56 protein-coding genes and 1 tRNA gene (2 of these 57 cut by a window edge) are annotated in these 56,014 nt (G+C 61.1%); 22 read left to right on the top strand and 35 right to left on the bottom strand.

Features of this window, described 5'->3' with window-relative positions:
* Positions 1 to 25, bottom strand: partial view of a DUF1150 family protein gene (locus SM765_RS10800; RefSeq protein WP_274830142.1) — the beginning only. It extends 200 nt beyond the left edge of the window; only the first 25 of its 225 coding nucleotides appear in the window; it begins with the start codon at positions 23 to 25; its stop codon lies beyond the left edge, outside the window.
* A gap of 5 nt (positions 26 to 30) precedes the next feature.
* Positions 31 to 444, bottom strand: a complete 414-nt coding sequence (locus SM765_RS10805; protein WP_197492324.1) for an Hsp20 family protein — start codon at positions 442 to 444, stop codon at positions 31 to 33.
* A gap of 177 nt (positions 445 to 621) precedes the next feature.
* Between SM765_RS10805 and SM765_RS10810 the strand changes: the two genes are divergently transcribed.
* The 3 genes from SM765_RS10810 to SM765_RS10820 all read left to right on the top strand — a co-directional run bounded on the left by SM765_RS10810 (position 622) and on the right by SM765_RS10820 (position 2,770).
* Positions 622 to 846, top strand: a complete 225-nt coding sequence (locus SM765_RS10810) for a YdcH family protein (protein WP_065272897.1) — start codon at positions 622 to 624, stop codon at positions 844 to 846.
* A gap of 354 nt (positions 847 to 1,200) precedes the next feature.
* The gene (gene purE / locus SM765_RS10815; RefSeq protein WP_065273762.1) at positions 1,201 to 1,701 is read left to right on the top strand and encodes a 5-(carboxyamino)imidazole ribonucleotide mutase; all 501 of its coding nucleotides are present in this window, start codon (positions 1,201 to 1,203) and stop codon (positions 1,699 to 1,701) included.
* Entirely contained in the window at positions 1,694 to 2,770 is a 1,077-nt protein-coding gene (locus SM765_RS10820; RefSeq protein ID WP_274837794.1) for a 5-(carboxyamino)imidazole ribonucleotide synthase, read from the top strand. Before purE ends, SM765_RS10820 begins: the two co-directional genes overlap by 8 nt.
* A gap of 114 nt (positions 2,771 to 2,884) precedes the next feature.
* Here SM765_RS10820 and SM765_RS10825 read toward each other — a convergent pair whose 3' ends face one another.
* The 7 genes from SM765_RS10825 to SM765_RS10855 form a co-directional block, all read right to left on the bottom strand.
* Complete coding sequence (locus SM765_RS10825) at positions 2,885 to 4,036, bottom strand: alpha-D-ribose 1-methylphosphonate 5-triphosphate diphosphatase (protein ID WP_274837858.1); 1,152 nt, start codon at positions 4,034 to 4,036, stop codon at positions 2,885 to 2,887.
* The gene (locus SM765_RS10830; protein WP_274837795.1) at positions 4,023 to 4,820 is read right to left on the bottom strand and encodes an alpha/beta fold hydrolase; all 798 of its coding nucleotides are present in this window, start codon (positions 4,818 to 4,820) and stop codon (positions 4,023 to 4,025) included. Before SM765_RS10830 ends, SM765_RS10825 begins: the two co-directional genes overlap by 14 nt.
* Positions 4,821 to 4,859: 39 nt before the next feature.
* Positions 4,860 to 5,732, bottom strand: coding sequence for a DMT family transporter (locus SM765_RS10835; RefSeq protein ID WP_274837796.1), 873 nt, complete (start codon positions 5,730 to 5,732; stop codon positions 4,860 to 4,862).
* A gap of 36 nt (positions 5,733 to 5,768) precedes the next feature.
* Positions 5,769 to 6,128 (bottom strand): hypothetical protein, encoded by a 360-nt coding sequence (locus tag SM765_RS10840; protein WP_274830147.1) that lies wholly within the window; start codon positions 6,126 to 6,128, stop codon positions 5,769 to 5,771.
* Positions 6,129 to 6,314: 186 nt separating this feature from the next.
* Positions 6,315 to 7,964, bottom strand: a complete 1,650-nt coding sequence (gene groL / locus SM765_RS10845; protein WP_065272892.1) for a chaperonin GroEL — start codon at positions 7,962 to 7,964, stop codon at positions 6,315 to 6,317.
* Positions 7,965 to 8,030: 66 nt separating this feature from the next.
* A complete protein-coding gene (locus tag SM765_RS10850; RefSeq protein WP_065272891.1) occupies positions 8,031 to 8,318 on the bottom strand; it encodes a co-chaperone GroES in 288 nt (95 codons plus the stop codon).
* Between the two features lie 217 nt (positions 8,319 to 8,535).
* Positions 8,536 to 9,201: a DUF2161 domain-containing phosphodiesterase gene (locus SM765_RS10855; protein WP_274837859.1), complete on the bottom strand. Its 666-nt coding sequence runs from the start codon at positions 9,199 to 9,201 to the stop codon at positions 8,536 to 8,538.
* A 117-nt stretch (positions 9,202 to 9,318) separates the two neighbouring features.
* Between SM765_RS10855 and SM765_RS10860 the strand changes: the two genes are divergently transcribed.
* Together SM765_RS10860 and SM765_RS10865 are read left to right on the top strand one after the other, a co-directional pair.
* Positions 9,319 to 10,302 carry a TraB/GumN family protein gene (locus SM765_RS10860; protein ID WP_274837798.1) on the top strand — a complete coding sequence of 328 codons (984 nt, stop codon included), beginning with the start codon at positions 9,319 to 9,321 and terminating at the stop codon, positions 10,300 to 10,302.
* Between the two features lie 183 nt (positions 10,303 to 10,485).
* On the top strand, positions 10,486 to 11,406 hold the full coding sequence (locus SM765_RS10865) for a manganese-dependent inorganic pyrophosphatase (protein WP_274832905.1): 921 nt from the start codon (positions 10,486 to 10,488) through the stop codon (positions 11,404 to 11,406).
* Between the two features lie 50 nt (positions 11,407 to 11,456).
* Here the strand turns inward: SM765_RS10865 and SM765_RS10870 are convergent, their stop codons facing one another.
* A complete protein-coding gene (locus tag SM765_RS10870) occupies positions 11,457 to 11,861 on the bottom strand; it encodes a GFA family protein (protein WP_274835066.1) in 405 nt (134 codons plus the stop codon).
* A gap of 92 nt (positions 11,862 to 11,953) precedes the next feature.
* On the opposite strand from SM765_RS10870, the gene SM765_RS10875 reads away from it, so the two are divergent.
* Positions 11,954 to 12,892 carry a GlxA family transcriptional regulator gene (locus SM765_RS10875; protein ID WP_274837799.1) on the top strand — a complete coding sequence of 313 codons (939 nt, stop codon included), beginning with the start codon at positions 11,954 to 11,956 and terminating at the stop codon, positions 12,890 to 12,892.
* A gap of 52 nt (positions 12,893 to 12,944) precedes the next feature.
* On the opposite strand, the gene SM765_RS10880 is transcribed toward SM765_RS10875, so the two are convergent.
* Entirely contained in the window at positions 12,945 to 13,391 is a 447-nt protein-coding gene (locus SM765_RS10880) for a hypothetical protein (protein ID WP_274830152.1), read from the bottom strand.
* Positions 13,392 to 13,636: 245 nt separating this feature from the next.
* Here SM765_RS10880 and SM765_RS10885 point away from each other — a divergent pair, with 245 nt between their 5' ends.
* The 5 genes from SM765_RS10885 to SM765_RS10905 all read left to right on the top strand — a co-directional run bounded on the left by SM765_RS10885 (position 13,637) and on the right by SM765_RS10905 (position 17,580).
* The gene (locus SM765_RS10885) at positions 13,637 to 14,512 is read left to right on the top strand and encodes a TIGR01459 family HAD-type hydrolase (protein WP_274837800.1); all 876 of its coding nucleotides are present in this window, start codon (positions 13,637 to 13,639) and stop codon (positions 14,510 to 14,512) included.
* A gap of 115 nt (positions 14,513 to 14,627) precedes the next feature.
* Positions 14,628 to 15,071, top strand: a complete 444-nt coding sequence (locus SM765_RS10890) for a MaoC family dehydratase (protein ID WP_065272884.1) — start codon at positions 14,628 to 14,630, stop codon at positions 15,069 to 15,071.
* Between the two features lie 75 nt (positions 15,072 to 15,146).
* Complete coding sequence (locus SM765_RS10895) at positions 15,147 to 16,079, top strand: bifunctional riboflavin kinase/FAD synthetase (RefSeq protein ID WP_274837801.1); 933 nt, start codon at positions 15,147 to 15,149, stop codon at positions 16,077 to 16,079.
* Positions 16,076 to 16,549, top strand: a complete 474-nt coding sequence (locus SM765_RS10900; RefSeq protein ID WP_274830156.1) for a YcgN family cysteine cluster protein — start codon at positions 16,076 to 16,078, stop codon at positions 16,547 to 16,549. Before SM765_RS10895 ends, SM765_RS10900 begins: the two co-directional genes overlap by 4 nt.
* A complete protein-coding gene (locus SM765_RS10905; protein ID WP_274837802.1) occupies positions 16,549 to 17,580 on the top strand; it encodes a threonine aldolase family protein in 1,032 nt (343 codons plus the stop codon). Before SM765_RS10900 ends, SM765_RS10905 begins: the two co-directional genes overlap by 1 nt.
* Positions 17,581 to 17,593: 13 nt before the next feature.
* On the opposite strand, the gene SM765_RS10910 is transcribed toward SM765_RS10905, so the two are convergent.
* Complete coding sequence (locus SM765_RS10910; protein WP_274837803.1) at positions 17,594 to 18,445, bottom strand: LysR family transcriptional regulator; 852 nt, start codon at positions 18,443 to 18,445, stop codon at positions 17,594 to 17,596.
* Positions 18,446 to 18,543: 98 nt separating this feature from the next.
* On the opposite strand from SM765_RS10910, the gene SM765_RS10915 reads away from it, so the two are divergent.
* Positions 18,544 to 18,969: a hypothetical protein gene (locus SM765_RS10915; protein WP_274837804.1), complete on the top strand. Its 426-nt coding sequence runs from the start codon at positions 18,544 to 18,546 to the stop codon at positions 18,967 to 18,969.
* A gap of 16 nt (positions 18,970 to 18,985) precedes the next feature.
* On the opposite strand, the gene SM765_RS10920 is transcribed toward SM765_RS10915, so the two are convergent.
* Positions 18,986 to 19,831, bottom strand: coding sequence for an alpha/beta fold hydrolase (locus tag SM765_RS10920; RefSeq protein ID WP_274837805.1), 846 nt, complete (start codon positions 19,829 to 19,831; stop codon positions 18,986 to 18,988).
* 7 nt (positions 19,832 to 19,838) lie between these two features.
* The gene (locus SM765_RS10925) at positions 19,839 to 20,432 is read right to left on the bottom strand and encodes a 2-hydroxychromene-2-carboxylate isomerase (RefSeq protein WP_274837806.1); all 594 of its coding nucleotides are present in this window, start codon (positions 20,430 to 20,432) and stop codon (positions 19,839 to 19,841) included.
* A gap of 107 nt (positions 20,433 to 20,539) precedes the next feature.
* Here SM765_RS10925 and SM765_RS10930 point away from each other — a divergent pair, with 107 nt between their 5' ends.
* Positions 20,540 to 21,559: a ribose-phosphate pyrophosphokinase gene (locus SM765_RS10930; RefSeq protein ID WP_065272876.1), complete on the top strand. Its 1,020-nt coding sequence runs from the start codon at positions 20,540 to 20,542 to the stop codon at positions 21,557 to 21,559.
* Positions 21,560 to 21,683: 124 nt separating this feature from the next.
* Here the strand turns inward: SM765_RS10930 and SM765_RS10935 are convergent, their stop codons facing one another.
* The 7 genes from SM765_RS10935 to SM765_RS10965 form a co-directional block, all read right to left on the bottom strand.
* Entirely contained in the window at positions 21,684 to 22,034 is a 351-nt protein-coding gene (locus SM765_RS10935) for an H-type lectin domain-containing protein (RefSeq protein ID WP_065272875.1), read from the bottom strand.
* 136 nt (positions 22,035 to 22,170) lie between these two features.
* Positions 22,171 to 22,584 carry a F0F1 ATP synthase subunit epsilon gene (locus SM765_RS10940; RefSeq protein ID WP_065272874.1) on the bottom strand — a complete coding sequence of 138 codons (414 nt, stop codon included), beginning with the start codon at positions 22,582 to 22,584 and terminating at the stop codon, positions 22,171 to 22,173.
* Between the two features lie 11 nt (positions 22,585 to 22,595).
* On the bottom strand, positions 22,596 to 24,020 hold the full coding sequence (atpD, locus tag SM765_RS10945) for a F0F1 ATP synthase subunit beta (RefSeq protein WP_065272873.1): 1,425 nt from the start codon (positions 24,018 to 24,020) through the stop codon (positions 22,596 to 22,598).
* Between the two features lie 21 nt (positions 24,021 to 24,041).
* Positions 24,042 to 24,917: a F0F1 ATP synthase subunit gamma gene (locus SM765_RS10950; RefSeq protein ID WP_065272872.1), complete on the bottom strand. Its 876-nt coding sequence runs from the start codon at positions 24,915 to 24,917 to the stop codon at positions 24,042 to 24,044.
* Between the two features lie 12 nt (positions 24,918 to 24,929).
* Positions 24,930 to 26,471 carry a F0F1 ATP synthase subunit alpha gene (gene atpA / locus SM765_RS10955; protein ID WP_065272871.1) on the bottom strand — a complete coding sequence of 514 codons (1,542 nt, stop codon included), beginning with the start codon at positions 26,469 to 26,471 and terminating at the stop codon, positions 24,930 to 24,932.
* A complete protein-coding gene (locus SM765_RS10960) occupies positions 26,472 to 27,032 on the bottom strand; it encodes a F0F1 ATP synthase subunit delta (protein ID WP_065273759.1) in 561 nt (186 codons plus the stop codon).
* Between the two features lie 411 nt (positions 27,033 to 27,443).
* Positions 27,444 to 28,190: a methyltransferase domain-containing protein gene (locus tag SM765_RS10965; RefSeq protein ID WP_065272870.1), complete on the bottom strand. Its 747-nt coding sequence runs from the start codon at positions 28,188 to 28,190 to the stop codon at positions 27,444 to 27,446.
* A gap of 55 nt (positions 28,191 to 28,245) precedes the next feature.
* Here SM765_RS10965 and gloB point away from each other — a divergent pair, with 55 nt between their 5' ends.
* The 3 genes from gloB to SM765_RS10980 all read left to right on the top strand — a co-directional run bounded on the left by gloB (position 28,246) and on the right by SM765_RS10980 (position 32,495).
* Entirely contained in the window at positions 28,246 to 29,019 is a 774-nt protein-coding gene (gene gloB / locus SM765_RS10970; RefSeq protein ID WP_274835078.1) for a hydroxyacylglutathione hydrolase, read from the top strand.
* A gap of 180 nt (positions 29,020 to 29,199) precedes the next feature.
* Positions 29,200 to 31,524: an ATP-dependent Clp protease ATP-binding subunit ClpA gene (gene clpA, locus SM765_RS10975; RefSeq protein ID WP_065272868.1), complete on the top strand. Its 2,325-nt coding sequence runs from the start codon at positions 29,200 to 29,202 to the stop codon at positions 31,522 to 31,524.
* Entirely contained in the window at positions 31,524 to 32,495 is a 972-nt protein-coding gene (locus SM765_RS10980; RefSeq protein ID WP_368981504.1) for a M23 family metallopeptidase, read from the top strand. The genes clpA and SM765_RS10980 overlap by 1 nt, the downstream gene beginning before the upstream one ends.
* Positions 32,496 to 32,516: 21 nt before the next feature.
* Here the strand turns inward: SM765_RS10980 and SM765_RS10985 are convergent, their stop codons facing one another.
* From SM765_RS10985 to SM765_RS10995, 3 genes are all read right to left on the bottom strand, one after another.
* A complete protein-coding gene (locus SM765_RS10985) occupies positions 32,517 to 34,871 on the bottom strand; it encodes a peptidoglycan -binding protein (protein WP_274837808.1) in 2,355 nt (784 codons plus the stop codon).
* 3 nt (positions 34,872 to 34,874) lie between these two features.
* Positions 34,875 to 36,062: a biopolymer transporter ExbB gene (locus SM765_RS10990; protein ID WP_065272865.1), complete on the bottom strand. Its 1,188-nt coding sequence runs from the start codon at positions 36,060 to 36,062 to the stop codon at positions 34,875 to 34,877.
* 77 nt (positions 36,063 to 36,139) lie between these two features.
* Positions 36,140 to 36,670: a gamma-glutamylcyclotransferase gene (locus tag SM765_RS10995; protein WP_274832889.1), complete on the bottom strand. Its 531-nt coding sequence runs from the start codon at positions 36,668 to 36,670 to the stop codon at positions 36,140 to 36,142.
* A gap of 69 nt (positions 36,671 to 36,739) precedes the next feature.
* Here SM765_RS10995 and SM765_RS11000 point away from each other — a divergent pair, with 69 nt between their 5' ends.
* Positions 36,740 to 37,738 (top strand): DUF2125 domain-containing protein, encoded by a 999-nt coding sequence (locus SM765_RS11000; protein WP_274837809.1) that lies wholly within the window; start codon positions 36,740 to 36,742, stop codon positions 37,736 to 37,738.
* A 36-nt stretch (positions 37,739 to 37,774) separates the two neighbouring features.
* On the opposite strand, the gene SM765_RS11005 is transcribed toward SM765_RS11000, so the two are convergent.
* The 4 genes from SM765_RS11005 to SM765_RS11020 form a co-directional block, all read right to left on the bottom strand.
* On the bottom strand, positions 37,775 to 38,614 hold the full coding sequence (locus SM765_RS11005) for an extensin-like domain-containing protein (RefSeq protein ID WP_274837810.1): 840 nt from the start codon (positions 38,612 to 38,614) through the stop codon (positions 37,775 to 37,777).
* A complete protein-coding gene (locus tag SM765_RS11010) occupies positions 38,611 to 39,531 on the bottom strand; it encodes a prephenate/arogenate dehydrogenase family protein (protein ID WP_274837811.1) in 921 nt (306 codons plus the stop codon). Before SM765_RS11010 ends, SM765_RS11005 begins: the two co-directional genes overlap by 4 nt.
* A complete protein-coding gene (hisC, locus tag SM765_RS11015; protein WP_274837812.1) occupies positions 39,528 to 40,619 on the bottom strand; it encodes a histidinol-phosphate transaminase in 1,092 nt (363 codons plus the stop codon). The genes SM765_RS11010 and hisC overlap by 4 nt, the downstream gene beginning before the upstream one ends.
* Positions 40,620 to 40,750: 131 nt before the next feature.
* Entirely contained in the window at positions 40,751 to 42,175 is a 1,425-nt protein-coding gene (locus SM765_RS11020; RefSeq protein ID WP_274837813.1) for an aminotransferase class V-fold PLP-dependent enzyme, read from the bottom strand.
* A 103-nt stretch (positions 42,176 to 42,278) separates the two neighbouring features.
* Here SM765_RS11020 and SM765_RS11025 point away from each other — a divergent pair, with 103 nt between their 5' ends.
* Positions 42,279 to 42,740, top strand: coding sequence for an Lrp/AsnC family transcriptional regulator (locus tag SM765_RS11025; RefSeq protein WP_274837814.1), 462 nt, complete (start codon positions 42,279 to 42,281; stop codon positions 42,738 to 42,740).
* A 52-nt stretch (positions 42,741 to 42,792) separates the two neighbouring features.
* On the opposite strand, the gene SM765_RS11030 is transcribed toward SM765_RS11025, so the two are convergent.
* From SM765_RS11030 to SM765_RS11040, 3 genes are all read right to left on the bottom strand, one after another.
* Positions 42,793 to 43,365, bottom strand: coding sequence for a PA14 domain-containing protein (locus tag SM765_RS11030; protein ID WP_274835087.1), 573 nt, complete (start codon positions 43,363 to 43,365; stop codon positions 42,793 to 42,795).
* A gap of 205 nt (positions 43,366 to 43,570) precedes the next feature.
* On the bottom strand, positions 43,571 to 44,191 hold the full coding sequence (gene rpsD / locus SM765_RS11035; protein WP_065272856.1) for a 30S ribosomal protein S4: 621 nt from the start codon (positions 44,189 to 44,191) through the stop codon (positions 43,571 to 43,573).
* Positions 44,192 to 44,460: 269 nt separating this feature from the next.
* Complete coding sequence (locus SM765_RS11040; protein ID WP_274835088.1) at positions 44,461 to 45,528, bottom strand: Hint domain-containing protein; 1,068 nt, start codon at positions 45,526 to 45,528, stop codon at positions 44,461 to 44,463.
* A 703-nt stretch (positions 45,529 to 46,231) separates the two neighbouring features.
* Between SM765_RS11040 and SM765_RS11045 the strand changes: the two genes are divergently transcribed.
* The 4 genes from SM765_RS11045 (at position 46,232) to SM765_RS11060 (ending at position 51,056) form a co-directional block, all read left to right on the top strand.
* Positions 46,232 to 46,981, top strand: a complete 750-nt coding sequence (locus SM765_RS11045) for a response regulator (RefSeq protein ID WP_274830175.1) — start codon at positions 46,232 to 46,234, stop codon at positions 46,979 to 46,981.
* A gap of 148 nt (positions 46,982 to 47,129) precedes the next feature.
* Positions 47,130 to 49,502: a sensor histidine kinase gene (locus tag SM765_RS11050; RefSeq protein ID WP_274841228.1), complete on the top strand. Its 2,373-nt coding sequence runs from the start codon at positions 47,130 to 47,132 to the stop codon at positions 49,500 to 49,502.
* A gap of 1 nt (position 49,503) precedes the next feature.
* Positions 49,504 to 49,950, top strand: a complete 447-nt coding sequence (locus tag SM765_RS11055) for a response regulator (protein ID WP_065272853.1) — start codon at positions 49,504 to 49,506, stop codon at positions 49,948 to 49,950.
* Positions 49,951 to 49,976: 26 nt separating this feature from the next.
* The gene (locus SM765_RS11060) at positions 49,977 to 51,056 is read left to right on the top strand and encodes a sensor histidine kinase (RefSeq protein ID WP_274837816.1); all 1,080 of its coding nucleotides are present in this window, start codon (positions 49,977 to 49,979) and stop codon (positions 51,054 to 51,056) included.
* Between the two features lie 101 nt (positions 51,057 to 51,157).
* On the opposite strand, the gene SM765_RS11065 is transcribed toward SM765_RS11060, so the two are convergent.
* The 4 genes from SM765_RS11065 to SM765_RS11080 all read right to left on the bottom strand — a co-directional run.
* Complete coding sequence (locus tag SM765_RS11065; RefSeq protein ID WP_274839006.1) at positions 51,158 to 52,639, bottom strand: globin-coupled sensor protein; 1,482 nt, start codon at positions 52,637 to 52,639, stop codon at positions 51,158 to 51,160.
* 326 nt (positions 52,640 to 52,965) lie between these two features.
* Positions 52,966 to 53,040: transfer RNA gene (locus SM765_RS11070), tRNA-Gln, on the bottom strand.
* A gap of 105 nt (positions 53,041 to 53,145) precedes the next feature.
* On the bottom strand, positions 53,146 to 54,150 hold the full coding sequence (locus SM765_RS11075; RefSeq protein ID WP_274835093.1) for an NADPH:quinone reductase: 1,005 nt from the start codon (positions 54,148 to 54,150) through the stop codon (positions 53,146 to 53,148).
* A 199-nt stretch (positions 54,151 to 54,349) separates the two neighbouring features.
* Positions 54,350 to 56,014, bottom strand: partial view of a transcriptional regulator gene (locus SM765_RS11080; RefSeq protein WP_274835094.1) — the 3' portion only. It continues 3 nt past the right edge of the window; the window shows 1,665 of its 1,668 coding nt (coding positions 4-1,668); the start codon falls outside the window, past its right edge; the stop codon is at positions 54,350 to 54,352.

A 56,014-nucleotide genomic window follows, 5' to 3' on the forward strand; every position in this document is an offset into this window, starting at 1 on the left:
CGTTGAAATCAAATGGTGTATGCATGTCTCTTACCCCTTTCGAATATTGATGGTCTGAACCACGGTTTCCGGGCGGGCACGGGTCAGGTCCACGTGCAGCAGACCATTCTCCATCAGCGCCTCGCCCACTTCGACCCCGTCGGCCAGCACGAACATGCGCTGGAACTGACGCGCGGCGATGCCCCGGTGCAGGAAGACGCGGCCATCGCTGTCGTCGCGCTGACGGCCACGGATGACCAACTGGCGGTCCTCGACGGTGATGGAAAGATCCTCTTCGGCAAACCCGGCCACGGCCAGGGTAATGCGATAGGAATGATCCGAGGTCTGCTCGATATTATAAGGGGGATACCCCTCGTTGCCGGATTTGGCCGAGCGTTCCAGAAGGCGTTCAAGCTGCTCAAACCCCAGCATATGCGGGTAAGAGCCCAAGGTAAGTTTCGACACGTGTTACGTCCTTTGTTCGAAAGCGACGGATAGTCTTGCGGCCCCAACAGGCGACCGCTCTTATAGAATATGGTAAGTTCTTTTGATTACTCAAGAGCGTGGACGCATAGGCCTAGCCGAAAAGCCGTTAACGAAGTATCTTGAACCCCGCATCTTTCACCAGCCTCCGAGTCGCCAATGAACGCCCCTACCGATATCTCGATGAAGACCGACGACGTCCTCAAGGTTGAGCTTGAGGTGTTCCGTAGGCAGCACCGGGATCTGGACGAGGCGATCACCGCCCTGCAGGAACGCGGCACCGCAGATCAGCTGACCATCCGGCGGCTGAAAAAGCAGAAACTGGGCCTCAAAGACAAGATCGCCCTGATCGAAGATCGGCTGACACCGGATATCATCGCCTGACCCCGCTGCGGGCTGCCTGACACTTGGTAACGGCCCCGCCGTCCGGTGAATTCCTCCCTCCTGACGCCACGGAGCTGCGCCCAAGCAATAGCTGGTCAACCGAACAATCACTCCCGCGCCTTTTGCAGGTTGGCAGCCGTGCTGCCGCAGGTAAAACCGTGGGACCCGGCAGCGCGCATGGGCGCGCTGCGGTCACGCAAACCGGTAGCCTCGGCCCCCGGGCGTTTCCGCGCCGACACAGCCTTATTTTGCCCGCATTGCCGCATTGCACCATGCGCGTCTTCGACTATAGTGCGCGCTCCTTCCACCCCAGCAGGTCCCATGCAGGCCTGCGGCATGACAGGACCGGATCACATGCCTGAAACCACCGCTGACATCAAAGTGGGCATCATCATGGGCAGCCAGTCAGACTGGCCCACCCTGAAAGAGGCCGCCACGATTCTGGATGAACTGGGCGTGCCCTACGAGGCAAAAATCGTGTCGGCGCACCGCACCCCTGACCGGCTGTGGACCTATGGCAAGAGCGCGGCAGAACGCGGTTTGCAGGTCATCATCGCCGGCGCTGGTGGCGCGGCGCATCTTCCCGGCATGGTTGCCTCGAAAACCCGCGTTCCGGTGGTAGGCGTCCCAGTGCAGACGCGGGCTCTGTCGGGTGTGGATTCACTTTATTCGATCGTGCAGATGCCCAAGGGGTTTCCCGTCGCCACCATGGCCATCGGCGCCGCCGGTGCTGCCAATGCCGGGTTGATGGCAGCTGGCATCCTCGCCCTGCAGGATCCCGCGCTTGCCACCCGTCTGGATGACTGGCGCGCAGCCCTTTCTGCCTCGATCCCGGAGGAACCCGTCGATGACTGATCCTTTGCAGCCCGGCGCAACAATCGGAATTCTCGGCGGCGGTCAGCTGGGGCGCATGCTGTCAGTTGCGGCCTCCCGCCTTGGCTTCAAGACACATATTTTTGAACCCGGCGCCAACCCGCCCGCAGGCGATGTAGCCCACAGGGTCACAACCGCACCTTATGAGGATGAGGCCGCGCTGGCCGCCTTTGCCGCCTCGGTGGATGTGATCACCTATGAGTTCGAAAACATCCCCACTGCGGCGCTGGATGTGCTGGAGCAGCACCGTCCGATCCGCCCGGGGCGCGAAGCCCTGCGTGTGTCGCAGGATCGGCTGACGGAAAAGGCCTTCCTGCAGGATCTAGGCCTGCAAACCGCCCCCTTTGCCGACATCCCAGATCAGGCCGCACTGGATGCGGCGCTGGTAGAGATCGGCGCGCCCGCGATCCTGAAGACGCGACGCTTTGGTTATGATGGCAAGGGGCAGGCGCGGATCATGGCCGCCGAGGACGCCGCCCCCGCGCTGGCCTCGCTCGCCGGTGCGCCTGCCATTCTCGAAGGGTTTGTCAATTTCACACATGAAGCCTCGGTGATTGCCGCGCGCAGCCCTAGCGGCGAGGTCGCCTGTTTCGATCCCGGCGAGAACGTGCACCGCGACGGCATCCTGCACACCACTACCGTACCTGCCCGCCTGAACCAAAGCCAGCGCATGGATGCGGTACTGATGGCCGCAAAGATCCTGAACGCGCTCGATTACGTTGGAGTGATGGGGGTTGAGCTGTTTGTCACGCCCGCGGGGCTGGTGGTCAACGAGATCGCCCCGCGCGTCCACAACTCCGGTCACTGGACCCAGAACGGCTGCGCGGTGGATCAGTTCGAACAGCACATCCGTGCAGTGGTCGGCTGGCCGCTGGGCGACGGGCAGCGGCACAGCGATGTTGTGATGGAGAACCTGATCGGCGACGACGTTACCCGCATCCCCGATCTGGCGCGGGAACCCGATTGCGCCCTGCATCTCTATGGTAAGGCGGATGCCAAACCCGGGCGCAAGATGGGCCATATCAACCGGGTCATCCGCGCGCAGAAATAACACTTCGCCTGCCGCACGCATCCGAAATCCGCCCTTTCGGCGGGTTTCGGGCGCAGCACCGAGGGCCCGCCAGCCGGGCGTGAGAGGCTGCGCTCCCCCCTGCCCGATTGAGGGTTAGCCCAGAAATCGCGCTGCGATATCGCCGCTCATATAGCTGACGCGCCCGCCCGACAGGGTGGCCGCAACCCGCTGGCTGTCCTTCTCAAGGATCACCACATCGGCGCGCTTACCCGGCGCCAGCTGTCCCCGGTCCGATAGCCCCAGAACCCCGGCTGGCCCCTTTGACACCAGATCCCAGGCCTCAGCCAGATCCAGCAGTCCGCTGCGGGCCAGCATCAGCGCAGCGCGGCGCGGGCTGGGATAGTGATAGTCCGAGGCAATCGCATCACACAGCCCCATCGCAATCAGCTCCACCGCAGACACATTGCCCTTGTGCGAGCCGCCCCGCACCACGTTTGGGGAGCCCAGAATGATATGATCGCCCCCGGCCCGTGCCGCCTCTGCCGCTTCTAATGTTTCCGGAAATTCGCTGATCCGCACACCGCGCTCCCGCCATTCGGCCCGCATGGCCGCGTTTTGGTCATCATGGCTTCCAAGACGCACGCCCATAGTGCCAAGTTCGGCGCAGATTGCATCCAGGGCAGCAGGCACCTCATCCGATCTGGCGTGCATATCCTGCAGCATCTGCCAGTGGACCTCCGGGTTGCGCCCCGCCTTCAGCGCCTGCCCCACCAGCCGGGGCGGCTTCTTTCCCACTGCCAGCCGGTCATGCGGCAGGTGATCGTTGAAAACGACATAGCCCACTCCGGCCGCCGCAATACGCTGAGGCAGACCCGCGTAGTCATCCAGCATATGAGTCTCGAACCGCAGCTGTGGTAGGATATCCGTCACTACCCGGTCCCGCACAGCAGTGATCGCGGCAAATACCTGGTCGGCATAGTCCGGCGCGCGCAGCCCGCCTTCCCAGCTGTGGAACTGCGCCAGAACCGCCGTGGTGATACCGTTGGCGGCCAACTCAGCCTCGGCGGCGATCACGCCCTCGTCCATCTGCTTCATCGCACCGCGGCGGGGGGCAAGATGACGTTCGAACCCGTCACCGTGCAGGTCGATGATGCCCGGCAGTACCAGATAGCCAGACAGATCCACCGCGCGACCGGCGCGATCCGCGACGATTGCCCCCTCCGCGAGTGAGAGTTCCGCGCCCGGCACCAGCCCCTCAGGCAGCAGCACATCGGCGCCCTGCAGCGTCAGTTCAAGTGTCATCAGCTCCCGGCTCCTTTGCCGCCTTGTCGGTACACGCGCCCTCATCGCACAGGCCGTCGGGCAGGCCAAGCACCGCATCAAGCCAGGTGATCTTGGGATCGAACCGGCCATGCTCTAGAAAATGTAGCGCCTGGGCGATGACCAGCGGATTGTTCATCATGAATGTATGGGTGACCGGGAGCACGATGTGATCCGCCATCCCTTCGAGCCGGGTGCTTTGAACCGAAACCTTGCCATCGTCCTGACCGGGAATGAGACTGGACCACACCGGGTTGAGCGACCGGTTCCCCGCAATGACCCCCAACGGGAAATCCGCAGGCGGCAGCCGGTTGGGCAGGCTCTCCGGCCCGGTGCCCAGTTGCAAACCCGCCGGTCCGTGCAGCAGGCCAAACACCTCCCAGTCGCCCAGTTCGTCCACCAGTTCGCTACCATGGTTCGGAGGCGCTAGCATAACAACGCGGCCCAGATTTTCCGGTCGGTTGTCCTGCAGCCATTGTCGCACCAGAATGCCGCCCATCGAATGGGTAATCAGATGCACCGGCTGATCGCCGCAGGCCGCAAAGGCATCAGGCAGCGTCTGTTCGGCCAGCACGGCCACAGGTTCCTCGGTCGAAGGATAGCCCGGGCTCTGCACGGTGATGCCGCGCCCCTCCAGAACCTGTTCCATCACCGAGAAGGACGATTCCGTGCGAGCCAGCCCGTGCAGCAGGATGGCGCAATCCGCCAGAGCGGGCAGAGGCAGCAACAGGGACAGCGCTGCAAGAACAGGGGACAGAAGACGTTTCATGCAGATCAGATAGACATGCACCGCGCCAGCGAAAAGCCCCTATCGCGCGCGCGGTGCGCTCCAGATCACCAGGGCGATCCCGCCAAGGACTGCACAGGTTCCCAGCGCCAGCCGCAGCCGCACCGGTTCGGCCAGAAACACAAAGCCTCCCAGAATGGCAATGATTGGCACGCTCAGCTGGATGGTTGCCGCGACCGCAGGCTGCAATTCGGGCAAGACGCGGTACCAAAGCGCATAGCCCATCCCCGAGGTGACAGCCCCGGATATCACCGCCAGCAGGATACCTTCGGGCGAGGCATGAAGCGATGCCGCCGCAAACAGCATGAAAGGCAGCATCATCAGGGTTGCGACCACAAAATTCATCGCGCTGGCCCGCAAAGGATCGCCCGCGCCACGCCCAAGCAGGGTATAGGCCGCCCAGCCCAGACCGCTGAGCGTCATCAGCGCAGCAGCCCCCGGCGGCACCTGCACCGGGCCGCTGGGCCAGACCACATAGGCGAGACCCGCAAACGCCACCAAGGCCCCCAATACCTGACCAGCCGTTGTCCGACTGCCACGCAGTGTGCCCCAGCCGAACATGGAAATCTGCACCACGCCAAACAGGACCAGCGCGCCAAGACCAGCATCAAGCCCCTGATAAGCGAGACAAAATCCAATCATATAGAGGGTCAGAGCCGCCCCGCCCAGCAGGGCGTCTTTCCATGCCGCGACCGGCGTCTCCCCCGCCCCCTTGCTTCGTGACCGGGCCGCTTGCAGCGCGACGAGAAGCACCAGGGCTACGGCGCCAGAAGCAAGGCGCAGCAGGCCAAAGCCCATCGCATCCATATAGCCCCAGCCGATGGCCATGCGGCCTAGAACCGAATTCGCCGCAAAGGCAATCAGGACGAGCAGAACCAGAACAACGAGTTTCATCACCGGCCTCCGTTTCAGGCCGGAATGACCCGCCTATCAGTTCAGAATACGCAGGTCGGTATCACCGTATCCGCAGGTGTAGCAACAGTCATTGCATCTTTGTGAATTGTTGAGACCGACGCCCCAATACTTGTTGCTGTCGCCGCGCACCCAGGCGCCATAGCAGATCGTCTCGCCGGTCTCACAGCTGAGGCTATATTCGCGGACATCGTAGTCGTCGACGATATAGACCTGACCGTCTCCGGGCCAGGCACGGCGATAGTCCTGACTGTAGAATTCCAGACTTACGATATGCGGATAATCGCTGCGGATCGTCCATTTCAGACTGTCCGCCTTTGCTGCCTCGACAGCTCCAAAAGTGGCAGCAACAACCGCCAGCAGTGCCAATCCCTTCATCACGTCCCCCAGTGCACAATTTTTTGAACGGGTTCAGCGTACGGGACAACTTCGAAGAAAATCAAAATATTTCGGTATTGGCGCAGGTCTGGAACGAAAAACAGGCAAGGAGGCACGCGCTCTCCCAAGAAAAGAAAAAGGGGCCGCCCGAAGGCGGCCCCAAATCATCCGGTTGGATGGCGTGACTTACATCATGCCGCCCATGCCGCCCATGCCGCCCATGTCGGGCATGCCGCCACCAGCTGCGCCATCTTTCGACGGCTTGTCAGCAACCATGGCTTCGGTGGTGATCAGCAGGCCTGCGATCGAGGCTGCGTCTTCCAGCGCGGTACGGGTCACTTTGGCCGGGTCGATCACGCCGAAGGAGAACATGTCGCCATATTCTTCGGTCTGAGCGTTGAAGCCGAAGTTCTTGTCGGAGCTTTCGCGGACCTTACCGGCCACAACCGCACCGTCGACACCTGCGTTCTCGGCAATCTGGCGCAGCGGCGCTTCGATAGCCTTGCGCACGATCACGATACCGGCGTTCTGGTCGGAGTTTGCACCTTCCAGACCTTCCAGCGCCTTGCCGGCCTGAACCAGAGCAACACCGCCACCGACGATCACGCCTTCCTGCACGGCTGCGCGGGTCGCGTTCAGAGCATCGTCCACACGGTCTTTGCGCTCTTTCACTTCGACTTCGGTCATGCCGCCGACGCGGATCACGGCAACACCGCCTGCCAGTTTGGCAACGCGCTCTTGCAGCTTCTCACGGTCGTAGTCCGAGGTGGTTTCTTCGATCTGGGTGCGGATCTGAGCAACGCGTGCTTCGATCTCGGCCTTCTCGCCTGCACCGTCAACGATGGTGGTCTCGTCTTTGGTGATCTCGACTTTCTTGGCGGTGCCCAGCATGTCCATGGTCACGGACTCGAGCTTCATGCCCAGATCTTCGGAGATGACCTGACCACCGGTCAGGATCGCGATATCCTGCAGCATGGCCTTGCGGCGGTCACCGAAGCCCGGTGCCTTGACAGCTGCAATTTTCAGGCCGCCGCGCAGTTTGTTGACAACCAGAGTTGCCAACGCTTCGCCTTCGACGTCTTCGGCGATGATCAGCAGCGGTTTCTGCGATTGGATGACCTGCTCCAGCAGCGGAACCATCGGCTGCAGGGAGGAGAGTTTCTTCTCGTGCAGCAGGATCATGCAGTCGTCGAGATCTGCAATCATCTTGTCCGGGTTGGTGACGAAGTAGGGCGACAGGTAGCCACGGTCGAACTGCATGCCTTCGACCACGTCGGTCTCGGTTTCCATGCCTTTGTTCTCTTCGACGGTGATGACGCCTTCGTTGCCGACTTTCTGCATCGCGTCTGCGATCTGCTGGCCGATTTCGGCTTCGCCGTTCGCGGAGATGGTGCCAACCTGAGCGACTTCAGCGGAGTCGTTCACCGGGCGAGCCATTTCTTTGATGCCTTCAACGACTTTGGCGGTTGCCATGTCGATGCCGCGCTTCAGGTCCATCGGGTTCAGACCAGCAGCAACCTGCTTCAGGCCTTCGCGCACGATCGCCTGGGCCAGGACGGTTGCGGTGGTGGTGCCGTCACCGGCTTCGTCGTTGGTGCGGGAAGCAACTTCCTTCACCATCTGGGCGCCCATGTTTTCGAACTTGTCTTCCAGTTCGATTTCCTTGGCAACCGAAACACCGTCTTTGGTGATGCGCGGTGCGCCAAAGGATTTGTCCAGAACCACGTTGCGGCCTTTGGGGCCCAGGGTCACTTTGACAGCATCAGCGAGAACGTTCACGCCGTTCAGCATCTTGTTGCGGGCATCGGTGTCGAATTTGACGTCCTTAGCAGCCATATCTGTTTCTCCTCGAGAAAATCTGTAGTTGTCAGCGATAAAGGGGGATCAGAGAAGCCGGTGGGCTTACTCGATGATGCCCATGATGTCGCTTTCTTTCATCATCAGCAGCTCTTCGCCGTCGACGGTAACTTCTGTGCCGGACCACTTGCCGAACAGGATGTTGTCGCCGGCTTTGACGGCCATTGCGATCAGCTCACCGCTGTCTTTGCGGGCGCCTTCGCCGGTGGCGACAACAACGCCTTCGGAGGGCTTTTCCTTGGCGCTATCGGGGATGATCAGCCCGCCAGCGGTTTTCTCTTCGCTTTCGGTGCGGCGCACCAGCACACGGTCATGAAGCGGTTTCAATGCCATCTTTGCAGCTCCTTAATAGGCTCAAAGGTTGTTGTATCTGGTCTGCCCCTGCTCCCCGCAGAGGCGTTATCACTCACACCGGGTGAGTGCTAACGGAGCAATAGCTAGGCAGCGGCCTGCGCCGAGTCAACAGGTTTGATGCAAGAAAATTGACCCATCCCGCGCGGAAAATCAGACTGCCGCAACGCAGCAATCTGAAGCAGCTCTGCGGACCTGTTCAAGAAAGGCTGTGATCCCAGTCTGCTAACCCGCTGCGCCCCTGTTCACTAAGCTCGTAGATGCCCTTCTCGACCTTGGTGAACCAGCCATAATGATTGTCCCGCATCAGCGTTGTGGCCCGCCCAACGCCGGTTGCCAGCGCTACCTCAGCCCCCTTGCAGGCACCGTGCTGCGCCAGATGCGCGGCACAGACCAGGGCATCCTGCCGATAGGCGGTGACGATTCCGTGGCGGGTGGCGCCACCGGAATTCGGATCCCCGCGCAGCCGGTCGAATTCGCGCAGCAGGCGCTGTTTGCGGACCTTGGATTTGCGCGGTGCATAGGGGCCGGGATCGCATTGCACTTCGGCCCGGCCATCAGCCAGCACGGTGATCAATCCAAGGCCAAGACGCCGACATAAGGACAGGTTGTCCTTCAGCATCCGCCGCGCCTGTTTACCCTTTGGTTTTGGCACCGCGATATAGACCAGATCTGTCACGGCCTGCCGGGACACGGCCTGATGGAACAGCGACAGGGAAAACCGCAGCTTCAGCTCGACGATCACCGGATCCTCATCCCCGCGCCGCGCCACCACATCGGCGGCACCGACCTCTCCCTTCACCTCATAGCCCTGCCGTTCCAGCAGCGCCTTGATGGGGGGATACAGCTGTTCTTCTTTTTCCATGCCCGCAGCATAACCAGCGATGACCGCGAGAAAAACCACATCAAGCAAGATCGCGTCCTGCTTGTCGTGCGTGCCGCCCGCCCATAGCATGACCTCCATAGACAAAAAGGACATACCATGCGCGCCTTCCTCCTTCTTTTTCTCTGCCTTCTGCCCGGTGGGGTGTTTGCGGCCTGCGGCGGCAACGACCTTCGCCTGACGCTGAGCCCGGCCGAGCGCGAACAGATCCAGGCCGACCTCGCCGATGTGCCCTTCAAGGAAGGCAACCACTGGATTGCGACCAAAGGCACCCGCCGGGTGCATGTGATTGGCACGATGCATCTCAATGATCCCCGCATGGAGAAGATCACCAAAGATCTGAGACCACTGATCACCGGCGCCGACACGCTACTGCTTGAAGCGACGAGCGCAGATCAGGCCGCCATGCAGAAACAGATGGGGAAAACCCCATCCCTGTATCTGATCACCGAAGGCCCCTCCCTGATCGACCGCATGGGAGAAGAGGACTGGGCGCTGCTCTCTGAACGCAGCGCGGCGCGTGGCATTCCGCCGTGGATGGCCGCCAAGATGCGCCCCTGGTTTCTGTCACTGTCGCTTTCCCTGCCGCCGTGCCTCAAACAGAAGGAGCAAATCAAAGACGGCATGGACCGGCGTCTGGAGATGCTGGCGCATGAAAATGGTGTTGCGACGGCATCACTCGAAGACCCGCTGACGGTGATCGAAACGCTGAACCTGCACCCGCTGGACGAACAGGTCCGGCAGATGCGCGCCACATTATCGCTGTACGGAAACGGCAGCCCCGATGATTACCGTACCATGGCGGAAAGCTATTTCGACGAAGAAGCCCGGTATTACCTCGCCCTGGCCAAGCAGCGTTTTAAAGCCGACACCAACCTGCCCGCCGCCAAGGCCGAGGCTCTCTGGGCCGAGGCGATGCAGCTCCTGATCCGCGAGCGCAACCACAACTGGGTCCCGGTGATCGAGGCTGCCGATGGCGACCGCATCGTCGTTGCCGTCGGGGCGCTGCATCTTCCGGGACTGGATGGCGTGCTGAACCTGCTGGCCAAACAGGGGTATCATCTGCAACGCGCCGCGTTCTGACACCTGACTGTCGTACCGTGCATTCAGGTGATACGGGTTCCTGTGCGACCTTTCGCCCAAAACCGTGTCCCCGGCGCCTCCTGCATGGCCGCCCCGCAACAGCTGCAACGCTGGCGGGGTGACAAACCTCCCTGCCCTGTTATAAGGCGCGCAAAATCGCCCGCTATGTAATAGGACTGCATCATGACCACGCTTGTTTTCGGCCACAAGTCTCCCGACACTGATTCCACCGGCTCCCCCATCGTCTGGGCCTGGTACCTGAACGAGATCAAAGGCATCGACGCCGCCCCCAAACTGCTGGGTGAACCCAACACCGAAGCCGCCTTCATGCTGCAGCGCTGGGGCCTCGAGAAGCCCGAGATCATCGCGGACGTGGCTGATGATCAGGCCGTTGTCATCGTGGACACCAACAACCCGGCCGAACTGCCCGCCAACATCAACGGCGCCGACGTTCAGGCCATCATCGACCACCACAAACTGGTTGGCGGTCTGGAAACCAAAGGCCCGATCGACATCACCATCCGTCCGCTGGCCTGCACCGCGACAATCATGCACGACCTGATCGGCGATGACATGGCGAAGATGCCCGAAGCCATCAAAGGCGCCGCGCTGACCTGCATCCTGTCCGACACGCTGGAGTTCCGCTCGCCCACCACCACCGATCACGACCGCGCCGTCGCCGAAAAACTGGCCGCTGATCTGGGCATCAACATTGCCGACTACGCAGCCGAGATGTTCGCCGCGAAATCCGATGTGTCCTCCTTCTCCGATGCCGAGCTGATCCGCATGGACTCCAAGGAATACGAAGTCGACGGCACCAAGTTCCGCGTTTCGGTTCTGGAAACCACCGCGCCGGGCGTCGTTCTGGACCGCAAGGCCAGCCTGATGGACAGCATGACCACCGTCGCCAGCGAAGACGGCGTGGATCAGGTGCTGCTGTTTGTTGTCGACATCCTGAACGAAGAAGCCACCCTGCTGGTGCCGAACGATCTGGTCAAAACCGTCGCCAAGAAAAGCTTTGACGCCGATGCGACAGGCGACACCGTCGTTCTGCCCGGCGTGATGAGCCGCAAGAAGCAGATCATCCCGAACCTCAAGGTCTGAGTTCGAGCACATTTTCTTATGAAAAGGCGCCCCTTGGGGCGCCTTTTTTCTTAACTCGGCAATCCATCGAAACAATGCACACCGTCGGAAACGTGGTGGAATGCCTGTTTCTCGGCCAGGTACAGCGCTACTTTCGGGCCGCCGAACCGGGCCGGATCGTCAAGCGTTCCGATTTTCACAATCACCGCCTCCAGACCGTCGCGGTGGTTGGCCACATGCGTGCCGCAGCTTTCGCAGAAATCGCGCGTCACCATCGCATCGGCTGCATCACGCCGGAACTGTCTCGGGGTCCCTTGGGTGTAACTGAACCCCTGTTTCGGCATCACCATGAACAAATTCGGCGCGCCGCCCGAATGGTGCTGACAAGACCGGCAATGACATTGCCCCTTCATCAACGGTCTGCCTTCTACCTGGTAGCGTAGCGTACCGCAGAAGCACCCACCTTCCATTTTCATCACGCCTCTCCTTTTGGCTTTGCCACAAGATGGACAGGGGCACGTCGGCATCATAGTGTCGCATTTGACATCTTTCAGGCCAAATTGGACAATTGCCCACTATCGACACCATCATCCTTTGCCCCGATCCCTGCCAGCGCTCCAGTCTCGCGATCTCGGGCGACATGCTGGAGGCGGCCAACCGGGTTGCCCGTATGAACGGAAAGCCCCCCTATTTCACGGTCAGGCAACTCGCTCCGAGTCAGGCACTTGCACCGGATGCTTCGGCGCAGCTTGTGATTCTGCCGGGGATGGGTCTTGCGACCGAACGCGAGGTGCGTGAGACGACACAAACCGTCCAGTTCGCCACGCTGACTGACGCTCTGGTCAAACTGGCCGCGCCCGGAACGATCATCGCCGGGTCCTGTTCGGGCTGTTTTGCTTTGGGGCAGGCAGGGTTGCTGGACGGTCGGGTGGCCACGACAACATGGTGGCTGGCCCCTTTGCTGAAGACCATGTACCCAAGGGTCCGATTGAACAGCCGTGACATTGTAGTGGAGGATGGCCCACTGGTCACCGCCGGGGCTGCATTCTCCCACATCGACCTGTTGTTGCACCTGATCGAACGCTTTGCCGGTTTCGCCGTTGCCGAAGACTGTCGTCGTTTCATGATGGCTGATAGCCGCCCCAGCCAGTTGCCTTATCTTTCGGTTGCCACTTTGCTGTCCGCAGCGCCCGATCTGCAGCAGGCCGAACTCTTCTTACGTCGCAACATCAGGCGACAGGTGAGCATTGCCGAACTGGCGGCGGCCTGCGGCATGTCTCCGCGCACCTTTTCCCGGCACCTGCAACGCGTTACCGCGATGACCCCGACAGCCTTTGTTCAGACACTACGGGTCACGGAAGCAATCCGTTTGCTCCGAACCCGGGGCCTGACCGCCGATGAGATCGCAGCTCGTGTGGGTTATGCTGATGCAACTGCGCTACGCCGCGCAATGCGGAAAAGAACCGGTCGAACCCTCGACAGTTTTCGGGAGGAACAATACCCGTAACCACGGCGCGGTAGATTGACCAGCGGCGCCAGGCGCCACTGGTCCCATAGGTTCAGCCGCGACCACCGCCATGGCCACCACCGTGTCCGCCACCATTGCCAGCGCCACCGCCATTTCCTCCGCCACCATTTCCGGCTCCCCCGCCGCCATTTCCGGCGCCACCTTGACCACCACCGCCGTTGCCGCCGCCATGGCCACCGCCGCCATTTCCGGCACCGCCCGCATCGGCGCTTTGACCGCCACCGCTACCCTGGCCAGTGTCACTGCCCGCGGTGCCCAGCTTGCCATGCGCGCTCCGGGTCATGACGCCGTTCATCTCATCCTCGCCCGGGGTGTCTTCGGAAACCGCCTGATTTTCATCGTGATACTGGGACAGGACCTCGTCGTCCTCTTCCGCCCAGGGGTTTGCATGCGATGCGAGCACCGGATGCGCCGATGCCACAAGGACGGCCACGGCCATTGCCGGTGCAAGTCGTTGAGTGAAGGTTTTGTATGTCATTGCTATGCCTTTTCAGATCACTTGTCGTGTTCGCACGCACACACATTGTGTTTTCAGAATGTTTAATAAACCCCTACCCACCACATCTTGCTCCGCCTAGGCGAAGACTCGCCACCAGGTCCTGTCTTGCGCCGAAACCCGCCGCATCGGGCACGGGGAATTCAAGCTGGCGCGGGGATGGGAACTCGGGCATATCTGGCGCCGTATTGCCGCGCCCGCAGTTTCACAGAGGAAAGGACCCGATCATGACCCGCATCATCGAAACGCTTGCCGAGGTTTCCGATCCCTACCGGGCGCTGTTCGTGGACCTTTGGGGCTGTGTGCACAACGGCATCACCGCCTACCCCGAGGCCGTTTCCGCCCTTCAGGCCTACCGCCAGCGTGGCGGCATCGTTGTACTGCTCACCAACTCTCCGAAACCGCGGGCCGGTGTGGCTGAGCAGCTGGCGCAATTCGGCGTGCCGCAGGATGCCTATGACACCATCGCAACCTCCGGCGACTCCGCGCGGGCCGCGATGTTCACCGGGGCCGTGGGGGATAAGGTCTATTTCATGGGGGAATGGCAGCGTGACGCGGGGTTCTTTGAACCTCTGCATATGATCGACGCACCTGTCGAAATCACGCGCGTCCCGCTGCAAGAGGCAACCGGCATCGTCTGCTGTGGCCCCTTTGATCCGATGGCAGATCCCGACGTGAACCGGGCTGATTTTCTCTATGCCAAGCAGAAGGGCATGAAACTCCTCTGCGCCAACCCGGATATCGTGGTGGACCGGGGCGAGACTCGTGAATGGTGCGCCGGGGCGCTGGCGCGGCTTTACACGGAAATGGGAGGGGAAAGCCTGTACTTCGGCAAACCGCATCCGCCGATCTATGATCTGGCCCGCCGCCGTCTGGCAGAGCTGGGACAGGACATTGCCGATGGCGATATTCTGGCTATCGGCGACGGCCCACACACCGATGTTTCGGGTGCCATGGGGGAAGGAATTGATTCCCTCTTCATCTCGGGCGGGCTTGCGGCATCGGAAACCAAAACGTCGCACCAACCGGAACCAGAGGCGCTAACCGCATACCTGACCAAGGAAAACAGCGCGCCGACCTTTACCATCGGTCGCCTGCGGTAGATCAGAAAAGCCTTGATTTTCTGCAACTGCAAAGTAATAAAGTTGCAGAACAGGGCGCCCATGCGTCCAAAAATTTCAAAGGCATCTACCCGAGCCAGTCAACCCGGAGGGGCGCATGTTGGATAACCTGCCACGCGGAACCATCTGCATCGAAGACATTGAAATGGGCATGGTCCGCTACCTGCGGAAGGTGGTGACGGATGAGGACATCCAGAAATTCGCCGATGTCTCGACTGACCATAACCCGGTCCATATGGATGACGATTATGCCCGAGACACCATCTTTGAAGGCCGTATTGCCCATGGAATGCTGACCGCCGGTCTGATTTCCGCCGTCATCGGGGAGCAGCTGCCCGGCCATGGCACCATCTACATGAGCCAATCACTCAAATTCCTCGCCCCCGTGCGCCCCGGCGACATGGTCCTGGCCGAGGTCGAAGTGACCGACATCCAGATCGACAAACGCCGGGTCAAACTCGATTGCCGCTGCATGGTCGATGGCAAGAAGGTTCTGGTCGGCGAAGCCATGGTGATGGCGCCCTCGCGCAAGTTCGACTGACCAGGCGCGGCCCTGTCCGCAACGGCAGCACATCGCGCGCTTGCAAGCCCCGCCACAGGGCGCTAGGCAGGCGCCATGCGCATCATCCGTGACTATCAGTTTGTAGAAGAGCGGGATCGCGGCGCCTCTGCCGCGATCGGTAATTTCGACGGCGTTCACCGCGGTCACCGCTCGGTCATCGATCTGGCCCGCAAGGCGGCGCCGGAGGCCCCTCTGGGCGTGGTCACATTTGAACCGCATCCGCGCGAATTCTTTGCCCCCGCCGCGCCGCCCTTTCGCCTGATGTCCGCCGCCGCGCGCGCATCGCGGCTGGAAAAACTCGGCGTGGACAAGCTCTATCAGCTGAATTTCAACGCCGCCCTGTCCGGGCTGCCCCCGGAGGATTTTGCCAGCAAGGTACTGGCCGAAGGTCTGGGTCTGAAACACGTGGTGGTGGGCGCCGATTTCTGTTTCGGCAAGGGGCGCGCCGGCACCGCCGAGGATCTGATCCGCTTTGGGCAGGATCTGGGCTTTGGCGTCACCATCGCGCCGCTGATGGAGTACTCCGAACATACCGTCTCCTCGACCGCGATCCGCCAGGCGCTGAGCGATGGCCGCCCTCGCGACGCCGCGGCGATGCTGGGGCACTGGCACCGCATCGAAGGCACCGTGATCGGCGGCGAACAACGCGGCCGTGATCTGGGCTTCCCCACTGCAAACATGTCCATCGATGGGCTGCACCCGCCCGCATTCGGCGTCTATGCGGTGCTGGTCGATGTGCTGGATGGCCCGCACAAGGGCAGCTACCACGGCGCCGCCTCGGTCGGGGTGCGCCCGATGTTCGATGGCGATCATCCCAATATCGAAACCTTCCTGTTCGACTTCACCGGTGATCTTTATGGAGCGACCTTGTCGGTCGGTCTGGTGGAGTACCTGCGCCCCGAAATGACCTTTGACGGGCTGGAGGGGCTGATCGCGCAGATGGACGCCGATTGCGCCAAGGCCCGCGACATACTGGCAAACGCATGAAACGATCTGGTATTGAACGCTCCGGCCTGACCCCGCGCTTTTGGGAGAAAAAGCCGCTCGACAAGCTGTCTCAGAAGGAGTGGGAGGCGCTCTGCGATGGTTGCGGCAAATGCTGTCTCAACAAGCTGGAAGACGAAGACACCGGTGAAGTCGCCCTCACCCGCGTGGCCTGCCGCCTGCTGGACGATCAGACCTGCCGCTGCGCCCATTACGAGAACCGCCACCAGTTCATTCCCGAATGTATCGTGCTGAAGCCGGACAATCTGGACACCCACGCCTATTGGATGCCGCAGACCTGCGCCTATCGCCTGTTGTGGGAGGGCAAACCGCTGCCCGCGTGGCACCCGCTGGAAACCGGCAGCCCGCACAGCGTGCATGAGGCAGGCGTATCCGTACAGGGCATGACCGTTTCCGAATTCGACACCCCCGAAGAAGACTGGGAAGACCATATCATCGAGGAGCCCATCTGATGTTTTTCGCCTCTGACAATTCCGGCCCTGTGCACCCCGAGGTTCTGGAGGCGTTGACAGAGGCAAACATGGGCTATGCCATGGGCTATGGCGCCGATGCGCAAATGGAGGCGGTGCGCCACCGCCTGCGCGATATCTTCGAAGCTCCCGAGGCAGCGATCTATCTGGTCGCCACCGGCACCGCTGCCAACTCCCTTGCGCTGGCAACGCTATCGCAGCCCTTTCAGACGATCTTTTGCAGCCCCGTGGCCCATATCCACGAGGATGAATGCAACGCCCCGGAATTCTATACCGGTGGCGCCAAGCTGACGCTGGTGCCGGGCGGCGACAAGATGAGTGCCGAGGCCCTGCGCCAGAGCATCGCGGGTGAGGAAGTGCGCGGCGTGCACGGACCGCAACGCGGCCCGGTCTCCATCACACAAGTCACCGAACGCGGATCTGTCTATACCACCGATGAACTCTCCGCCCTCTGCGCCGTGGCCAAGGACTATGACCTGCCGGTGCATCTGGATGGCGCGCGTTTCACCAACGCACTGGTGTCGCTGAAATGCTCGCCTGCGGACATGACCTGGAAAGCGGGGATCGATGTGGTGTCCTTTGGCGGCACAAAGAACGGGCTGATGGGCGTCGAAGCCGTGATCTTCTTTGATCCCAAACACGCCTGGGAATTCGAATTGCGCCGCAAACGCGGGGCACATTTGTTTTCAAAACACCGCTATCTGTCGGCGCAGATGCTGGCCTATCTGCGCGATGACCTGTGGCTGTCCAGCGCGCAGGCTGCCAATGATTCCTGCGCTTTCCTGGCCGACGGGTTGCAGGCCGCAGGTGCCACGCTGGAGATGCCGCAGGCCAATATGGTCTTTGCCGCCCTGCCCCGCGCCACTCACCAGCGGTTGCTGGATGCAGGCGCGGTCTATCACCTGTGGGATGGCCCGCTGGATGGTCCTGGGGATGAAATGGTCACCGCACGTTTCGTCTGCGACTGGTCGATCAGTCGGGACGAGATTACCGCCTTTCTGAACCTTCTGTAATCTGACCTGCGCCTCAGGCGCCCTGCCCTGTCAGCGCCGAGGCCAGCCGATCTGCCGCCCCAGCGGCAAAGCTGGTCCGTCTATGAGCAATCCCCATCCGGCGGCGCACATCCTTGGCGTCGCGCAGCGGGCGCACCACGATCCGCTGCGAAGCACGGCCATGGGACATCGGCACCAGCGCCACACCCAGCCCGGCCGCGACCAGATCCAGCAGTTGGGCATCGTGCATGGCCTTGGCCGCAACAGGCAGAGCCTTTTCCGGGCCAGGATCCTGCAGAACCCCGCCGAACAGATCTGCCGAGGGGCAATAGGGACGCGCAATCATGGAAACCTCAGCCAGATCCGCGAGGCTCAGTTCGGCCTCCCGGCTCAGCGCGTGCCCGACAGGCAGGGCTACGCCATAGCCTTCTTCCCACAAAGATCGGAACGGCATGCCCTGCGGCGCGCAGTCTTCGGCGCAAAGCACCACATCGGCAAGTGCCGCATCGTCAGTGAACTGCAGCACCGCGCCCTCCGCATCCCGGGTGATTGCCCGTAGCCCCTGTTCGAAGGGCGAAGTCAGCACATCCGCAAAGCAATAGAGACGCAGCACGGGCCGCACCCGCCGGGCCAGCCGATCCTCCATCTGGTTGAGGCTGTTCAACACCACCCCTGCCATCTGGTACAGCTCACGTCCCAGATCCGTCGGCACCAGCCCCGCAGCACCCCTGTGAAACAACGGCCCCCCGTAATGCGCCTCCAGCCGGGCAATGGCGGCAGAGACCGACGGCTGGCGCACCTCGTTCAGCCGCGCCGCCGCGCTGAAGGTTCCGGTTTCATAAGCGGAGCGAAAATACCTGAGTGGCGCAAGATCATTCATAGGCATCAGCTATACCATGGATAGTCGATCCAGCAATTACCTATAGGCCTACGGTCTGCCAGAAAGACCCCACTCTTTTCATCAGCAAGAAAGTGGAGCTTACCATGAACATCCAGACGGGCACCCCTACATCAAATGATCAATCTCAGGGCCCTGTGATTGATCAGGTCCTGCGCCTGTTCGAGGCTGCAGATCCTGCAATCCTCGGACTTCTGGCCGAGGACATTGATTTCCGTATCGATCACTACAAGGATGAGGCCGACACCAGCTGGCAGCAGGCAAATGGCGTGAGTGAGCTTGGCGGCCTGCTGGCCCGGCTCGGGACCGAGGTCTTCCCCAAGGGCACGCGTATTCTTGACCTCTCCACCACGCCGCTCGGCAATGGCTGGGCGATGACGCGTTTTGAGCAGGAGTTCTTCTACGGCGTGCGGGACGGTATGGTGCGCAGCCTCACCTATATCACCTCTCACGAGGAGGCCGGTAAGCTCGATTTCTTCAGAGAGACCGTCACCACAATCACCACATTGTGATAGAAGCCGGGAGGCCCTAGCGGCCTTCCGGCGCCGTTTCGCGGTCTGTATCGCTCCAAAAGGCACGAATCGCGGCTGCGGTTTCGGCAGGATGGGTGATCGACACCATATGCCCGGCGTCCGCGATCACCCCAGATCGGGCGTTGGACAGGCGGCGCAGCAGACCGTCGTTGACCACGCCGATGATAGGGTTGGTTTCACTGCCGCGCAGCAGCAGGACCGGCAGATCGAGCGCCTCAAGAACGCCCGGCGCCAGAACCCCCGGCCGGTCCTGATAGACCGCCGCGTCACAGGCCGGAACGATATGGATGGCCCGCGTCATCGCTGCGCGGGTGGACTCGGGCAGATCCGGCCAGCGCGGCGCGCCCGAGCTCCAGCTGCGGTTGAACAGCCGTGCCGCCAGCGCCTCGTCCCCGGCTTCAAAAGCGTCCAGGAAGGGCCTGTTCTCCTCCTGAACCCGGGTGCTCATCTCCGGATCATCCTCCAGCGCGACCCGGAACAGAACCGGCTCGATCAGGGTCAGGCTGCGCACCTGGTCCGGGCGGGCCAGCGCCATACGCAGCGCCACTGTGGCGCCAAAGGAATGACCAATCAGATCGATCGGCTGGCCCTTTGGCATCAGCGACAGACCTGCCGCCGTGTTGCGATCCTGATAGTCACCCTGCCGGTCCCAATCCGGGCTGCGACCATGGGACAGCATGTCAAAGGCCGTGATGGTCACGGCCCCTTCCAGTGCCTCGCACAGACCGCGCCAGGTCCCGGAATGCGCCAGCGAGCAGTGCACCGCCAGCATCTGGCGGGCCCCCTCCCCGAAACTGCGAGAGAATACCGGTTGTGGCAGGTCGTGCGGCAGATCTTTCATCCAGGGCTTACTCCGACAGGTGCCGGTCCAGATCATCCAGCCGGTCCTGGCCCCAGAACTTGGCGCCATCACCGGTGACATAGAAGGGTGCGCCGAAAACACCAGCGGAAACCGCGTCTTCAAGGTTCTGACCGTACGTCTCAGCGCCCGCCAGAAGGCCACTGTCTGCCAAAGAGGCATCAAACCCCGCCGCCGTCAGGCACTCGCGGATCACGGCATCCTCGGCGATGTCCTTTTCCTCGGCCCAGCAGGCGCGCAGAATGCTCTGCACCAGGGCGCCCAGATCACCACCCCCTGCGTTCTGCGCTGCGATGATCGCATAGGAGGACGGCGCCGCATTGGTGGGCCAATGTGCGGGCTTCAGGTTGATCGGCAGGTCCAGCTTCTTGGCCTGACGCTCCATCTCGATCAGGCGGTATTCCTGACGGGCCGGATGACGGTCCTTCGGAGCGGTGCCGCCAGTGCGCGGGAAAAGCGCCTGAATATCGAACGGTTTGTACGTAATTTGTGCATCATGCGCGGCGGCAAGCTGCTCGAGCCTGTTTCCCGCAAGATATGTGTAAGGGGACAGGGTCGAGAAGTAGAAATCAATTGTTGCCATGTCGCTTTTCTCCGGCTTTGAACTAGGCTGGAACCTAGGCGCATGCTAAGCGGGGTTCAATATCACGAATCTGACACATTGCCGTTGCTGCCCGGGGATATCAGCCAATGCCGACCATGAACGAACCCAAGCTTATCGCTGGGAACGCCAACCTCCCGCTCGCCAATTCCATTGCCCGCCGCATGAGCATGCACCGCGGCGTCGATCAGGGGCTGGTGGATGCCCGTGTCGAGCGGTTCAACGACGGAGAGATCTTCGTAGAAGTCTACGAGAACGTCCGTGGCGAGGATATGTTCATCATTCAGCCGACCTCGAACCCGGCCAATGACAACCTGATGGAGCTGCTGATCATCTCGGATGCGCTGCGCCGCTCTTCGGCCCGCCGAACCACCGCTGTGATCCCCTACTTCGGCTATGCCCGGCAGGACCGCCGCACCAAGGCCCGCACGCCGATCTCGGCCAAACTGGTGGCCAACATGCTGACCGGCGCCGGGATCGAGCGGATCCTGACCATGGACCTGCACGCGGCGCAGATCCAGGGCTTCTTCGATATTCCCGTGGACAACCTCTACGCCTCGCCGATCTTTGCGCTGGATGTGAAGCACCAGTTCAAGGACAACATGGCCGATCTGATGGTCGTGTCGCCCGACGTCGGCGGTGTGGCCCGCGCCCGCGAGCTGGCGAAACGCATCAATGCCCCCCTGTCGATCGTCGACAAACGCCGTGAAAAGCCCGGTGAAGTGGCCGAGATGACCGTAATCGGGGATGTGACGGACAAGATCTGCCTGATCGTCGACGACATGTGCGACACTGCCGGCACGCTCTGCAAGGCGGCACAGGTGCTGCTCGACAATGGTGCGCGCGAGGTACACGCCTATATCACCCACGGCGTCATGAGCGGCCCGGCAGTAGAGCGCGTCACCAACTCCGTGATGAAATCGCTGGTTCTGACAGACACCATCCAGCCGACCGAGGCAGTTTCGGCCGCGCCGAACATCCGTATCCTGCCGACCGCGCCCCTATTCACGCAGGCGATCCTCAACATCTGGCACGGAACTTCGGTCTCGTCGCTGTTCGAAGACAAGACCCTGATCCCGATCTACGAGTCGCTTTACAGCCACGTCTGACGGCCTGCGCGCCCCGCTGGGTGCAGCGACCGGAAGTCCGAAATAACACCGGCCCCGTGCGAGATCTTCGCCGGGGCCGTTTGATTACCGGGATGTGCTCAGCAGAGCTGCGCTCAGAGGCCGGTCAGTCCACCACCCAGTCATCCTCGAACGGCATATCGCCAATGGCCATCCAAGCTGCCCGTACCCGCGCCACGCGGCTGTCGGCCCACGTGCGAAACACCACATCAAACCCGGTGGCGGTTATATTCTCGGCTACCAGTTCGGCCCGCACGGCAGCCGAGGTATCCATGTCCCACATCGACATCGACACTTGCACCGCGGGCGGGCGGGCAAAGGCTTCGGAAAACCGCACGGTCTTGCGCCGCTCCCGGGCGCCCTCCCCTGTCCACATGCTGCCGCCGCTGTCGAACTCGGAAAACACCACAAGATCGCCCTGATCAATCCCGGTGCGCGGGTTTCGCAGTCTTTTCATGAATTTCCAATCCTCCGCTCGCGGGCAGCCTGACGCACCCACAACCCTGAAGCGTCATAAAACCATCTGAGCACACAAAAGAAAACCGGCCCCATAAGGGCCGGTTTACAAAGTCTTTCTCGCTTGGCGCGGAACCTTAGAGGCTCATGTGGGTGCCAAGGGCCTCCATGTCCGCCAGAAGTTTCGCGGCTTCCTCGACGATGTCGTGGGGCTGCTCTTCTTCCTTAGCGGTCTTGTAGGTCTCACGTGCGTCCTCGATCAGCTCATCCAGGTGCGCACGGGTCATTTCATCCATCGGGATTGCCTTTTCGGCCAGAACCGAGAGCGCCTCGGAACCGATTTCGGCAAACCCACCGGTGACCACATACTCCGAAGTGCCTTGGGGGCTTTCGACCCGCAGGACACCCGGGCGCAGCGTGGTGATGGTCGGCGCATGCATCGGCATAGCCGTCATGTCGCCTTCCGCGCCGGGGATCTGAACCGCGCTCACCTGAAGCGAAGCAAGGCTCCGCTCCGGGCTCACGAGGTCGAATTGCATGGTATCAGCCATCAGGGCCCTCCTTAGGCCGCCTCAGCAGCCATTTTCTCGGCTTTTGCCTTCACCTCTTCGATGCCGCCAACCATGTAGAAGGCGCCTTCGGGCAGGTGGTCGTATTCGCCGGCCACAACTGCCTTGAACGAGGCAATGGTGTCTTCCAGCGGAACCTGCACACCATCAGAACCGGTGAACACTTTCGCAACGTCGAACGGCTGGGACAGGAAGCGCTGGATCTTACGGGCACGGGCCACGGTCAGCTTATCTTCCTCGGACAGTTCGTCCATACCAAGGATCGCGATGATGTCCTGCAGCGACTTGTAGCGCTGGAGGATCTGCTGAACGTCGGAAGCCACTGCGTAGTGCTCTTCGCCAACGATCTGCGGGTCCATCAGGCGCGACGAGGAGTCGAGCGGGTCCACAGCCGGGTAGATGCCGAGCTCGGAGATGGCACGGTTAAGAACCGTGGTCGCATCGAGGTGAGCAAAGGTGGTTGCCGGTGCGGGGTCGGTAAGGTCATCCGCGGGAACGTACACAGCCTGGATCGAAGTGATCGAGCCGTTCTTGGTGGAGGTAATACGCTCCTGCATCGCACCCATGTCGGTCGCCAGCGTCGGCTGGTAGCCCACAGCGGAGGGGATACGGCCAAGCAGAGCCGAAACCTCGGAACCGGCTTGGGTAAAGCGGAAGATGTTGTCCACGAAGAACAGAACGTCGGTACCGGACTGGTCACGGAACTGTTCCGCCAGGGTCAGACCGGTCAGCGCAACACGCGCACGGGCTCCCGGAGGTTCGTTCATCTGACCGTAAACCAGCGCAACCTGCGATTCCGACAGGTTGTCGGGCTTAATCACGTTGGATTCGATCATCTCGTGGTAAAGGTCGTTACCTTCACGGGTCCGCTCACCAACACCGGCGAACACGGAGAAGCCCGAGTGCACCTTTGCGATGTTGTTGATCAGTTCCATGATGAGAACGGTCTTGCCCACGCCAGCGCCGCCGAAGAGGCCGATCTTACCACCCTTGGAGTAAGGCGCCAGAAGGTCGATGACCTTGATGCCTGTCACCAGGATTTCCGACTCGGTCGACTGTTCGTTGAACTCAGGCGCCGCCGCGTGGATCGGACGGGTTTCTTCGGCTGTCACCGGGCCCTTTTCGTCAACGGGCTCGCCGACGACGTTCAGAATACGGCCCAGGGTCGCGTTACCAACGGGGATCGAGATCGGCGCGCCGGTGTCGGTGACTTCCTGACCGCGAACCAGACCTTCGGTTGCGTCCATTGCGATGGTACGGACGGTGTTTTCGCCCAGGTGCTGCGCAACTTCCAGAACCAGATTCTTACCGTTGTTGTCGGTGTTGAGGGCGTTCAGGATCGCGGGCAGGTCATCGTCGAACTGGACGTCGACAACGGCGCCGATGATCTGAACCACCTTGCCTTTTGCATTTGCCATTTGTTGGTCTCCGGTTGTCTCTTAGAGCGCCTCGGCGCCCGAAATAATTTCAATCAGCTCGTTGGTGATCACGGCCTGGCGGGAACGGTTAAACTCGATGGTCAGCTGGTCGATCATATCGCCCGCGTTGCGTGTCGCATTGTCCATCGCGCTCATCCGGGCACCCTGTTCGGATGCGCCATTTTCCAGCAGCGCCGAAAAGATCTGGGTGGATACGCCACGAGGCAGCAAGTCGGCGAGAATCGCCTCTTCGCTGGGTTCGTAGTCATATACCGCCGAGGCTTCTTCGGCTTCGCCGCCCTCGTAAGAGGCCGGAATGATCTGCTGTGCCGTCGGCACCTGTGTCACGACGTTGACGAACTCCGAGTAGAAGATCGTCGCGACGTCGAATTCACCAGCGTCAAAGCGGGTCAGGATGTCCTTTGCGATGCCCTGCGCATCGGCATAGCCAAGACGCTTGACCTCGCTCAGGTCCACGTGACCGACAAAATCGGCTTCAAAGTCACGACGCAACGCGTCGCGGCCTTTTTTGCCAACGGTCAGGATCTTGACCGTCTTGCCTGCCGCTTTCAGCTCAGCTGCCTTTTGACGGGCCAGCTTGGCGATGTTGGCGTTGAAGCCACCACACAGTCCACGCTCGGCTGTCAAAACGACAAGCAGCTGTACCTGATCGCTTCCGGTGCCACGAAGCAGCTTGGGCGCTGCTTCGCTGTCGCCGACCGAGGCTGCCAGAGATGCCATAACGGCGTTGAACCGCTTGGCATAGGGACGGCTGTCTTCGGCAGCTTCCTGGGCGCGGCGAAGTTTCGCCGCAGCCACCATTTGCATGGCTTTTGTGATCTTACGAGTGCTTTTGACACTCGCGATCCTGTTTTTCAGGTCCTTGAGATTTGGCACTGCCTTATCTCCTTACGCGAAGTCGGCAGCGAATTCGTCGAGTACCGCCTTCATTTTTTCGACCGGCTCACCCTTTTTGAATTTGGGGTCTTCGTCGGTGATCCACTGCAGGAAGTCAGCCTTCTTGCCGCGCAGGAAGCTCAGCAGTTCGGCTTCGTACCGGCCAACGTCCTTGACGTCGACGTTGTCGAGGTAACCGTTGGTGCCAGCAAAGATGATGCAGACGATTTCCGAGTTGGTCAGCGGCGAGTACTGCGGCTGCTTCATCAGCTCGGTCAGGCGCGCACCACGGGCCAGCAGCTGCTGGGTTGCAGCGTCGAGGTCGGAACCGAACTGCGCAAAGGCCGCCATTTCGCGGTACTGAGCCAGCGACAGCTTAACCGGACCGGCAACCGAAGACATCGCGTCGGTCTGAGCCGAGGAGCCCACACGCGAAACCGACAGACCGGTGTTCACAGCAGGACGGATGCCCTGGTAGAACAGTTCGGTTTCCAGGAAGATCTGACCGTCGGTGATCGAGATCACGTTGGTCGGAATAAACGCGGACACGTCGCCGCCCTGGGTTTCGATGACGGGCAGAGCGGTCAGCGAACCGGAGCCGAAGTCTTCGTTCAGCTTCGCGGAACGTTCCAGCAGACGGGAGTGCAGGTAGAAAACGTCACCCGGGTAAGCTTCACGTCCCGGCGGACGACGCAGCAGCAGGGACATCTGACGATAAGCAACCGCTTGCTTGGACAGGTCATCATAGATGATCAGGCCGTGCTTACCGTTGTCGCGGAAGTATTCGGCCATCGCGGTTGCGGCATAGGGTGCCAGGAACTGCAGAGGAGCCGGGTCGGACGCGGTTGCGGCAACCACGATCGAGTATTCCATCGCGCCGCTTTCTTCCAGCTTCTTAACCAGCTGGGCAACGGTGGAACGCTTCTGACCGACAGCAACGTAGACGCAGTACAGTTTCTTGGACTCGTCGTCGCCTGCGGCGTCGTTGTAGACTTTCTGGTTCAGAACCGCGTCAAGAGCAACGGCGGTCTTACCGGTCTGACGGTCACCAATGATCAGCTCACGCTGGCCACGGCCGATCGGGATCATCGCGTCAACCGATTTCAGGCCGGTTGCCATCGGCTCGTGAACCGATTTACGCGGGATGATGCCCGGTGCCTTGGAGTCGGCAATGCCGCGCTCTTTGGCGTTGATGGGGCCCTTGCCGTCCAGCGGGTTGCCCAGACCGTCAACAACGCGGCCCAGCAGTTCGGGGCCAACGGGAACGTCCACGATCGAGTTGGTGCGCTTGACGGTGTCACCTTCTTTAATGTCGCGGTCCGAGCCGAAGATCACGATACCGACGTTGTCGGCTTCGAGGTTCAGCGCCATGCCCATGATGCCGCCCGGGAACTCGACCATTTCGCCGGCCTGGACGTTGTCGAGGCCGTACACACGGGCGATACCGTCACCGACGCTCAGCACGCGGCCGATTTCGGCCACCTCTGCTTCTTGACCAAAATTCTTGATTTGGTCTTTCAGGATCGCAGAAATCTCTGCTGCTTGGATACCCATTTATCCGACCTCTTTCATTGCATTCTGTAGGGAGTTGAGCTTGGAGCGGATCGAGCTATCGATCATCTTCGAACCCACTTTAACGACAAGACCGCCAATGATGCTCTCATCGACGGTTGCATTGATGGTAACCTTCTTGCCCACGCGCTCGGCCAGAGTCTTGGCCAGCTTTTCGCTTTGGGTCTTGGTCAGCGCCTTGGCCGAGGTGACCTCTGCGGTCACTTCGCCACGTGCTTCAGCCAGGCTGGCGCGCAGGGAGTCGATCAGAGCTGGCACCACGAACAGGCGGCGTTTCGCAGCCATCAGCGACAGGGTGTTGCGCAAGGTGGGGTCCAACCCCATCTTGGTGCTGACCGCATCGATTGCGGCGGCCTGCTCTTCGCGCGTCACCAGAGGCGAGCTGATCAGGTTTTGAAGGTCTTCGCTGTCAGCCAGGGCAGCTGCCAGGTCATTGATGCTGGTCTCAAGGCTGTCGAGCGCCTTGTTCTCGTCAGCGATCTCAAAGACCGCTGTGGCATAGCGCGCGGCGATGCCTGCAGAAATCGAAGCTGGTTCGGACACGTCCACCCTTCCGATATTATTTTGGCCCCGGTCTGCATACCTGCGTCAGGCAGCACCCGGGGGTGTGAGTCAGCCCACCAGCGTGGCAGGCCATCGAAATCAGCGTGGATGTAGCAGAGCGTTCCCAACCTATCAACTGCCTATAACGGTAACGGCAAAATGACCGAGTTAAGTGTTTTCAATGCCTTAGCGGAACTGCGGCCCTTTGCCCCCGCAACAGGCTACAAAAAATGAACAAGTTCTTCATCGAATTGCGATTCCTGAGGGTCAAAAAACGGCATTTGTTCCCCCTTCGTGCAGTTTTGCCGCAGAATGAGCACGCCACGCCCCCGGCAGGGCACCTGCGGGAATCACCGTTAGCATTGCGCCCTGTGCATGGCTGCGGCCATCGGCACGGGGGCATGGCGCGGGTCAGGCTGGTTCTGCAACCGGGTTCGACAGCCCTTCCAGCACCCGGATCGGGTTGCTGCGTTTGACGCGGGTCATCAGCCCCTTTTGCTGATGGGTCTGCTTGCTGACCTCGACCAGGATCACTCCTCCTGCCAGCACCGCCGGCAGGCGCCGCCCCATCTTTTCCAGCAGCGCGCCGGATTTCAGCCAGAACCGCCGGGAACTCGGCAGTCGGTAAAGCGCCGCCGTATGCTGCTCGATGGTGAACTGGTGCAGCCGCAGCTGGTTTTCCAGCTGTGTCAGCGTATAGGGGCGCCCATATCCAAAGGGCGTCTTGTCCGACCGCGCCCAGAACCCTGCCCTGTTTGGAACAATGAAAATCGCCCGCCCGCCGGGGCCAAGCGCGCGCCAGGCTTCCTCCAGCAGATCCGACGGGCGTTCAGAGGTCTCCAGCCCGTGCAGCATCACCAACCGGTCGACGCGCCCGGTTTCGATAGGCCAGCTGACCTCTTCGCACAGAACCGACACATTCGGCATGCCCGCCGGCCATTGCATCACCCCCTGCGGCCCCGGCATCATCGCCATCACCCGCCGCGCATCCGCCAGATAGGGACGCAGCAGCGGCGCGGCAAAGCCAAAGCCCACAACAGTCTGCCCCGTCGCATCGGGCCACATCTGCAACAGGCGCGCCCGGATTGCCGCCTGCGCGGCCCGGCCAAGGGTACTGCGGTAGTAGAAGTTCCTCAGATCCTGAACATCAAGATGCATTGCGGGCGCCTGCTGCTTGGGTCACTCTGGGGGCAGTCTAACAATGAAAAAGCGAATGACCATGCCCCTTGAGATCGTCACCGTTCCCTGCCTCTCTGACAACTACGCCTTCCTGCTGCATGACGCCGCATCGGGGCGCACCGCACTGGTTGACGCTCCGGATCCTGCCGCCATCACCGCCGCCCTTAAGAAGCGCGGATGGGGACTGGACGAGATCCTGCTGACCCATCACCACTGGGACCATATCGACGGAACCAAGGAGCTGTGCAGCACCTATGGCGCCTCGGTGACTGGCGCGGCCGCAGATGCGCACCGGCTGCCAGATCTGGATCGCGCTGTACAGGATGGTGAAAGCTTCGATTTGTTCGGTCACGAGGTTCAGGTGCTGGATGTTTCCGGCCACACCGTTGGCCACATCGCCTTTTACATCCCGGACAGCAACGCCGTCTTTACCGCTGACAGCCTGATGGCGCTTGGCTGTGGCCGCCTCTTCGAAGGCACGCCCGAGCAGATGTGGAACAGCCTGTCGCGGCTCGCCGCCCTGCCTCCCGAAACCGTGGTTTATTCCGGCCATGAATACACCCAGGCCAATGCCGCCTTTGCCATTACGATCGACCCGGACAACGACGCCCTCAAGACCCGCATCGCGCAGATCGACACCGCCCGCGCGGCGGGCGAGCCAACCGTGCCCTCTACGCTGCAACTGGAATTGGACACAAATCCCTTCCTGCGTGCCCATCTTTCCAGCGTTAAGGAATCGATGGCCATGCAGAACGCTGAAGACGTTGATGTCTTTACAGAAATCCGGCGCAGAAAGGACAATTTCTGACCTCTGGCGTGTATCATTTCCGGCTTAGCAACAAGAAATGTGACCGAAAAATAAAAGAAAGCGCTTGAAGCCGGCGGTCTATCAACCAAACTCTAATACTATGAGGCCATGGTTGAGAGTGGGGAAGGATGGTAAATACGCCGCCCCGCCCCCCTCAACCCAAGACAGAGGAGCACGCCCGTGCCTTCATTCTCGAGCACATTGGAACAAGCCATTCACGCAGCGCTGGCGCTGGCGAATGAGCGGCGACACGAATTCGCAACGCTGGAGCATCTGCTGCTGGCGCTGCTGGACGAACCCGACGCAGCCCGCGTAATGCGCGCCTGCAGCGTCGACCTCGGCGAATTGCGAACGGCCCTGGTGGAATTCGTGGATGAGGATCTGTCGAACCTGGTTACCGATATTGACGGCTCCGAAGCTGTGCCCACCGCGGCATTCCAGCGGGTGATCCAGCGGGCTGCGATCCATGTCCAAAGCTCGGGCCGCACCGAAGTCACCGGCGCCAACGTGCTGGTTGCGATCTTTGCCGAGCGCGAAAGCGATGCCGCCTATTTCCTTCAGGATCAGGACATGACCCGCTATGACGCGGTGAACTTCATCGCCCATGGTGTGGCCAAGGATCCTGCATTTGGCGAACCGCGCCCGGTTTCCGGCGCTCACGAGGCTGAAGAAGAACCACAGCCGCAGGCCGCCGAGGGCGAAAATAAGGAAAGTGCGCTGGCCAAGTATTGCGTCGATCTCAACGCGAAATCCCGCGAAGGCGACATCGATCCGCTGATCGGCCGCAGCCATGAAGTGGAGCGCTGCATTCAGGTGCTGTGCCGCCGCCGCAAGAACAACCCGCTGCTGGTTGGTGATCCCGGCGTTGGCAAGACCGCCATCGCCGAAGGTCTGGCGCGCAAGATCGTGCAGGGTGAGGTGCCGGAGGTTCTCTCCGAGACCACCATCTATTCGCTCGACATGGGCGCGCTGCTGGCCGGCACCCGTTATCGTGGTGATTTCGAGGAACGCCTGAAAGCGGTCGTGACCGAGCTGGAACAACACCCCGACGCGGTTCTCTTCATCGACGAGATCCACACGGTGATCGGCGCTGGCGCCACATCTGGCGGCGCCATGGATGCCTCTAACCTGCTGAAGCCTGCGCTTCAGGGCGGCAAACTGCGCACCATGGGCTCCACCACCTACAAGGAGTTCCGTCAGCACTTTGAAAAAGACCGCGCCCTGTCGCGCCGGTTCCAGAAGATCGACGTGAACGAACCCACCGTCGAAGACGCCATTGAGATCCTGAAGGGCCTGAAACCTTATTTCGAGGAACACCACAGCGTCAAATTCACCACCGATGCGATCAAATCGGCGGTGGAGCTGTCGGCGCGTTACATCAACGACCGCAAACTGCCGGACAAGGCCATCGACGTGATCGATGAGGCCGGCGCCGCGCAGCATCTGGTGCCCGAAGACAAGCGTCGCAAGACCATCGGCGTCAAAGAGGTTGAAGCCGTCGTCGCCAAGATCGCCCGCATCCCGCCCAAGAGCGTGTCCAAGGACGATGCAGAGGTGCTCAAGGATCTGGAGAAATCGCTCAAACGCGTTGTTTTCGGTCAGGACGATGCCATCGACGCGCTGTCCAGCGCCATCAAACTGGCGCGCGCTGGCCTGCGGGAGCCGGAAAAGCCCATCGGCAACTACCTCTTTGCGGGCCCCACCGGTGTCGGCAAGACCGAGGTCGCCAAACAGCTGGCCGATACGCTGGGTGTGGAACTGCTGCGCTTTGACATGTCGGAATACATGGAGAAACACGCGGTCTCCCGCCTGATCGGCGCGCCTCCGGGCTATGTCGGCTTTGATCAGGGCGGTCTTCTGACCGATGGCGTCGATCAGCATCCGCATTGCGTGCTGCTGCTGGATGAAATCGAAAAGGCGCACCCGGATGTCTTCAACATCCTGTTGCAGGTGATGGATAACGGGCAGCTGACCGATCACAACGGCCGCACCGTGAACTTCCGCAACGTGGTTCTGATCATGACCTCCAACGCCGGCGCCTCGGATATGGCGAAGGCCGCCATCGGCTTTGGTCGCGACCGCCGCGAGGGCGAAGACACCGCCGCCATCGAGCGGACCTTCACCCCGGAGTTCCGCAACCGTCTGGACGCGGTGATCTCCTTCGCGCCGCTGCCCAAAGAGGTCATTCTGCAGGTTGTCGAGAAATTTGTACTGCAGCTTGAGGCGCAGCTGATGGACCGCAACGTGTCGATCGAACTGACCCGCAAGGCTGCCGAATGGCTGGCCGAGAAGGGCTATGACGACAAGATGGGTGCGCGTCCGCTGGGCCGGGTCATTCAGGAGTACATCAAGAAACCGCTGGCCGAGGAACTGCTGTTCGGCAAGCTAACCAAGGGCGGTCTCGTCAAGGTTGGCATCAAGGACGGCAAGATCGACCTGCGCCTTGAAGGCCCAGGCAAGCCCCGGATTTCCGGTAACAAGCCGCCGCTGCTGACCGCAGAATAATGTATCGCACGCTTTTCGCGCTGTTTTCATCGCTCGCCGCACCCGTTGCGGCGGGCGATTTCGCATTGGACTGGCCCATCGACTGCGTGCTGGGCGACAGCTGCCACATTCAGCAAAACGTCGACCGGGATCCCGGCCCCGGGGCGCAGGATTTCACCTGCAACGGCCTGACTTATGACGGGCACAAGGGCACGGATATCGCCCTGCCCTACCTTTCGGACATGCAGACCGGCGTCACGGTGCGTGCCGCCGCAGACGGGATCGTTGCAGGGTTGCGCGATGGCATGCCGGATCAATACGCGACCAAGGCAAACGCTTCCGAGATCAAGGACCGAGAATGCGGCAACGGTCTGGTGCTGCGCCACGCGGGCGGCTGGGAAACCCAGTATTGTCATATGAAGCGCGGCTCGCTCCGCGTCGCCAAGGGCGACCGGGTGGCCGCTGGAACCGCCCTGGGCGAGATTGGCCTCTCCGGCAAGACGCAATTCCCGCACCTGCATCTGTCGCTGCGCAAGGATGGCGCGGTTGTCGACCCCTTCCAGCCAGATAGCAGCGCCGCCTGCGGCACCGCATCCGGCGCCTCCCTGTGGGCGCAGCCAGTTGCTTATGAGGCTGGTGGCTTCCTCGGTGCCGGGTTCAGCACCGGTGTTCCGGCCTATGACGCGATCAAATCCGGTACCACTGCGGCGAAGGGAGGGATGCTGGCAAAGGATGCGCCTGCGATGGTGTTCTGGGCCTATGCCTTTGGTGGACGGGAGGGCGACACCCTTACCCTTACCATTGACGGGCCGGGCGGCAAAATGATCGATCAGAAGGCCACTCTGAAAAAGGATCAGGCGCAATTCTTCCGCGCTGCGGGCAAACGTCTGCGCCGGGCAGCCTGGCCTGCCGGGCTTTATACCGGGATTGCCCGATTGATGCGCGACGGGGCAGAAGTGGACCGGATCATCCAGCCGATCCGGATCGACTGATCCGCGCCCTTTCGCCCGGCCCTAGCGTTCGGTGAACTTCAACTCGATCCGCCGGTTCTGGGCGCGGGCTTCTGGCGTGTCGGCAGTGTTGACAGGCTGATATTCGCCAAACCCATTCGCCGCCAGCCGCCCCGGCGGAATGCCAAGCGCATCAATCATGTAGCGCACCACCGACAGTGCCCGCCCCTGGCTAAGCTCCCAGTTATCCTTGAACTTCGGATGCCCCAGAAGGGTCGTGTTGTCGGTATGGCCATCGACTCGGATGATCCAGTTGATCTCTGGCGGGATCGCAGCGGCCACGCTTTGCAGGATACGGGCAACCTTGGCGATTTCCGCCTTGCCCGCCTCCGACAGCTCGGCGCTTGCCGGAGCGAACAGAACTTCGGAGGCAAAGACGAAACGGTCACCCTCAATCCGCACACCATCCTGGCTGCCCAGAACATCCCGCAGCCGCCCGAAGAACTCCGACCGGTAGCGCTCCAGATCCTGCGCCTTGTCGGCCAGAGCTGCCGCCTCAGCCTCCAGCCGCTTGCGCTCCTGCTCTTCCAGTATCCGGCGCTTGCGCTCTTCCGAGGCGGCGCGGGCCAGCGCGGCGTTCAGATCCTGACCCAGGTTCTGCAACTGCACCTGCTGCGCTGCATCACGCGCCTGATAATCGTCCAGAATGGCCTGCAGGCTACCCAGCTGTTCACGCAGGGCTGCGATCTGCTGGTTCAGCAGTGCCGCCTCGCGCTGCGCCTTGGTCGATAGCTGTTTCTGATCGGCAAGTGCTGCGCGGGCCTGCGCCAGCAGCGCGGCGCGTTCCTCTGCAAGGTTGCGCTGCCCCTCGGCGCTAGTCTCTGCCTCCTTCTGGGCATTGAGCGCAGCAAGCAAGCGCTGTTGCAGGACATCCGTATCGCTGGCCGCCGCGCGGGCGTTTTCCAGTGCTTCCAGCGCAGTCAGCAGACGTTGCTCCACCGCAGCCCGGTCCTCTGCAGTGGAACTGGCAGCGCTGCGGGCAGCGGCAAGATCAGCGCGGGCCTGCTGCAACTGTGCCTCAAGCCCGGCCTGCAGGCTGGCAGCATCCGCCCGAACCTCGGCCAGCTGTTGTTCCAGGGCACGCCGCTCTGCGTCGGCCTTGTCTTCGGCCGCGCTCAGCGCCGCTTCCAGATCCGCCCGGGCCCTGGCGTGGTTTGCCTGAAGCTGGGCAAGCTGGTCTTCATACTGTGATTGCGTCTCGACCGAGGCCGCCTGCTGCCGCGCCAGTTCCGCTTCCAACTCGTCACGGGTGCGGGCGGCCTCTTGCCGGGCGGCCTGCAGATCTGCAGTCAGACTTGCGCGGGTTGTGTCGGTATCGGTCCGCACCCGGTCGAGTTCCGCCTCAAGGGCGCTGACCCGCGCTTCGGCCTCGGACTGGCTGACCTCCATCTGCGCCAGAACCCGGGTCAGCCGCTCGGCCAATTCGTCTCGTTCCCGCGATTGCGCGCGGGCGGCTTCCAGCGTGGCAAGCGCCTCTTCCAACTGGCTGTCCAGCTGCGCCTTGGCAGCCTCGGCGGTGGCCAGAAGGGTTAGCGTATCCTCGGCCCGCTGGCGTTGCGCCTCCAGCGACAGGGTCATGGCGGTCAGTTCGGCGTCAGCGCCTTCCAGTTTCTTGCGCAGGGCCTCAGCCGCCGCAGCTTCGGCCAGACGGGCAGTTTCTTCTTCGCTCAGCTGGTCTTTCAGATCGGCCAGCTGAGCCTCTTGCGCCGTGCCTTCCGCCTGCAAATCAGCGATCATCGCCTCCAGCGCCTCGCGCCGGGCCGCAGCCAGCCTCGCCGCTTCGACACCGGCATCGATTTCATCACGAGCCTGCGCCAGCGCCAGGTTCAAGGCTTCCTGCTCGCTCAGCAACTCAGCCCTGTCCGCCTCCAGCTGTTCCCGCTCCGCGCTCAGATCCGCGATTTCCGCCGTTGCGGCCTCCTGATCGGCGATCAGGGCGGCTACCTGCGCCTCAAAGGCAGTGATGCGGCTACGCGCGGCCTCCAGATCAGCAACCCGCGCGTCCCGCTCAGAGGTGAGCGACGCAATCAGCGATTTCTGCTCGGCAATCTGTCCCTCGGCCTGCTGAAGTTCGTCCTGCGTCGTGCTCAGCGTCGCGGTGAGCGCGCCCAGCCGGGCGGTCAGAAGGTTGTTCGAACGTTCCTCAAGCCCCAGCGCATTGGCCAGCGCCTGTACCTCGGACGAGAGTTCGTCCAGCTCGCTTTCCTGTCCGGTGATGGTCTCGCGCAGAACCGATTGCACCACCATGAAAATGGTCAGCACGAACATCAGCACCAGCAAAAGCCCGGTCATCGCATCGACGAAGCCCGGCCAGATCGAGGCCTGGAACCGTTGCCCAGTGCGCCGGGACAGGGCCATGGGTCAACCCTCGTCCTGAGAGGCGGCCTTGGCTGCGCGCTGGCCGCCCCGTGGCGGTGCAAAGGCCTTGACCATCAGGTCGATATCCTTGCGCAATTCGGCCAGGCTTTCCTGTCGACCGGCCGAAATTTCCTCAAGGATGCGCAGCATCTGCACGTCGATCGAGCGCAGCCGCATGCGGCTTTCGGCATCAAGGCCCACGTCGCCATGGGCGCGCATTATTTCGGTCAGGGTTTCCTGCCCGACAGCCACCCGCTCCAAGGCCGCGCTCAGCGTTTCATTCTGTTCCTGACGCTGGTTCATGTCGTTGATACTATCGACCAGCTGCGAGAGTTTTTCCTCGACCGCGACGCGGCCCTGTGCGGTTTCGGCGAACATGCCCTGCAGGGCATCCATCTGCTCGGCCATTGTATCCAGCACCTCGGAGACGATCCCGCTGTCCCCGGCCCCATCCTCGCCCGAAGAAAAGCTGACACGGGTAAAGGAGGACAGCCACTCTTCCAGCTCGCGATAGAACCGGTTCTGGCCGTGCCCGGCAAAAAGCTCCAAAAGGCCGACGATGAGCGACCCGGCAAGCCCCAGAAGGGAAGAGGCAAAAGCAACACCCATGCCGCCCAGCTGCGCCTCAAGCCCGGTCATCAGCCGGTTAAAGATGGTCAGGCTTTCTTCGCCCTCCTGCGGGGCAAGGCTGCGAATGGTATCTACAACCGCCGGAACCGTAGTCGCCAGACCATAGAACGTACCCAAAAGACCAAGAAAAATCAGAAGGTTGACGATATAGCGGGTAATCTCCCGGTCTTCATCGATCCGCGTTGCCACGGAATCCAGGATCGAGCGGGTCGAGGAAGAGCCAAGCTGCATCCGCGCCCCCCGCGACCGCAGGAGCGAGGCCAGCGGCGCCAGCATCGACGGCGGTCGGTCTTCGCCGCGGCTGCCGCCGCCGGCAAAGCTTTCGATCCAGCGCACCGAGCCGATCAGCTGCACGACCTGCCAGAAACAGGCCAGCACCCCGATCACGAAGACGAAAAGAATAAACCCGTTGAGCCAGGGGTTGGCCTGAAACACCGGCAGCACACGTGGCAGCGCAACAAAGGCGCCAAACCCGGCAAGCCCCAATGCAATCAGCATCAGAATGACCTGTCGGACCGGTTGGGAAAACTGGGGCCTGATCTTACCGTCTGGCTGCGCCATATTAAGGGGCTCCTGCCTCTTTCAGTGCTCTTGTCGCGCCTGAAGCCTACAGGGAAAGAGAGTGCAAGGCCAAGGCTTTATGCTGTGATCTGCCGCACGCGCCCCGCCAGCCAGTCCAGATCTTCATCATTCAGCCCGATCTCTGCCAGATGGCTTGCGGTATTATAGAGGTATTCGGTGTTGGGGCCCCGTCCGCCCACCGCATGGGCAATGATCCGGGCTTGTTCCTCAAGGCTCATCCCGCCGCAGTACTGCACATGATGGGGGTCGATCACATAGGTCACCGCAGTGACGAGATCCCCGGTGTGCAGCTCCACCTCCAGATCCCGCTCGACATAGGCCGAGGAGATCAGCTCACGCTCGCGCAGATAATCCAGCGTCTCGGTTTCAGCGCCGTTTTCCACCGCCAGAGCAAGGCCCGTGCAATGAGCCCCGGCGACCTCATCCAGTGCCAGAACCAGACCCGGTTTCTCTTCAGTGCCGCGATGGTGAACCGAACTCATGCAGAAGGAGCGCGCATAGCCCTGCAGCGTCGCGATCTCGCGGCGCGCGACGGGAAATCCCGGGTTCCACAACAGTGATCCGTATCCGAACACCCACATGGTCATGACAACTGGTCCTTTCTGATCCCTGTCTGTAAACAGCAAATCTGCTCCGGGCAAAAGAGGGTCTTTGGCATGCGCGTTGTGAAACTTCTGGTGGCTGCCGGGCTGGTGTGGAGCCTGTATTGGGCCGCCAGCGCCTGGGGCCTGCGCAGCGGTATTGCCCAATGGTTCGGCGAACAGGAACGGCAGGGTTGGCTGGCGGAATACGCTGCGCTGGAAAGTTCCGGTTTCCCGACAGCGCACCGGACGCGCATCCTGCATCCAACGCTGGCCGACCCCGGAACCGGCGCCGCCTGGAGCGCGGACTGGATCAGCCTCTACAGCCTTCCCCTGAAGCCGCAGGAGGTGACGCTGCAGTTTCCCCCCGCCCCGCAGCGCCTGTCGCACTATGATAAGACAGCAGTCCTGCAGGCTGCGGACTTGCAGGCGGACTTGCAGCTCGCGCCCGGATCAGCCATGTCACTGGAACGGATGTCACTGCAGGCGGCAGAGTGGAAGATATCGCGGGCGGGTAAGGTCCTGCTATCCGCCCCTGCCTTTAGCCTGGACATGACCCGAACGGGGGACACGGAGAGCTATCGCATTTCGGCCCGGGCAGAGACGCTGACCCCCCGCGGCAGATTGCAACGGATGCTGATCTCAGCCGAAGAGCTGCCACCCAGCCTGACCGATGTCACGCTCGCGGCGGATGTCCTTTTTGACACTGCATGGGACCGACGCGTGCTGGAACTGCGCCGCCCGCAACCGCGCCGGATCACCCTGACGCAGGCAGAGGCGCATTGGGGCACCCTTGCCCTGCGGGCCAATGGCAGCGTGGATGTGGACGAGGCTGGCCGGATGAGCGGTAAGGTGGATATCAGGGCAGAGAATTGGCGTGGCCTGCTACGGCTTGCAGAACGCTCCGGCCTGCTCCCTGCCCGCCTGCGCAGTGGCACCGAACGGATCCTGGGGCTGCTGGCTCAGATGCATGGCCGCGAACAGGATCTCGACATTGCGCTGTCGATCACCGACGGTCAGATGTACCTTGGCCCGCTGCCACTGGGCGCGGCTCCGCGTATCACGCTCTACTGAAGGAGCCAGTCGGCATCCCTCACGGGTCTAACCCGGTCAACGGCAGTAGGATCCACCCCGGTGGCGCGCCACGTCCAGATGGAAGTGATCCTTGTGATAGCGATCCGCGTCAGGCCCTAGTACCGTGCCAAAGGGCCCACAAGCCGCCTTCCAGATCTTGCGCAACTTCCTGCGGGTGCGCCGCTTCTGCCAGCCTTCCAAAACGGTGATCGTCTCACCATCTTCCAGGGTGAAGCCGGAAATATCGATCGCCTTGCCCTTGCCATGCTCCGAGATGCGCGCGCCCGGACGGTTGTTGCGTGTGCGGCAGGAATAATGCGCAGCCACTCGCAGCGACACTACGCGGTTGCGGCGGCCAAATGCCTTTTCCACGTCCCGTTCGACCCAGCGGTTCAGCGATTTCGCCATATCGCAGGTCATCACCGATTTCTTGCTAAGCTGCACACCCGCGACCGAGGACACCCGGACCGCCGATTTCGCACCGCAGCCCGGTAGAGAGCCGACGACAGAGCCAACCGGCTCTCCCTGAATATCAATATCGCCGCAGACCGAGGTTTTACGCAGCTTGCGCCGCTTGAACAGCACCTGCTGAACAATGGCATCGGGGCGCAGGCTGGGGCGCAACGAACTGCCCGGCCCGACGTCGGGCAACGTGACCGCACCCAGCGCCGCCACGGCTAAGGTTTGCTCTGACATCGGCCGCCCTTGTGGCCTCATCAGCTCGGGCCCAGCCAAGGTAGAGACATCAAGTTCGGGGCCCGGTGCGGCTGCAATGCCTGCCGGGCGCCCGGCCGGACGCAAGGAGTCCTCTGGCGCCGTTGCAGCGGCGGCATCGGCCAACAAAAGGCCCAGCGCAAAAGCAGCCCGGGCGATCATGTCTTCTTTGCCCGTCCGAAATCCGGTGCATCCGTATCCTGCCCCGCCTCGATGATCCCGCGGCGGATGGCGCGGGTGCGGGTGAAATACTGGTGCAGATGCTCCCCGTCGCCGGTGCGGATCGCCCTTTGCAGGGCGAAAAGCTCCTCGGTGAAACGGCCCAGGATTTCCAGCGTCGCGTCCTTGTTGGTCAGGAACACATCGCGCCACATGGTCGGGTCCGAGGCTGCGATCCGGGTAAAGTCCCGGAAACCAGCAGCCGAATATTTGATCACCTCGCTGTCGGTCACTCGGCGCAAATCGTCAGCAACCCCCACCATAGTATAGGCAATAAGGTGCGGCGCGTGGCTGGTGACAGCCAGCACCAGATCGTGGTGATCCGCATCCATCTCATCGACATTGGCGCCCATCCCCTCCCACAGCTCGCGCAGGCGCTGCACGGCATCGGGGTCGGAGCCTTCGACTGGAACCAGAAGGCTCCACCGATTATCAAACAGTTCGGCAAAGCCTGCCTCGGGCCCGGAATGCTCAGTCCCCGCCAAAGGGTGCGCCGGGACGAAATGCACGCCATCGGGGATATGCGGCGCGACAGCCTCGATCACATGGGCCTTCACCGAGCCGACATCAGACACGGTGGCGCCGGGTTTCAGCACGCTCGCAATATCCTGCATCACCGCGCCCATGGCGCCGACCGGCACACAAAGGACCACCAGATCGGCGCCCTCCACAGCCTCGGCGGCGCTGTCACAGACGCGATCACACAGCCCGATGCGCCGGGCAGTGTCCCGGGTTTCGGCGCTGCGAGCATAGCCCGTGACCTCACCCGCCAACCCGGCCCGCTTCATCGCCCAGAACATCGAAGAGGCAATCAGCCCCAGCCCGATCAACGCGACACGGTTGTAGACCGGCGCGCTCATGCTGCGCCCTGCCCGGCCTTGAAGGCTTTGACCGCGGCAGCAACCGCGCGGCAGGCGGCCTCGTCGCCGATGGTGATGCGCAGCGCATTGGGCAGGTTGTAGCCCGCCACCCGTCGCACGATCAGCCCCTGCGCCTTGAGGTAATCATCACAGGCCTCGGCCTCTGACTGGCTGGCAAAGCGCGCGAGGATGAAATTGGTGCAGGAGGTATCCGACGGCACCCCGAGTTCAGCCAGTGCCTCGGCCAGCCAACCGCGCCATTTGGCGTTTTCCGCGCGGCAGCGGTCGACATAATCGGTATCCCGCACCGAAGCCTCGGCCGCAGCCAGCGCGGTGGTCGAGACGTTGAACGGTCCACGCAGGCGGTTCAGAACGTCGATGATTTCCTGCGGGCCATAGCCCCAGCCGATGCGCGCACCGCCAAGACCATAGATCTTGGAGAAGGTGCGGGTCATGAAGACATTGTCACGCTCGGCCACCAGCGAAGCGCCTGCATCGAAGCCTTCGACATATTCGGCATAGGCCCCATCCAGCACCAAAAGCGCCCCTTTTGGGATGCCATCCGCCAGACGCGCCACCTCGGCGGCACCGATCATGGTGCCCGTGGGGTTGTTGGGGTTGGCGATGAAGACCAGCTTGGTGCGTTCGGTGCAGCCCGCAAGCAGCGCGTCCACATCCGTGACGCGTTCACGCTCGCGCACCTCGACCGGGGTCGCCCCTGCCGCCTGCGCACTGATGCGATACATGGCAAAACCGTGCTCGGTATAAAGCACCTCGTCCCCCGGCCCCACATAGGCCTGACACAGAAAGGCGATGATCTCGTCGCTGCCAGCACCGCAGATGATCTGCGCCGGGTCCAGCCCATGCACCTCACCAATGGCGGCGCGCAGCTCAGCATGATCCGAGCTCGGATAGCGATGCATCGTCGCCGCAGCCTCGCGCATCGCTTCGATGGCGCGCGGGCTGGGGCCGAGAGGGTTCTCATTCGAGGAGAGCTTTACCGTGTTGCTCACCCCATCCACATGGGCAGCCCCACCCTGATAAAGGGCGATGTCCATAATTCCGGGCTGCGGTGTGATCTGGGTCATAAGAGGGACTCCTTGGTTCCGCCCCGTTCATACCCGCGCACAACGCAATCGAAAAGCCGCAAGATGCCCTCAACAGACGCAGTGCGCTTTTTGCGCCGCCTGTCGTCCTGTGGTCGCCGACCCTGGCCTGATCAGGCTGCCCTTGGCTGGAACCGCGCGGTCCCCGGGTCCGCCTCGTATCGCGCAGCCAGATCCTCGGCCCGAAGGGCCAGATCATTGACGCTGTCGATGATGTATCGCGCGGTTTTATCCCGCATCAGGTAGGAAAAATTCAGCCGCACCCAGCCGGGTTTGCGCAGCTCCTTTCCGGCCTGAAGATCCGCGAACAGCGCGTTTGAGTCCTGCGCATCGATATCCAGAAGCCGATGCGCATAGGGACCTGCACAGGCGCAGCCGCCCCGCGCTTGAACGCCATAAAAGTCGCTCAGCATCCGGGTGAACAGCTGCTGATGCACGGGTCGCCCCGAAGCCCCTCGAACGGTGAAGGAAAACACCGGCAGGCGCGGCGCAGTCGGGTGGCCCAAAAGGGTCAACTGCGGATTGCCCTGCCAGCCCTCCCGCGCCATGGCGCCGAAGCGGGCCTCCCGGCGGGCGATTTCAGCTTCACCCACGGCTTCCTTGACCAGAAACGCCAGCGCGGCGCGAATATCACCGATCACGTTCGGTGTCCCCGCCTCTTCACGCGCAGCCAGATCCGCGCTGTAGGCATGATCCCAAGGCGAGACAAAGCTGACCGTGCCGCCCCCGGGCCAAGAAGGGCATTTGCGGCGCACCGCAGTGCCATTCACGATCAGCACGCCCGATGCACCGGGCCCACCGGGAAACTTGTGCGGCGAGACGACCACTGCATCCTTGCGCGCGCCCCCCTTGCCGCCCATGTCGATCGGCAGATAGGGCCCGCCCCCGGCGTAGTCCCAGACCGCAAGCGCGCCATGGGCATGCAGCAGAGCGCTGACCGCATCCGCATCGGTCAGGATGCCGGTCACATTCGAGGCCGCCGAAAAACTGCCGATCTTCAGATCGCAGGCGGCATATTCGCTCAACGCCACCTGAAGGACCTCCAGATCAGGCCCGCCCTCCGCCGCTTCGGGGATCTCCACGACTGTTGCGCGGCTCTCCCGCCAGGGCAGAATATTGGAGTGGTGTTCATAAGGGCCGATAAAGACCACTGGCGCGCGGGCCTCATTCACGCTCAGCAGGCTGACCAATCGGTTCAGACCAGCTGTGGCCCCTGACCCGGCAAAGATCACCGCATCCTCCTGTTTTGCCCCGGTGATCCGCGCGATTTCCGCGCGCGCCGCGCGGCGCAGGCGGGTCATATGGGCACCGCAATAAGAGGCCTCGGTATGGGAATTGGCGTAAAAGGGCAGAACGTCGGAGACGACGAAATCCTCGACCGACCGCAACGCCCGGCCAGAGGCGACATAATCGGCGTAGACCAGCGGCACCATTCCATCGGCGCCAGGGATCTGCACGCCCTCACCGATCAGCTCATCTGCCAGACGCCCTTCGCGGGCCGCATCCTTCAGGGTTTGTTTTATGGTGGCAAGGATCATCTGTTTCTCCGCTCTTCACCACAGAAACTTGACCCTCTGGAGCTGGAAATACTCCGCCTAATTTTGATTGATGGCACGCAAATTTGTGTCATATGATCGCTAAATGACAAATAACCTAGATCATATTGATCGCGCCATCCTGCGCTGCCTTCAGGGGAATGCCAGCCTGTCACAACGGGAACTCGCCGAAAAAGTCGGCCTGTCGCAGAACGCCTGTTGGCGGCGGCTGAAGGCGCTGAATGAGAACGGCGTGCTACAGGGGGCAACCGCGCGGATTGACCGCGCGAAACTGGGACTGGATCTGGTGGTCTTTGTCATGCTGCGCACGCGCCACCATTCTGCGGACTGGCTGGAAACCTTCCGCAGGCACGTTCTGACCATCCCCGAAGTGGTGGATTTTCACCGCATCGGAGGCGATTACGACTATCAGCTGAAAGTGGTCACCGAAAACATGACCAGCTACGACAAGGTCTACCAGCGCCTGATCGCCGGGGTAGAGCTGGACAGCGTCACCTCCTATTTCGCGATGGAAGCCATCGCCGAAGGACGCCCCCTGCCCCTGTGACTCACCGGGGTGATCGATCAGGGCGCAGGAAGGCAGGAAGGGCCCGGTGCGATCAGTGGCCGAAGGCGGCGTCAGGCATCCACTTCATCCGTGCGCCTTCCGCGCCCATGCGCATGTGAAGGCAAGCCGTGCCAAGGCGCTGAAAATACAAGGCATCCAGCGGATACCATCCGGCCACCGGCACTTCGACCTCGGTCATGACGGTGCTGTCGCAGGTCTGCCGCCCATCGAACTGACCAACGATCTGCCCGCCGATTTTCGCCCGCAGCCCATCATTGGTCAGGAAATCGATATTGTAGACGCCGGGCTTGTCAAAGCGGACATAGCCGGTGATCCGGGCTACCACGTGCTGGGCCTGTTTCGACGTTAGGGTGATGTCGCCTTCGTTGGTATCCCGATGATCAAGGCCCTTCAGCGGGCGCCCGGCTTCGGACCCCTGTTTCAACGCCGCCGAAGCCTCGGACAGGGTGCGTACGTCCTGCGGATAGGCATAACGCACGGCAAGACCGGAGCGGACGCTACCCGGCTGCGGATCTGCTGGTTGCAGCTTGACAGGCGCAGCTGCCAGGGCCGTTGCCAGTGTTATTGAAGCTGCGGCCAGAAACGTGCCGAAAACTGTTCTCATCTTGGTCACCTCAGTCTGATGGGCTGCGCATTCCCAATGCTCGGCCCCAAGCCTACAACTGGATACGCCAAATAGACAAATGAGAATCGGCCGCTCAGCACCATTTCGCCGCGTGAAGTTGGTAGCGGCGGGTCGTAACGACTGCCAAAATGGAAAAGGGGCTGCCCGAAGGCAGCCCCTGCGCAAATCCCGAAAGGGATCCGACTTAGTTTTTGGCGTAGAATTCGACGACCAGGTTCGGCTCCATCATCACCGGGTAAGGCACATCGCCCAAGGAGGGGGTGCGCACGAAGGTGGCTTTCATTTTGGAGTGGTCGGCTTCGATGTAATCCGGAACGTCGCGCTCGGCCAGCTGAGTGGCTTCCAGCAGGACAGCCAGTTGCTTGGACTTGTCGCGGACCTCGATCACGTCACCCTCTTTCACACGGTAGGAGGGAATGTTGACGCGCTGGCCGTTGACCAGAACGTGGCCGTGGTTGACGAACTGACGGGCAGCAAAGACGGTCGGCACGAACTTGGCGCGGTAGACGACGGCGTCCAGGCGGCGCTCCAGCAGACCGATCAGGTTTTCACCGGTGTCGCCTTTGACACGCTCGGCTTCACCGTAGATGCGGCGGAATTGCTTTTCGGTCAGGTCGCCGTAGTAGCCTTTCAGCTTCTGCTTGGCGCGCAGCTGGATGCCGAAATCGGACAGCTTGCCCTTGCGGCGCTGACCGTGCTGGCCGGGGCCATATTCACGACGGTTGACCGGGGACTTCGGACGGCCCCAGATGTTTTCGCCCATGCGGCGGTCGATTTTGTACTTGGCAGACGTGCGTTTGGTCACGGCTGATCTCCTTTATTTATGGCTCCGCAATTTGATCCGAAAACCGGTTCCCACTTTTCGGATTGCGGACGCAGGGCCAGCAAACCAGATCAGCCAGAACGCAGCCGGGCAAACGGCGACTATAAAGGGCGTTGTCCTCTTGCCTTGCGGCATGACAGGGATCCCCTTGCGGGGGCCACCAACACCAATGAAGCCGCGCTTATACAGGCAGCCCCGCCCGTGTCAACACCTGTGGACAACGGTTTCTGCCATTCAGGGAGCGAAACGGCCTAGGCCGCCTCGTGCCGCAGAATTGCGGCCTCAGATGCGGTCAGGTTGCGTCGGGCAAAGGCGCCATAGCCGAGCGGATTTTCATCAACCCCCGGCAACAGGGTCAGCAGCCGCTGCCGATCACTCTCTGACAAGGCTGTAAGGGAGGCGTTGGCGGGATGAAAGCTTTCGCTTTCCACGCCATTTGCCCAGAGCACCTGATGCTCTTCGAACAACAGGTGAATATAGGTCACTTCGCGCAGCTGGGTATCCGGGGCAACGCTGGTCCCGTTGATCAGGTCCCGCGCCGCTACCAGCACTTCGGGCGTGTTGAACAGCGCCTGCACGCGCGCGCCCCGCAGCAACAGGCGGTGTTCCGGGGAGACCAGAAGGTCTTCTTCGGGGCGGTCCAACGCCAGCGCCCCAGCGCGCACACGCACCGGACGCAGCGCGGGGTAGACGAACAGGCGGGCACCGCTCATCCGGCGCGCACCGATCCAGCGGATTGCCTGGGGGCCGTTGTCACGGGTCTGTACCAGATCACCCGGGCTGAGCCGATCAACCGGACATGTCCCGCCTGGCGTGTCGATCAGGGTCCCGGGTGTAAAACAGATCAGTCCTGTGTCGGCGCCATTCTGTGGCTGCGCCCTCTGCCCCACATTCAGTGAAAGGTGCACAACCCACAGCTCCGCATCCCGCGGCGGCAGCTCATCCACAAACATCAGCAGCGGCAGCCTGCCATCCCCGACATCGATCAGCGTTGCGGTGTATTGACGGATCCCATCGGTGACAACAAAGCCCCTGTCCGGAACCGCATCCGCCTGATCCACTGCTTCAGGGACTGCGCCGGTGTCCAGGGCAGCGCCCACCAGCCTGCGCACCGACCGCGCGGCCCTGCGCCGCAGATCCGTTTCACCCTCTGCCACTTCCAGACGCAACAACTCCGTCGGCCCGTCCAGGCGCAGGCTGTCCCCATGCCACGACCAGGCCGCCCCGATCCTCAGGGCATCGGTCGGCGCGGACGCCAGACCGTCCAAATCTGTTTGCGACCAAGAAATGACAAACGTGCCAGTAAAGCCCGTTTTCATTGCTCTTGCCTGCCTCGGTTTTTGTTATTGTGCAGAACGTACCAATGGCCGTTGTCCAGTGAAAGGTCAAAGTCCGGCCGCCGCCTATCCTTGCCTACACAGCGGCAGCAAAGCCACAAATTCATCGTGAGTGCCACGATGGCACCGCACAACCTACCGCAGAAGCCGCCGGTTCACACCGGTCATTCTCTCCCCCTGCCCGGCTGGATATCCTGTCCGGGGCGGCGTGCCATGCGCCAGCCCAGTAAGAGATACCAAAAGGTCAAAATTCCTGTCTGATTTTCCTTCGCCGATCCAAGATAAAACTCCCGCAAACTACCATTTTTATTGCAGTTTTTGCGCCACCTAAACTTTGCTGATGCTCTATCATCAGATGGCGCCTAGAACCTTCGGGATGCGCGGCTTCTGACGCGACACAAAGCCCGCGCTCTCCCCTTTAACGTGAATAATTTGAGCGATTTCAATGCCCTGCCAATTGTCAAAAAAATGGATAGGAAAATCTACTGCCCTGCAGCGAAAACCCCTCCAGAATACCCTGCTTACGGCCACCCGCCGCCGCAGCGCGTTTTACAGATTGTTAGCCACTGTGGCGAATAGTGACAGGGTACCCCAATGTGTGTCAGGGGTTGAACGTCGGCCAAGCCCACTCCCGGGCGATCTGAAGTGCCATAGATCCCCGATGTTAGTTAGAAGGTGATCCGGTATGACGAATGACATTGACGAAGAAACCATCAGTTCCACAGTTCCTGAAGAGGTCCCTCAGGAAGCACAGCAACCTTTGACTGCGCTGACTTTGGATGACGATCCGATCGACCGATTGCGCTTGATCAAAACCTGCAAGAAGGCAGGACTGCAGATCGAGTTCACAGAGGTCGCGACCGTCGCCGACATGCGCCGGGAACTGGACCAGAACACATTCGATATTGTGTTCCTTGATCATAATCTGGGCATGGAAACCGGGCTGGATGCGCTGAAGGCGCTGATTGCCCATGAAGACCAGGCCGACGCAATCCCAATCATGCTGACCAGCGTCACCTCCCACCATACCGCGGTCGAGGCGATGCGAAACGGCTGCGCGGATTACATCGTCAAGGAAGAGCTGACAGTGTCAGCGCTGATCAAATCCGTGACATCCGCAATCGAGCGGCGCATTTTGTTTTCCGCCCTGTCAGGAGCACAGGCCTTCCAGCGCTCGGTTGGCGAAGTGATCGAACGGTTCATGCTGACCTGCGGCCCGGAAATGCGTGAGATCCTGAGCAAGACCCTGGCCACCCTGCGCGGCCTGAAGGCGATCGAGAAAGCAGACCAGACCCTGGATCCGGTCATCCTGTCGAATTTCACGCTGCTGGAACGTGGCTGCAAGGATCTGACGGTACTCGTCGATGATCTGGTGAGCGTGGTGGCTGCAGCCCGCGGCGTGCCCGTGCGCAAGCGGCCCTTGATCAGCAAATAATATGCATCAAGCCCTGTTCCGCTAATTTGGATTCTTGCGCGCCCGCAGTGCAGTTCCAAGGCGGCACCTGGCCGATAAACACCCGTTTGCCCGGATACAATTCCCGGAGCGACCAACGCGAGACATAAGCTAACGAACGAGAGCCCTGATGCCACACCGTAGGCGCGTCACACTGCGAACGCGGATAGCCCTGGTTGTCCTGTTGTCCACTGGGCTGGCACTGACGATCTTTTCCGCCTATGGATATTTCCACTCCTTGGAAACGGTAAAAACAGCCACCCGCGAACGCATGAAGCGGGCCGGCGACATCTACGCACAGCGGATCGACAGCGTGCTCTACATGATGGAGCTGGATACCGGAATTCTCGCCTCTGTCCCGCAGGCGGTCGGCCTCGCAGGGCTGACGCGGACAGCCACTGCCCCTGCGCCCGACCAGACCGAGACCACAGTGACACCACCCACGGCCACACAACCCAGCGCGGTGCGGTTCAGCGACGAACAACCCAAAGCTCCGGGGGCCAGCGCTGCCCGACCCACCGAGGGTTGGACCGAGAGCGTATCGGATATTTTCCTGAAATTCCTGGGGACAAGGCCGAAATACTCGCAAGTTCGTCTCTTGGTGAAAGAAGGTAACTGGAAGGAACTGGTGCGGGTCAACCGCATTGACGAGGAGCTGATCATCGTCCCCGCTGGCGAACTCCAGATCAAGGGAAATGAGCCCTATCTGCAGCCCATCAAAGAGCATGGCGTCAGCGAGGTGTATTTTTCAGAAGTAACCTATAACCGGGAAAACGGCCGCGTCGTTGGGCCGCCCACCATCCGGGTGGTTCGACCGCTGCAGGACAGCGACGGGGACATCTTTGGTGCGATCGTCATCAACGCCGACGCTGAACCCCTACTGCAGAGCGCCGAACTCTCTGTTGCCCCCGGGTTTCAGGTCTACGCGGTCAGCAACAACTTCGATTACATCTCCTATCACGGCGAAGCCCAAAGCTCTCCACTCGCCTTTCATCAGGATCCGGACTGGCAGCCACCGCCCTATTCCGACCGGCTTACGTCCAACGATGAAGGAGCGTTTTTTGAAACCGGATCAAATGACATGGGATATCTCTCGGCCGTGCTGGGACAACAGAACGCGACGCCGTTCCGGCTGAACATTCTGACCATCGCCCCGCATGAGATCCTGATTGCCCCCGCATTTCAGGAGCTGCGCGCAACCGCCGGCCTGTCGATGCTGCTGGCCGCGATGGCAGCGCTAGCGGCCTCCTTTCCCGCATCGCGCCTGCTCTCCCCCCTGACCCGGCTCAACCACGAAATCCGCAGCAAGATTCAAAGCGCGGAACCGGTGGATTTCGAAACCAGCCGCAATGATGAGGTTTCCGATCTCGCGCTCAGCTTTTCGGAAATGATCAATACCAGAATTGAGGAAGCGAACCGGCTTGATGCCATCCTCAACGGCGCAGCGGACGGGATCATCACCATCGATGCCGATGGCACAGTCGAGGATATGAACCCTGCTGCGGAAGAGTTGTTCGGCTATACCGCGCAAGAGGTCGTGGGCCAGAATGTGACCATGCTGATGCCCACAGCAGATGCGAACATACACCATCTTCACGTGGCGCGCTCCCTGCTCACCGGGCACCCTAAACAGATGGCCAAGAACCGCGAAATCTTCGGCGTCCGCAAAGATGGCAGCCAGATCCCGCTTGGCATTGCGGTCAGCCACGCAGTCTATTCCGGCGGATCAAGATACATCGGGATGATCCGTGACATCTCCCCGCAAAAGGCCGCCGATGAAAAGGTGAACAGCCTGATCAGCGCCCTGAAACGTTCCAATGCGGAACTGGACCAATTCGCCTACGTCGCGTCGCACGATCTCAAGGCGCCACTGCGGGTGATCAACAATGCCGCTTCCTGGCTGGCCGAAGATCTTGCCCCGCATCTGACCGAAGACACCCAGGAAAGCCTGGACCTGCTGCAAAACCGCGCCACCAGAATGGAGCGGTTGCTGGACGATCTGTTGCAGCATTCCAGGATTGGCCGGGAAAAGGCGAGCAGCACCTCCGTGACCGGAGCCGAGCTGCGCGAGGAGCTGACAGACCTTCTGGACATACCCGAGGGCCTCACAGTGCAGTTCTGCGACGCGTTCGACCAGATCAAGGTTCAGCGCCTTCCCTTGCAGATTGTTCTCCTCAACCTGATCAGCAATGCCATACGGCATCATGACAAATCCGATGGGCACGTCTGGATAGACCTAACGCACCGCCCCGAAGAGATTGAGTTCCGGGTCGCCGACGATGGCCCCGGCATTCCGCAGGAATACCAGGAGAAGGTATTCGAAATATTCCAGACCCTGAAACCCCGTGACGAGGTCGAAACCAGCGGCATGGGGCTCGCCTTCGTCAAGAAACATGCCGGGCTGGTCGGCGCCACGATCAAGATCGACTCGGACGGCAAATCCGGCACAACCTTTATCCTGCACTGGCCCACCGGGCCGGACAGCACATCGTTGGAGAATTGATATGAACACCGTCGCCCTCCAATCCGAAAAAGCGCTTAATATCGTGCTAGTCGAAGACGATGATGGCGACGCCAAAGCCTTGCGACGCGCCTTTAAGAAAGCGAAGATTGCAAATCCGATTACCCGTTTCAAAGATGGGGTAGAGGCGCTGGCGTTTTTGCGTGGAAATCTGGAAACCACACCCCCCAAAACCTTTGTCGTTTTATGCGACATTAATATGCCGCGCATGAATGGTTTAGAATTACTGGGCAAAATTAGAGAGGACCCTCAGCTTCGCAAAACGCTTATTTTTATGTTGACCACATCGGATGATGAACGTGATATTGAAATGGCCTATCTGAACAATGTTGCAGGTTATATTGTCAAAGCCCGCGCCGGACATATGTTCTTGGATCTGATGACAACCTTGGACAACTATTGGCGCGTCGTAGAAATTCCGGAAATTTAGAGCAGGCACAAAAGGAAAACTTTCAAATGCTCGACATTATGATCGTGGACGATGATGAAGGTGATCGCAAGCTGGTCCGAAGGCTGCTGCGGGCTCCGGCGGGAAAGCGGTCATTCCGGGAAGCAAGCAACGGACAGGCGGCGCTGGATTACACGGATGACAACATCGATGTCATTTTCCTGGACTACCTGCTGCCCGGCATGTCCGGCCTGGAGCTTCTGGAACATTTTTCAAAGACATGGCCAAAGGCGACGATTTTCCTGATGACCGGCCAAGGAGACGAGGAAATCGCCAAGAGCGCCATTCTGCAAGGCGCCTCGGATTACATTCCAAAATCGATCATGACCGAAACGGCGCTGAACCGGATGATCGAAAACGGCATAAAGCTCTCCAAGATGCGCTGGAAACTGGAAGAACACCGGCAGGAGCTGAGCCTGTTTTCGGATGTTCTGGTGCATGACCTGCGGGCTCCCGTCCGGGCCATCGAGTTTCTGAGCGAACAGATCATCGAGGATTTCGAGAGCGGCAATATGGATGAGGTGGCCCGGGAATTCGAAATGATGAAACTTTCGGTGAGGCGCATGTCCGAGCTGATCGAAAGTCTTGCCAGCCACATCAACCTGAATGGCCCCTCCAACCAAGAGAAGGTGTCCGTGGAAAACCTTTTTGAACGGGCCCAGATAGCTCTGGCCAAGGATATTTCGGAAAGCGGCGCCGAGGTGCGTTGGACGGCCAACGGGCTGTCGGTGGATTGCATCGCGCCGCAGGTCGCGCAACTGCTGCAGAACCTGATCGGGAACTCGATCAAATACGCTGGCCCTTCCAGCCCGGTCATTTCAGTCTCTGCCGCCGAAATTCCAAACGGGATCCAGTTCACGGTAGTGGACAATGGCGTCGGGGTGCCTGAAGATTTCCGCGACAAAATCTTCGAACCCTTCCGCCGTCTGCAGCAAACCGAAGAATTGCCTGGCACCGGGCTTGGCCTTGCCACCTGTCGCAAGATCGCCGAACGCCATGATGGGGAAATCTGGTGCGCCGCCGATACCGACGTCGGCACCACGATACATTTCACAATCAAACAGCGCCCCGAGGAAGAAGACGACTAGGAACGTCGCCCTATAGCGGGAGGCTCAGCAGGGTTCGCGGGCGGGTCTGTCCCGCCCCACCGTTCAGGCTGTCGTTACCGGTTCGCAGCTCAGAGCAGACTTCAACCAGCCCGCAAATTGGCAGCTGAGGTGCTCTCCGGCATGGCTTCTGCCTCAGCGCAACCGATTGTCGGCCTTCCGATATCAAAGGATCCAATCAGCGTGTTCAGCCTGCCGACGTCCTCGGTCATGGAGAGCGCCGCCGCCGTCACCTGTTCCGCCATTGCCGCATTCTGCTGCGTCACCTGATCCAGTTGCGACACACCGACGTTGATTTCACCAAGACCAGTGGATTGCTGCTGCGCTGAGTTGGCGACTTCCGACGTCAACTCGACCGTCCGGCCAATATCACCGCGGATCATGGTCAAAGCCTCGCCGGTATCATTAACCAGCGTCACTCCCCCCTCCACGTGGCCCGCACTGACATTGATCAGTGATTTGATTTCATTTGCAGAATCCGCTGACCTTTGCGCCAGCGCTCGCACTTCAGAGGCAACCACGGCAAAGCCTTTGCCGGTTTCCCCCGCCCTTGCGGCCTCCACCCCGGCATTCAGTGCCAGTAGGTTGGTCTGAAAGGCGATATCATCGATCACATTGATGATCTGCGAGATCTGATGCGATGAATCCTCGATATCCTGCATCTTTTGAATGGCGCTCTGAACCACCTCGCCCCCGCGCGCGGCCCCGTCTCTGGTGCTATGGACGATCTTGGTGGTTTCCGATGTCGCATCGGCCGACGCATGCATGCTCACGGTAATCTGCTCGACCGCAGCCGCTGTTTCTTCCAAGGTCGCTGCCTGGGATTCGGTACGCTGTGACAGATCCTCTGCCGATTGAACCACCTCACTGGCGCGAATGTTCAACCGGGAGGCCGCATCCTGGATGGTATGCAGCACATCACGCTGAGTACAGATCAACCCATTGAAGGCCTTGCGCACCGGATCGTAGCGCTCAGGGTAGTCGCTTGCCTCCGGCCCGGGGATAAGCTGTGTCAGATCCCGCGCCGCCATCCGGTCGATACCCGCCGTCAGATGCGCAAAAGCCGTTTCCTGCTCTTCCTTTTCGGCAGAAAAATGCGCATCCAGAACCAGATGGGTGTCCAGCGAAAAGGCACGAGTCAGGGCGCTTATGATCTTTGGAACATTGTGCCTTCTAAACAAACCTAAAATACCCTGGTTCCGCTCCAGAAGAAGCTCCTGAATGTGCGAAACCGCCTGCGCATAGCCGGAAAGATAGAACAAAAATGGCAAGCCGATGCGGGGGTGGATTCGGCCGATCCGATAGGCACTTGCAAAATACTCTTCGCTAAACGCGCCCGACAACAACATCTCCCAGTGTTTTTGCTGCCCAAGCTTCGCCTGATCCATCAATTCCTGATTTGGAAAAAAACGCGCCATTTCAGGATCATCCATTACGACACCATAAAAACGATCCAAAACCTGAGGCAACAGCGGAACAACCAATTCTCCGCCCTCAATCAGATATTTTTTCACGACTTCATCAAAGCCAAACTTCGACAGCGCCTCTTCGTGCTCCTTTATCATAACAGCCTCGCAACCACTGAAAACATTAAAAGATTCGGCCCCAAGCGAGGCCACCAATCTCTCACTAAATGAAATCCATTAAAAATATGCAATTTTCTATTATTTTACGAACGCATTACGGGAGCGGGATCAGCTTAAACGCGATGCGGTCGGATGAACGGGCAAGAGTGCTAGCCCATGACAGGGCCAGGGTCGGTTCGCAGCGCGCCAAACCGTTGCAACAGCGCGCCCCTCCTCGACAATCCCCCAAAAAACCGGGACCGTAACCGGGGCGATCTGGGGCTTAACGGGTGATCCGAGTACTCAATCTGTCGGGAAAGGGCCGATGGCTGGGGTGGTAGGATTCGAACCTACGATACACGGTACCAAAAACCGCTGCCTTACCACTTGGCTACACCCCATCGGTGAGGCGCTGTCTAAAGTTAGTTGCGGGGGGGTGCAAGAGGGTTTTTGAAAAAATCTGACATCCTTTTTCCAACACCACAGGCGCCCCCCCTTCTCGCCCCTTATTTCATTGGATTTTCAGAAGTTTGCAGCAAAATCACGCCTTTGCGATCACCACCCTCAACGGCTTCATGCGCTGCGGCGGCCTCGGCCAGAGGAAAGATTTTCGCCACGGGAACCGACAGGGCCTGAGCCTCCAGGGCGCGATTCAAACGGGCGATCGCCGCCTCGCGTTGGGTCGGCGTCAGCAGGTAGACCAGAGCCATCTCCAACGTGACCGCCTTGAACATCAGCGGATAGAAGGGCAAGGCGGGTTGCATCGCCTTTGCCGAGCCATAGGCCGTGATCCGGCCTTTCGGGGCGATCACTGCCGCGTCCACCTCGGCGTTGGCGCCAAACTCCACCTCGACGATCAGATTGACGAGCTGGCCGTGATTTGCGGCGATGATCTGGTCGCTGAGGTCCGTAGCGCTGTAATCCAGCACCGCGTCGGCCCCGGCCGCCAGAACACGGTCTCGCGCAGCTGCGGAACAGGTCGCGATCACCCGCGCACCGCCCCATTTGGCCAATTGTACAGCCAGAAGACCTACGGTCCCTGCCCCGCCCTGCACCAGAACGGTTTTGCCGGAAACCTCGCCACCGGAGAACACGGTATGACAGGCGGTCAGCCCCGGAATGCCAAGCGCGGCGCCGGTTTTAAAATCGACCGTGTCAGACATGGGCACCGCCTGCTCCTGCGGCAGGCAGATCTCGCTTGCGGCGGTGCCATAGGCGCGCTGCCACTGACCGTTCCAGATCCAGACCCGCTGCCCGACCCGCGCCGGATCCACGCCTTCGCCGACTTCGGTGATGACGCCCGCGCCATCGCTATGAGGAATGATTGCGGGAAAGGGCAGTTCGGTGACACCCGCCCGTGCTCCGGCCCGCGCTTTGACATCGGAAGGATTGACGCCGGAATAGGCCAGCGCGACGCGTACCTCGCCAGAGGCAAGTTCGGGTGCTGGCAGGGTTTCAAGGGACAGGACCTCTTGGGCAGGTCCGAAGGCGCGGTAAACGACGGCTTTCATGATGGGGCTCCATTTTCTGTGTCAGCCCGGAACGACGTCGGCCCGGACCTTTGACAGACAAGGAGCCTCAAGACGGCCACAGACACAAGGCGGTTCCCAAAAAAGGGCCGCTCGATGAACCGAGACCCACAGATTTGCCGGGTGGCAGGCAGCCAGCGCCTCCCCTCGATTCAGCGTGGTGCTCTGGATCAGAGAGGTATCAGTCCGGGACACCCGCCATTTTCAGCGCATGCCCCCATTCCTCTCCGGCGGGTCCTGCCGCAAGCGGCGTGTAGTTGTGGTACCGGCTCATATTGAACATTGGCGCGGCCTTCAGAAGATCCTTAACCGTATCGCGGGCTTCAGAGGTGCGCCCCGACATCTGCAAAGCAATGGCCTTGGTCCCCAGACTGGTCGGATAGGAGGCATTTGCCTCAAGCGACCGGTCCGCAAGCTCGATCGCCCGCCCATAATTTCGCGCGGTCAGGTTCGCGACTGCGGATTCCGCGTCGAAATAATAGCGTTGCGGCCCCAGTGGGGACAGCCGCCGCGCAGCATCAGTCAGTTGTACCGCCTCGTCCGGGCGGTCCTGATAGGCCCTGGTGGTACCTTTGAGCAGCAGGGCCAAGGCTTCGTTTGGATTGTCCTTCAAAGCCAGATCATAGGAAGTCTGCGCCAGATCGAAATGGAACAGGAGATGGCTGGAAATCACGCCCTTCAGCGTATGCGCCAACGAGAAAGACGGATCCGCGCTGAGCGCCGAGGTCGCAAGCTGTTCCGCAAGATGGATATCAAGCTGTCGATCGTTGGAAAAACCCTTCTGGATCCGCAGTACATGCCAGAACCCCATCCATGTCAGAGCAAGCGGATGCTGCGGGGCCCGGCTCAGCAGCACGTTCAGGATTTCACGTGCCTTTTCAAAGGAAGCGGGGTTCATGTCCTGCATCAGGGAAATCGCGCCCATTAACAGCGTGTGCCCCTCCAGCCCTGCCAGCGGCTTGAAGCCGATAAGGCGGATCGATTCGCCCACCACCGTTTGACCGATTTGGCGCGTGGCATCTCTCAGGGCCGCGCTTTGTCCCGCCATCAGGTCCGACAACGGCCCCTGGAAGCTGCGCGACCAGATCACCTTTTCGCGTACCGCATCGTGCAACTCGATATCCGCATTCATCATCTGCCCGCGCACATGCACCACACCAGACACCAAATAGTTCACCCCAGCCACCTGCGAGACTTCGATCGGGCGGATCCGGTTCGGGTCGAATTGCCGCGAGGCCAGATAAGATGTCACGGTGAAAGCCTGACTGCGTGCAAGGCAGCGAGACAGTTCTTCGGACAGCAATGAACCCAGGGGCGAGGTGTCCTCGCCCGGGGTGTGCTGCACGAAGGGCAAGACCGCGATCGGAGGCAGAAGATCATTATACTGCACCCGACCGGTTTGCCCGATTTGCCCAGCGCCGCCGGTGGGCTGCCCTGTCTGCTTTGCCTCGAAGTCCGCGCGCATCTGGGCCAGCCAGCTTTCGAACCGGGTCTCATGCGGCAGTTCGAAACCCTCCATGAACTCGGCCTGATCCTCGGGCTCAATGAACTCCACCCGTGACAGGTCCAGAGTAACGCGTTCCCGGTTAGCCGTAATCGCCTGGGCCGCTTCCGGTCCCAGATGGCGTTTTAGCGTCGATAATGCCGTCCTCAGGCTGGCCTTTGCTTGTTCAGGTTGAGCAAGGCTCCACAAAGTGTGTTCTAAAAATGCTCTTGTTCGGATACCCGATGCTGAGGTCGCCAAAAGGGCCATCAAGGCCTGATGCTTGGCCCCTAGGGGTACGCTGCTGCCATCCGACAGAAATACACCGAACGCGCCGAACTGATTCAACTTGATCAAATTACA

The organism is Pseudophaeobacter sp. 1A09344, from assembly GCF_041008745.1.
Lineage (GTDB): Bacteria > Pseudomonadota > Alphaproteobacteria > Rhodobacterales > Rhodobacteraceae > Phycobacter > Phycobacter gallaeciensis_A.

Excerpts from the sequence above, each read along its gene's own strand:
- SM765_RS10985 (WP_274837808.1), bottom strand. The coding sequence starts at position 34,871 with ATGGCCCTGTCCCGGCGCACTGGGCAACGGTTCCAGGCCTCGATCTGG.
- SM765_RS10865 (WP_274832905.1), top strand. The coding sequence starts at position 10,486 with ATGACCACGCTTGTTTTCGGCCACAAGTCTCCCGACACTGATTCCACC.
- SM765_RS10895 (WP_274837801.1), top strand. The coding sequence starts at position 15,147 with ATGCGCATCATCCGTGACTATCAGTTTGTAGAAGAGCGGGATCGCGGC.
- SM765_RS10980 (WP_368981504.1), top strand. The coding sequence starts at position 31,524 with ATGTATCGCACGCTTTTCGCGCTGTTTTCATCGCTCGCCGCACCCGTT.
- SM765_RS10880 (WP_274830152.1), bottom strand. The coding sequence starts at position 13,391 with ATGACATACAAAACCTTCACTCAACGACTTGCACCGGCAATGGCCGTG.
- SM765_RS11045 (WP_274830175.1), top strand. The coding sequence starts at position 46,232 with ATGACGAATGACATTGACGAAGAAACCATCAGTTCCACAGTTCCTGAA.
- SM765_RS10990 (WP_065272865.1), bottom strand. The coding sequence starts at position 36,062 with ATGGCGCAGCCAGACGGTAAGATCAGGCCCCAGTTTTCCCAACCGGTC.
- SM765_RS10830 (WP_274837795.1), bottom strand. The coding sequence starts at position 4,820 with ATGAAACGTCTTCTGTCCCCTGTTCTTGCAGCGCTGTCCCTGTTGCTG.
- atpD (WP_065272873.1), bottom strand. The coding sequence starts at position 24,020 with ATGGCAAATGCAAAAGGCAAGGTGGTTCAGATCATCGGCGCCGTTGTC.
- SM765_RS11020 (WP_274837813.1), bottom strand. The coding sequence starts at position 42,175 with ATGATCCTTGCCACCATAAAACAAACCCTGAAGGATGCGGCCCGCGAA.
- SM765_RS10820 (WP_274837794.1), top strand. The coding sequence starts at position 1,694 with ATGACTGATCCTTTGCAGCCCGGCGCAACAATCGGAATTCTCGGCGGC.
- gloB (WP_274835078.1), top strand. The coding sequence starts at position 28,246 with ATGACCATGCCCCTTGAGATCGTCACCGTTCCCTGCCTCTCTGACAAC.
- SM765_RS10810 (WP_065272897.1), top strand. The coding sequence starts at position 622 with ATGAACGCCCCTACCGATATCTCGATGAAGACCGACGACGTCCTCAAG.
- SM765_RS10840 (WP_274830147.1), bottom strand. The coding sequence starts at position 6,128 with ATGAAGGGATTGGCACTGCTGGCGGTTGTTGCTGCCACTTTTGGAGCT.
- SM765_RS10935 (WP_065272875.1), bottom strand. The coding sequence starts at position 22,034 with ATGAAAAGACTGCGAAACCCGCGCACCGGGATTGATCAGGGCGATCTT.
- SM765_RS11005 (WP_274837810.1), bottom strand. The coding sequence starts at position 38,614 with ATGATCGCCCGGGCTGCTTTTGCGCTGGGCCTTTTGTTGGCCGATGCC.
- SM765_RS11060 (WP_274837816.1), top strand. The coding sequence starts at position 49,977 with ATGCTCGACATTATGATCGTGGACGATGATGAAGGTGATCGCAAGCTG.
- groL (WP_065272892.1), bottom strand. The coding sequence starts at position 7,964 with ATGGCTGCTAAGGACGTCAAATTCGACACCGATGCCCGCAACAAGATG.
- SM765_RS10925 (WP_274837806.1), bottom strand. The coding sequence starts at position 20,432 with ATGGCAACAATTGATTTCTACTTCTCGACCCTGTCCCCTTACACATAT.
- SM765_RS11030 (WP_274835087.1), bottom strand. The coding sequence starts at position 43,365 with ATGAGAACAGTTTTCGGCACGTTTCTGGCCGCAGCTTCAATAACACTG.
- SM765_RS10870 (WP_274835066.1), bottom strand. The coding sequence starts at position 11,861 with ATGAAAATGGAAGGTGGGTGCTTCTGCGGTACGCTACGCTACCAGGTA.
- SM765_RS11075 (WP_274835093.1), bottom strand. The coding sequence starts at position 54,150 with ATGAAAGCCGTCGTTTACCGCGCCTTCGGACCTGCCCAAGAGGTCCTG.
- SM765_RS10940 (WP_065272874.1), bottom strand. The coding sequence starts at position 22,584 with ATGGCTGATACCATGCAATTCGACCTCGTGAGCCCGGAGCGGAGCCTT.
- SM765_RS11040 (WP_274835088.1), bottom strand. The coding sequence starts at position 45,528 with ATGAAAACGGGCTTTACTGGCACGTTTGTCATTTCTTGGTCGCAAACA.
- SM765_RS10915 (WP_274837804.1), top strand. The coding sequence starts at position 18,544 with ATGAACATCCAGACGGGCACCCCTACATCAAATGATCAATCTCAGGGC.
- SM765_RS11000 (WP_274837809.1), top strand. The coding sequence starts at position 36,740 with ATGCGCGTTGTGAAACTTCTGGTGGCTGCCGGGCTGGTGTGGAGCCTG.
- SM765_RS10900 (WP_274830156.1), top strand. The coding sequence starts at position 16,076 with ATGAAACGATCTGGTATTGAACGCTCCGGCCTGACCCCGCGCTTTTGG.
- SM765_RS11055 (WP_065272853.1), top strand. The coding sequence starts at position 49,504 with ATGAACACCGTCGCCCTCCAATCCGAAAAAGCGCTTAATATCGTGCTA.
- SM765_RS10885 (WP_274837800.1), top strand. The coding sequence starts at position 13,637 with ATGACCCGCATCATCGAAACGCTTGCCGAGGTTTCCGATCCCTACCGG.
- SM765_RS10995 (WP_274832889.1), bottom strand. The coding sequence starts at position 36,670 with ATGACCATGTGGGTGTTCGGATACGGATCACTGTTGTGGAACCCGGGA.
- SM765_RS10920 (WP_274837805.1), bottom strand. The coding sequence starts at position 19,831 with ATGAAAGATCTGCCGCACGACCTGCCACAACCGGTATTCTCTCGCAGT.
- SM765_RS11050 (WP_274841228.1), top strand. The coding sequence starts at position 47,130 with ATGCCACACCGTAGGCGCGTCACACTGCGAACGCGGATAGCCCTGGTT.
- atpA (WP_065272871.1), bottom strand. The coding sequence starts at position 26,471 with ATGGGTATCCAAGCAGCAGAGATTTCTGCGATCCTGAAAGACCAAATC.
- SM765_RS10965 (WP_065272870.1), bottom strand. The coding sequence starts at position 28,190 with ATGCATCTTGATGTTCAGGATCTGAGGAACTTCTACTACCGCAGTACC.
- SM765_RS10890 (WP_065272884.1), top strand. The coding sequence starts at position 14,628 with ATGTTGGATAACCTGCCACGCGGAACCATCTGCATCGAAGACATTGAA.
- SM765_RS11025 (WP_274837814.1), top strand. The coding sequence starts at position 42,279 with ATGACAAATAACCTAGATCATATTGATCGCGCCATCCTGCGCTGCCTT.
- SM765_RS10905 (WP_274837802.1), top strand. The coding sequence starts at position 16,549 with ATGTTTTTCGCCTCTGACAATTCCGGCCCTGTGCACCCCGAGGTTCTG.
- hisC (WP_274837812.1), bottom strand. The coding sequence starts at position 40,619 with ATGACCCAGATCACACCGCAGCCCGGAATTATGGACATCGCCCTTTAT.
- SM765_RS11065 (WP_274839006.1), bottom strand. The coding sequence starts at position 52,639 with ATGATAAAGGAGCACGAAGAGGCGCTGTCGAAGTTTGGCTTTGATGAA.
- SM765_RS11010 (WP_274837811.1), bottom strand. The coding sequence starts at position 39,531 with ATGAGCGCGCCGGTCTACAACCGTGTCGCGTTGATCGGGCTGGGGCTG.
- SM765_RS10855 (WP_274837859.1), bottom strand. The coding sequence starts at position 9,201 with ATGGAAAAAGAAGAACAGCTGTATCCCCCCATCAAGGCGCTGCTGGAA.
- SM765_RS10860 (WP_274837798.1), top strand. The coding sequence starts at position 9,319 with ATGCGCGCCTTCCTCCTTCTTTTTCTCTGCCTTCTGCCCGGTGGGGTG.
- SM765_RS10910 (WP_274837803.1), bottom strand. The coding sequence starts at position 18,445 with ATGCCTATGAATGATCTTGCGCCACTCAGGTATTTTCGCTCCGCTTAT.
- SM765_RS10850 (WP_065272891.1), bottom strand. The coding sequence starts at position 8,318 with ATGGCATTGAAACCGCTTCATGACCGTGTGCTGGTGCGCCGCACCGAA.
- SM765_RS10835 (WP_274837796.1), bottom strand. The coding sequence starts at position 5,732 with ATGAAACTCGTTGTTCTGGTTCTGCTCGTCCTGATTGCCTTTGCGGCG.
- SM765_RS10930 (WP_065272876.1), top strand. The coding sequence starts at position 20,540 with ATGCCGACCATGAACGAACCCAAGCTTATCGCTGGGAACGCCAACCTC.
- purE (WP_065273762.1), top strand. The coding sequence starts at position 1,201 with ATGCCTGAAACCACCGCTGACATCAAAGTGGGCATCATCATGGGCAGC.